Raw genomic sequence first — 55,288 nt, forward strand, 5'->3', positions numbered from 1 at the left:
TCTGGATGCCAAACCAGCCGCAGGCCACGACTGCTCGAATCAGGCAGGGCACGTTCGAGCCCAGAATGCCAAAGGAGCTGCGCAGAAGGACCGGAAAAGGAATCCCGTACTTGGTGCCTGGAAACGCGTTCAATGTCAGGGGAATCAGCACGATCAGGTTGGCCAGCAGAATGGTAACCAGCGCCTCGCCCACTGATAATCCAAAGTAAGCCGTCAGTACGCCACCCAGGGTGTACGTGGGTACGCAGATGGCCATGCCCACCCACAGCGCTGCGATATGCCACTTATTCCAGGAACGCTCCGCTACCTGAGTAGGCGCCATGTCGTGGTTATAGCGTGGGCTGTCCAGAACATCCGGGCCGGCATGAAGCTCATGAAGACCATCGCGCACAATCACTTCGGATCTGTTGTATGGCATGGCATGCTCTCCCTGTTTTCTCTCATAGGGGGTGAGTAGGTCCTGCTAGCAGGCTGATCGCCCTTTCTCTCAATAAGCGTGCCGGAACCGTGATCGAAAATAGTCAGGGGAGCGGGCCTTGCGCTAAGTCCTTGATATCGCACCTGGAATATTGGTTTGCCTAGCAAGGAAATGACAGCTGATCACCGAAGCGAAGCGTCCTAACAGCATTGTCAGGAATCAAACTGGTGCAGAAAAAAGCAGTGTGATCGCTTGCACGCGTTGCAAAAGCAACCAACTCATTGATTAAGTTCAGAAAAGCCAAGCCATAGCCTGTGCAACAATTTGGTGAGCGGCGATCACCAAGGCAGCGCCGGATACCCTTTATTCCTGACAGCTACGTTAGGAATGCTCAAGGCTCCAGACCAATTCCGCGCAGGACAACCGCCGTCACTGTCTGTACAGCCTGCTCGAACTGGCGATCGCTCAAGGGCGTATGACCGTTGATTAGGTCGATCTGATAATTGAAGTCTGCATAGTGCTGAGTCGAGGCCCAGATCATGTAGAGCAGATAAGCCGGCTCTACCGGCAGGATACGTTTGTCATCCACCCACTGCTTGATCTTAGCCTGCTTGAGTCTGGCCCACTCCATCAGGTGTTCATCCAGAGCGGCCCCTAGCAGCGGTGCACCATGCATGATTTCGTTGGCCCAGATCTTAGAGCCACAGGGACGCGTACGGGAGTGGTTCATCTTGGCGCGGATATAGCTCGTCAACACTACCCGGGGGTCATCGAACTGCTCGAAACAGATGGCATCCTGTTTCCAGAGTTCCAGTAATCCGAGCACCACCTCACGGTACAGGTCATCCTTGGTCGAGAAGTAATAATGCAGGTTCGACCGCGGCAGCTCTGCTTCCTGGGCAATATCGCCCATGGAAGCAGTACCAAACCCTTTCTCGGCAAACACCTTTTCGGCAGCCAGCAATATCTTCTGCGTATTCCTGAGGCGGATCTCGATCTTGTGATTAGCCATGGCATTTCCGATACGAGCAGTAAACGCCAAGGCTACTCCAAGGTCTGTCGCGAACCTAGAGCGACTCAGGCGCCCTTTTCTTCATCCTTGAACTGATCTTCGATGTACGTGATCTTCGTCTTGCCATGGGGAGTCGGATTACCCTCCTCGTCCAGGTTGACGAAGACGATCTTGTCGATGGTCAGGATGCTCTTGCGGGTAATCTTGTTGCGGACTTCACAGCGCAGGGTAATGGAGCTGCGGCCAAATTCAGTAGCCGTGATCCCTAGCTCGATGATGTCACCGATACGCGATGCGCTAACAAAATTGATTTCGGAAATATATTTGGTGACGACCCGCTGGTTGCCCAACTGAACGATGGCATAAATCGCAGCCTCTTCGTCTATCCACTTCAGCAGGCTGCCGCCAAATAGGGTGTTGTTGGCGTTCAGATCCTCGGGCTTTACCCACTTGCGTGTATGGAAATTCATGTCGTCTCCTTGAGTAATAGCGGTCCACAAGCTTAAACCCTTCCGCCGGTTAGAGAAGCCATCGAAGCGGTCGTTCCTCTCTATGCAGTCAATTACTGATCATCATGAATCCGGTACACCTACAAAGCCTGAGGATTGCCCGCTATACTTCGAGCCCATGGCGATTCTCAAATCGCTACCCGCCATCCTACCGAGGGGCGCTGCAGCAGGGTTTTCCTGTCAGGCTCGGGGGAGCGTAGCCGCAGGCCTGGCCTGCACACGCATCAACGGCGCCCATTCGCATTTACAGCTGTCCTGCAGCGGCACGTTATCGCCGGGGCAGCCAACAACTTCGAACGAATGGAGAGCTTAATGAGCGCTGTTATCACGCCTGCCGGTTTCAACGACTACAAGGTTGCCGACATTTCCCTGGCTGACTGGGGCCGCCGCGAAATCATCATCGCCGAGTCCGAAATGCCTGCCCTGATGGCCTTGCGTCGCAAGTACGCCGGCGAGCAACCGCTCAAGGGCGCCAAGATTCTGGGCTGCATCCACATGACCATCCAGACTGCCGTACTGATCGAAACACTGGTCGCGCTGGGCGCTGAAGTGCGTTGGTCCTCCTGCAACATCTTCTCTACCCAGGATCAGGCCGCTGCCGCCATTGCCGCTGCCGGTATTCCGGTCTTTGCCTGGAAAGGTGAAACCGAAGAAGAATACGAGTGGTGCATCGAGCAGACCATCCTGAAAGATGGCCAGCCCTGGGATGCCAACATGGTCCTGGACGATGGTGGCGACCTGACCCAGATCCTGCATGATAAGTATCCGCAGGCCCTGGAAAAGATTCACGGCGTTACTGAAGAAACCACTACTGGTGTACATCGCCTGCAAGACATGCTGAAGAAAGGCACCCTGAAGATCCCGGCGATCAACGTCAATGACTCCGTTACCAAGAGCAAGAACGACAACAAGTACGGCTGCCGCCACAGCCTGAACGACGCCATCAAGCGCGCTACCGACCACCTGCTCTCCGGCAAGCAGGCGCTGGTTGTCGGCTATGGCGACGTAGGCAAGGGTTCTGCTGCCTCCCTGCGCCAGGAAGGCATGATCGTGAAAGTGTCCGAGGTCGACCCGATCTGTGCCATGCAGGCCTGCATGGACGGCTATGAAGTCGTTTCGCCCTACAAGAATGGTCAGAACGATGGCACCGAAGCCTGCGTTGATGCCGATCTGCTGGGCAAGATCGACCTGATCGTCACCACAACCGGCAACGCCAACGTCTGCGACGCCAACATGCTGAAAAAGCTGAAGAAGCGCGCCGTGGTGTGCAACATTGGCCATTTCGACAATGAAATCGATACAGCCTTCATGCGCAAGAACTGGGGCTGGGAAGAAGTGAAGCCGCAGGTTCACAAGATTCACCGCACCGGTAAGGACATCGATCCGGCCAACGATGATTATTTGATCCTGCTGGCCGAAGGTCGCCTGGTCAACCTAGGCAATGCGACCGGCCACCCAAGCCGCATCATGGACGGCTCCTTTGCCAACCAGGTTCTGGCGCAGATGCACCTGTTCAATGAGAAGTTCGCCGACCTTCCTGTAGTTGAAAAGACCAAGAACGTCACGGTTATGGTTCTGCCCAAGAAGCTGGACGAAGAAGTGGCGCTGGAAATGGTCAAGGGCTTCGGCGGTGTCGTGACACGTCTGACCAAAGAACAGGCGGACTACATTGGCGTTGAGCAGGACGGCCCGTTCAAGCCGGAAACCTATCGCTACTAAGCGGTAGGCATCAATCGACACGGAGAAGGTCTTCCCCTTCTCCTCGGCAGTTCAGGACAACACCGCCCAAGCGGCGGTGTTTCTTGAGGAAGCGCCAATGCGCTCCAGGGATTACCCATGACTCGTACCACACCCAACGTCAGTTTCGAGTTCTTCCCGACGAAGACCGAAGCCGGCCACGAAAAATTGCTCAATACTGCTCGCCAGCTGGCCGGCTACTCCCCAGAATTCTTCTCCTGCACTTATGGTGCTGGCGGCTCGACCCGGGACCGTACCCTCAATACCGTTCTTCAGCTCGACAGCGAGATTCGGATTCCTACAGCGCCCCACCTCTCCTGCGTAGGCGACTCCAAGGCCGAATTACGGGACCTGCTGATTCGCTACCGTGAAGCGGGCATCACGCGTATTGTGGCACTACGCGGTGATCTTCCTTCCGGCATGGGGATTTCCGGCGGCGAACTGCGTTACGCCAACGAGTTGGTTAGCTTTATCCGCGAAGAAACCGGTGATCATTTTCACATCGAAGTTGCCGCTTATCCGGAAGTTCATCCCCAGGCACGCAACTTCGAAGCCGATCTCGCCAATTTTGTTCGCAAAATCAAGGCTGGAGCCAACGGCGCGATCACACAATACTTTTTTAATGCCGACAGCTACTTTCATTTTGTCGACAGAGCGTGCAAGCTAGGCGCAGACGTACCCATCATTCCTGGCATCATGCCGATTACCAACTACAGCAGCCTGGCTCGCTTTTCCGAAGCCTGTGGCGCCGAAATCCCACGCTGGATTCGCAAGCAGTTGGAAGCGTATGCTGACGATGTCAAAAGCATTCAGGCGTTTGGCCAGGAAATCGTGACAGACATGTGTGAACGCTTGCTGGCCGGCGGAGCGCCTGCCCTGCACTTCTACACATTGAATCAGGCTGAACCCAGCCTGGCCATTTGGAATAACCTTGGCTTTAAAAGCTGAACATCATCGCCTGGAGCCATTTTCCAGCCTTCCACCCAGCGCAGGGCGGTAGCGTGTGGAGAAGACGAACACATTATTGTCGTCAGTTTCAGGCGAAACCGCGCCCCAACGTCGGCGGGACGCCGACTTAGTAGACAGGAACCCCGCATGTCCTTCACTTCCCTCGGTCTCTCCGAGGCCCTATCCCGCGCAGTAAACGACGCGGGTTATGTCAACCCGACTCCCGTTCAACAACGGGCCATTCCCGCTGTACTGCAAGGCCGTGACCTGATGGTTGCGGCCCAGACCGGTACTGGCAAGACGGGTGGATTCGCCCTCCCCGTTCTCGAGCGGCTCTTTCCGAACGGACAACCTGACGGCAAAAAAGCCGGTCCGCGCCAAGCCCGTGTGTTGGTATTGACGCCTACCCGGGAGCTGGCCGCCCAAGTGCATGATAGTTTCAAGATCTATGCACGCGACCTTCCCATGCGCAGCACCTGCATCTTTGGTGGTGTTGGCATGAAGCCCCAGGTCACTGCGCTCTCCAAGGGCCTTGACGTCCTGGTAGCGTGCCCTGGTCGTCTTCTGGACCTTGCCGGTCAGAATAACGTCGATCTGTCAGCCATCGAGATTCTCGTGCTGGACGAAGCTGACCGCATGCTCGACATGGGCTTCATTCACGACGTGAAGAAGGTTCTCGCCCTGCTTCCCAAAGAACGGCAGAACCTGCTGTTTTCGGCAACGTTCTCCAAAGACATTACCGATTTGGCCGACAAGCTCCTGCGTAATCCCGAGCGCATCCAGGTCACGCCGCCAAACACCACGGTCGAACGTATCGAGCAGCGTGTCTTCCGTATTGCCGCTGCCCAGAAACGCGCCTTGCTGGCTCATCTGATTACTCTTGGCGCCTGGGAACAAGTGCTGGTCTTCACACGGACCAAGCACGGTGCCAACCGCCTGGCCGAATACCTGAACAAGAACGGCCTTCCGGCTGCGCCTATCCATGGAAACAAGAGCCAGAACGCACGTACCAAAGCGCTGGCCGATTTCAAGGACAATTCCATTCGCGTGCTCGTAGCAACCGATATTGCCGCTCGCGGTCTGGACATCGACCAGCTTCCCCATGTCGTCAACTTCGAGTTGCCGAATGTGGAGGAAGATTACGTACACCGCATCGGCCGTACAGGTCGTGCCGGTCGTAGCGGCGAAGCCATATCCCTTGTGTCTCCCGACGAGGAGAAACTGCTGCGCGCCATCGAGCGCCTGACCAAGCAGAACATCCCTGACGGTGACATGCAGGGCTTTGACCCTGCCAGCGCACCGGTTGAGAAAGTAGAAGCGCGTGAGCCACGCGAGCCCCGTCGCCAGGCACGACAGCCACGTGCACCCCGCAAAGAGCAGCCTGCAAGAGCAGCGGAAGGTGAAGTTTCTGCTGAACACGCAGCACCACAGCAGGAGGAGCGGCAGGCACGCCAGCCACGTCGTGGCCGCCAGCAGAACCAGGGTCAGGACCAGGCACGCGCCGGTAGAAACAAGCCACGCCAGGAGCGCAGCGGCGAGCGCCAGCCCCAGCAGACAACTCAGAGCCCCCAGAACCGCGATCCGGAAGAATTTCTGGATGACGATTTCGATAACTTTGGTAACCGGGTCGATTATGTCAGCCCTTATCAAGGCAAGAATCGCCGTAATGGTGGTCCGCGTCGTCCAGGTCAAGGGCAACCGCCGCGTACCCATAGCCAAGGCGCAGCGACTTCAGGCGCTACGGCTCAAGCACGCCCGCCCCGTCCTAGACAAGGTGCGGCCAATGCCAGCAACGCGCCTGCAACCGATAGTCGTGGCCCAGCTCAGAACAAGCGTCGCAACAAGCCGGCCGGACAACGTCCCCGTCAGGAGAATCGTCCTTACCAGCCACGCGAACCCCGTGAGCCGCGTCCCGCTATGACAGAGGAGCGTGCACCCAGCAAGCCGCAACCTCGCATTCTGCACAAGCCTTCTCGTGCAGACCGCATGCTGACGCCTGAGCAACTGGATTCGCTCCAGGTTCGTCCAAAGGCTGAAAAGCCTGCCTTGCTGACACGTAATCGCTCGGCTGACGCTGACGCTTGATGCGTTTTCCCTCCAGCGCAAGCTGGAGGGAAAAATAGGCATAAAAAAGCCGACTCAATCGAGTCGGCTTTTTCATGTCCGCCTTACTAGCGCTTTGATGTGATTGCGGGCGTCGCACTGACGTTGTTATCCGTCGTATGCTCCAACCAGCCACCACCTAACGCCTTGTACAGCGTCACACTGCTGCTGAGCTGATTAAGGCGGTCTGCGAGCAGCTGCTCCTGAGCCGAATATAAGGATCGCTGCGCATCAAGCACAGTCAGGTAGTTATCGATGCCCTGACGGTAACGCTTCTCAGCCAGATCGTAATACTCCTGACTTGCCGTCACCAGATCACGCTGGGCCTGAAGCTGGTCATCATAGGTTCCCTGTGCAGCTAGAGAATCAGACACTTCCCGGAAGGCTGTCTGGATGGCTTTCTCATACGCAGCGATATTGATGTCCTTCTGGATCTTGGCCGCATCGAGGCTTGCCTTCAGACTACCGGCGGTAAAGATCGGGATATTGATGCTGGGTGCGAATGTCCAGTATCCCGAATGGGCATCAAACAAGCCAGAAAGCTCCCGGCTACCCGTTCCACCCTGGGCGGTCAGGCTGATGCTTGGGAAGAACGCTGCCCTGGCGGCTCCAATATTGGCATTGGCTGCCTTGAGGTTAAGCTCGGCCTGCAAAACATCCGGACGGCGCTGTAACAGCTGCGACGGCAAGCCAGCTGGCAGCTTGGCCAGCAGGTCATTGTCATCCAGGCTCTTGCCGGCCGGTAGATCGGTCGGCAAGGGCGCGCCCAACAGCAACCCCAGCGCATTGCGATCCTGCGCCTCCTGACGAGTGTACTGCGCAAGACTCGCCCGAGCGCCCTCCAGCGCCGTACGGGACTGACGTAGATCCAGACCGCTACCCACCCCATTATCCAGCAGACGCTTGGTCAGATCGAATGAGCGCTGATAAGCGTCCAATGTATCGCGGGTAAGCTGGAGCAATTTCTGATCGGTTTTCCAGGTGAAGTAGGCGTTGGCCACTTCGGAAATCAGGCTGATCTGGGTACTGCGCCGCGCCTCAACGGTTGCAAAATAACTTTGTAAGGCCTGCTCATTCAGACTGCGCAGCCGACCGAACAGATCCAGCTCATAGGCCGACATGCCAAGCGTTACCGTGTATTGGCTGTTGATCGAGCCGCTACGAGAGCTTCCCGCGCCAGCCTGACCAGTGTTTTGCAGCAACTCCTGGATCGCCGCTGCCGAGCTCATGTCTGCCGGCGTACGCGTCCGCGAACCATTGGCATTGACGCCAATGGTCGGGAACAGCTCTGCACGCTGGATACGATACTGCGCCTGATACAGGCGAACATTCAGAGCCGCCTGCCGCAGATCACGGTTGTTATCCAGAGCGACTTGAATTAGACGCTGCAATTGCGGATCGCTATAGAACTCACGCCAGCCAATATCGGCCGTGTATTCCGAACCACTGCTGGTTGGATTGCCTTTGTACGCCTCGCCTTGCGGCCAAGCGTTTTCCACAGGCGATGCAGGCCGCTCGTAGTCGGGAGTCAGGGTGCAGCCCGAAAGCAGCACTGCACCTATTGCGATGGATAAAAGAGACTTCTTCATACTCAATGTCTTCCCTCGGCGCCTGATTCCTGATCACGTGAAGCCTTGTCCTTGAACAAACTGCTGACCACGACGTAGAACATGGGAATCCAGAAGATCGCCAAAACGGTTGCGGTTACCATCCCGCCAATCACGCCCGTACCAACCGCATGCTGACTACCGGAGCTGGCACCATTGGAGATGGCCAGCGGAACCACGCCCAAGATAAAGGCCATGGACGTCATGATAATCGGGCGTAGACGCATCCGTGCGGCTTCTACGGCGGCATCGACGATGTTCTTGCCGCCCTCGTGCAACTCCTTGGCAAACTCCACGATCAGAATCGCGTTCTTGGCTGACAAACCAATGGTGGTTAGCAGGCCCACCTGGAAGAACACGTCGTTTGCCAAACCTCGGAAGTAGGTAGCCAGGAGCGCACCGATCACGCCCAGCGGTACTACCAGAATGACCGCAATCGGGATCGACCAGCTCTCATATAGTGCTGCCAGGCAGAGGAAGACCACTACCAGGGACAAGGCATACAAGGCAGGTGCCTGCGAACCTGAAAGTCGCTCTTCGTACGACATGCCGGTCCAGGCAATACCAACGCCCTGCGGTAGCTCCTTGGCCATGTTCTCGATTTCGGTCATGGCATCGCCCGTACTGTAACCAGGCGCAGGAGAGCCCTGGATCTCGACAGACGAGATACCGTTATAACGCTCAAGCTTGGGTGAACCGTAGACCCACTCGCCATGGGCAAAGGCCGATACCGGCACCATCTCGCCATTGCTGTTACGTACGTACCACTTGCTCAGATCTTCCGGGTTCATCCGTGAATCGGCTTCGCCCTGTACATACACACGCTTTACGCGGCCTCTGTCGATGAAGTCATTGACGTAACTGGAGGCCCAGGCAATTGACAAGGTCTGGTTGATATCGGTCTGGGACAGACCTAGCGCACGGGCCTTTTCATCGTCGATGATCAGCTTGTACTGCGCTTCGTCATTCAAACCATTGGGGCGAGTCTGAGTCAGCTTCGGATTCTGTGCCGCCATGCCCAGCAATTGATTCCGCGCCTCCATCAACTTCTCATGGCCAAGGCCGGAGTTGTCCTGAAGATAGAAGTCGAAACCGGTAGCGTTACCCAGCTCAAGTACCGCTGGCGGAACGATGGCAAAGATCATGGCATCCTTGATCTGCGACAGATAACCCATGGCGCGTCCGGCTACAGCACTGGCGCGGTCCTTGGCATCCGGACGATCTTCCCAAGGCTTGAGCTGAACGAATGCAAGGCCGGAGCTCTGACCACGGCCGGCAAAGCTGAAGCCGTTGACCGTAAACATGGAGCTGACTGCCGACGGCTCGTTCTTCATCATCATTTCGCGCATCTGATCCAGCGCAACCTGGGTACGTGCCGCAGACGATCCGGTTGGTGTGGTTACCTGCACGAAAATTACGCCCTGGTCTTCCTCAGGCAGGAAGGATGATGCAATGCGGGTAAACATGAACGCCATGCCAGCCAGAATGACGACATATACCAGCAGGAACGGTACCTTGTGACGGATAACAGTAGCGACGCTGCGCTCATAACGGTTGACGCCACTGTCGAACTTGCGGTTGAACCAGCCAAAGAAGCCGCGCTTCTCGTGATGGTTCTTGTCGACCGGCTTGAGGATCGTGGCACACAGCGCTGGCGTCAGGATCAAAGCAACCAGCACCGATAGGGCCATAGCGGAAACAATGGTAATCGAGAACTGCCGATAGATCACCCCGGTCGACCCGCCAAAGAAGGCCATCGGCACGAATACCGCTGACAGCACCAGAGCGATACCCACCAGCGCGCCCTGGATCTGGTCCATGGACTTGCGGGTCGCTTCCTTGGGACTCAGTCCCTCTTCCGCCATGACCCGTTCGACGTTTTCCACCACAACGATGGCATCGTCCACGAGCAGACCAATCGCCAGCACCATCCCGAACATGGTCAGGATATTGATGGTAAAGCCTGACGCGAACAAAATACCGAACGTACCCAGTAGAACGACCGGAACTGCAATGGTCGGGATCAAAGTGGCTCGGAAGTTCTGCAGAAACAGATACATCACGAGGAATACGAGCAGAATCGCCTCGCCCAGTGTCTTGACCACCTCATGAATGGAGGCAGTTACTACAGGTGTGGTGTCGTACGGGTACACCACTTCCATACCTTCGGGCATGAACGGCTTGAGTCGTTCAATGGTCGCACGAACGGCCTTGGACGTGTCCAGAAGGTTGGCCCCGGTCGCCAGACGCAGCGCCATACCCGACGCAGGCTTGCCGTTGAACTGGGCGTCGATCGAATAGTTTTCACCGCCCAGCTCGATACGTGCGACGTCACGCAGCCGCACCTGGGAACCATCGGGATTGACCTTCAGGAAAATGTTACCGAACTGCTCTGGGGTTTCCAGACGAGTACGGCCAATGATCGTAGCGGTGAGCTGCTGATTTTCAACGGCAGGCAAACCGCCCAGCGAGCCCGAAGCCAACTGGACGTTCTGGCTTTGAATGGCATTGGAAACATCCCCGGGAATTAACTGATATTTATTCAGTTTGGCCGGGTCTAGCCAGATGCGCATGGCGTACTGCGAGCCGAAGACCTGGAAATCACCTACACCCGGTGTCCGCGCGATGGGGTCACGCATGTTGGACACGATGTAGTTGGACAGATCCTCACGAGTCAGGGAGTCGTTGTTTGACACCAGACCCACTACCAGCATGAAGTTACGCTGATACTTGGCCACCCGAAGGCCCTGCTGTTGCACCTCCTGAGGCAGAAGCGGTGTCGCCAGCTGCAGCTTGTTCTGTACCTGAACCTGCGCAATGTCCGGGTCCGTGCCTTGGTTAAAGGTCACGATAATGGTCATGCTGCCATCGGAGTTGGACTCCGAGGAGAGATAACGTAGGTTGTCGATCCCGTTCATCTGCTGCTCGATGACCTGGACGACTGTATCCTGAACGGTCTGTGCCGACGCGCCGGGATAGCTCACCTGGATCGAAACAGCCGGTGCCGCGATGTTTGGGTACTGGTTGATCGGTAGGTTAAGAATGGCGAGACCGCCCGCCAGCATGATCACCAGGGCAAGTACCCAGGCGAAAATGGGGCGGTCAATAAAAAATCTTGACATCGACAGCGGCTCCCTTATTGCTGCTTGTCGGCACTACCCTGCTGAGCAGGTTGTGCCGAATCGCCAGGCCCAGCCACATTGGTGGCCGGCTTGGTCGTAACCGAAGCACCCGGGCGAATACGCTGCAGGTTTTCCGTAATCAATTGGTCGCCCGCCTTCAGGCCATCGGAGATCAGCCAGTTGGTGCCGATCGTACGCTCGGTCTTCACGGTACGCTGCTCGACCTTGTTGTCCGGCGTAACAACCATCGCTACGGCGTTACCTCTTAGGTCGCGCGAGATGCCCTGCTGTGGCGCCAGGATAGCCGTCTGACGGACTCCTTCCTGCAGTTGCGCACGCACGAACATGCCTGGCAGCAACAAACGGTCAGGGTTGGGGAACTCTGCACGAATGGTAACCGAGCCGGTTCCCTGATCCACTGACACCTCAGAGAACTGCAGCTTGCCCAGATGCTTGTATTCGGAACCGTCTTCCAGCATCAGCTTCACCTGGGCGGCATCTTCACCCGCCCGCTTGATCAGACCGCTGTCCAGCTCACGTCGCAGACGCAGCATCTCGGTACTGGACTGCGTCACGTCCACATAAATGGGATCAAGCTGGTTGATGATGGCCAAGGCAGTCGCCTGATCAGCGGTAACCAGCGCACCTTCTGTCACCAGTGAACGACTGATCTGTCCCGAAATCGGCGCCGTCACCTTGGTATAGGCTAAATTGATCTCTGCAGTACGCAGATCAGCCTTGGCAGTCTCTACCTGGGCTTCGTTCTGCTTGAGAGTCGCCTGGGCGTCATCCGCTTCCTGGCGGCTGATCGCTTCGTCCTTTACCAAGGCAGCATAGCGCTGGGCCTTGAGCCGGTTGGACGCCATGGTCGCCTGCGCCTGTGCCAAAGTGGCCTTGGCTGCATTCAGGTTGGCCTGATAGGTGCGAGGATCGATCTGATAGAGCTGCTGGCCAGCCTTGACCTCAGAACCTTCCTTGAAGTAACGCTTCTGGAGAATACCACCGACCTGAGGTCTGACTTCCGCTACACGGAATGCCGAGGTCCGGCCAGGTAATTCAGTCGTCAGGGTAACCGGCTGTTCCTTGAGCGTAACCACACCCACTTCAACCGCTTGTGGCTGCTGTTGCTGAGCCTGCTGATCCTGATCCTGCTTACCGCATCCATTGAGCGTCAGCGTCGCCAGCAATAAAACCGGGACAAAATAAGCATGCGCCGACTTGATGTGCATATCGGAGTCCTTGAACAAAACCTTTGAATAGGGTGCTAGGCAACGCGCCGCTATGCGGCCGCATCATTCTTGGCAGATTCTTGTGATCGCCCAATATACTTACGTACATGGTTGTTTGTAAACAGGAACAAGCCGCCTGCGGGGACTTATCCAAGCGATTGAAAAAACCATTTGGCATCTTGCTCCTGAGCTTTCAACAGACCCGCATTCGATGTGATGCGTTTCATGGTTAACAGGCTAGAGCACTGCTGAACTTGGTTATTTAGCCTAGACAGTGTGCAGAAGTTATGAAGATTTAAAGGCTATTATCACGTTTGTCAGACTAGGCCCATAAAAAAAGCGCAGCCCTTGCGGAACTGCGCTTTGTGTATCGAAATATTTAGTTACTGGCGTACACCTTCCAGTGACAGGGTCAACTCAACCTCTTGCGAAGCCGGACCCAGGTCACGTTGGATGTTGAAATCCTTGAGCTTGAGCTTGGTCGAGCCTTCAAATCCGGCGCGGTAGCCACCCCACGGGTCATTGCCCTGCCCCATCAGCTTGGCCTTGATCACGACAGGTTTGGTCACGCCGTTAAGCGTCAGATTGCCTTCGATGTCAGCTGCATTATCACCTGTCGGCGTCACCTTGGTGGACTCGAAGGTTGCCGTCGGATGCGCTGATACGTTCAGGAAGTCGGCGCTGCGTAAATGCTTGTCACGTTCGGCATGGTTGGTGTCGACGCTATCGGTCTTGATCGTAACCTTCACCTTGTCTGCAGACGGATTTTTTTCGTCATAGGTGAAATTGCCATCAAAATCCTTGAATGTCCCATAGAGCCAGCTATAACCCAGGTGCTGAATACGGAATTGGATAAAGGCATGCTGCCCTTCCTTGTCGATCTTGTAATCGGCGGCCATGGCGTGGCCGGCGGTCAACAGTGCAGTTCCCAATGCCAGAGCAGCGAAGCTTTTCTTCAACATCATGATGTCTCCCTTCTGAAATAGGTCACGTCATGCCCGGCGTCGGCCGAACATGCGTAACAATGTGGCATCGCGGTCGATAAAGTGGTGCTTGAGCGCGGCAAGTACATGCAGCCCGCTCAGAATGATCAACGTCCAGGCCAACCAGAGATGAATCGCCCCAGCCCAATCAGCCTGATCACGCAACCCACTGACGGTAGCCGGCACATTAAACCAGCCAAATACGTTGATCGGTTGGCCTTCAGCCGTCGAGATGAAATAACCTGCGACCATAACGCCCAGCATGAGCGCATACAGCGCCAGATGGCCAAACGTGGCAGCCAATTGAGTCGTTCGGCTTCCTTCGATGGCAGGCGGCCGGCTGACGAAACGCCAGACGATACGCATGAGCAGAGCAATCAGCAGAATGATGCCGATGCCCTTGTGAATCTCGGGTGCTCGGTGATACCAGGGACTGTAGTAATCAAGCCCCCGCATCCACAGTCCAAGCCAAAAGAGGGCAACGATGGCGATCGCCATCACCCAATGCAGGGTTACGCTGACAAGCCCATAGCGATGCGGATCGTTACGCCAATTCATCATGAATCTCCTTGTTCATGCTGCTAGCAAGCCTAGCGATAAACGTATCGAAATGAAGCGGAAAAAGTTGCTTTAATCGATCGTTTTATTAGATAGAACAAGATGACAACTCTGGCTGAACGGAAAACGTAGGTGCTAGAGGGGTAAGGCTAGAAGGCCGCCCGGCAGGACGCCAGGCGGTGAAACATGTCGTAAATCAATGCATCCAAGAGAACATGCGAGAAAAGAAGCCCTTTTTCTCGTCAGTAGCTTTAGGTGCTGCGTCAGGCGCAAGGCTGGCAGGCTTGGCATCGGTAGGCTTGGTCTCAGGCGCAGCGGATTTGCCTGCTGCGAGATCTTCGACCTGTCGAGCGGCCCGCTGACCGCTGGCCAGGGCGCCTTCCAATGTCCCCGGATGCAGCGCATCGGTATGCTCGCCAGCAAAGACGACGCGCCCTTGAGGCTGCTCCCATACACGCCAGTAACGGCTGACCTGCCCCGGGCCATAGGCCAGATAGGAACCACCTACACCTGGGTCGGTGCTGTAGCGACGCACTTCGTAGCCGGAAAATGCACCGCGAGCCTTGGGATAAAAAGCGTTCAGACGGATCAGGACTTGATCTGCCAACTGGCGATCTCCGAACGCCTGCATCACACGGGCATTATCACCGGACAGGTTGATCAGCACGTTGGCGCCACCTTTCACGGCCGGCTCGATCCACAGCATGCCCAGCCCCTGATCACTATAGATTTCGCCAGACAGACGAGATTTGCTGTCCCAGACCGGCGTCTTGAACTTCAGAAGAATCTGGTCTCTCCATCCATAGTTCGTGCCTTTGAGCGCAGCCCGCTGTGCCTCGGCCAGTTCCGGCGTCATTTGGATCGAGCTTAAGGCACGCAGGGGCACTGCCATGACCACATAATCGGCATGGTACCCCGTAGGCCCTACCTTGACGGTCACGCCATCCTTGTCCTGCGAGATAGCCGACACCTTGGAGTTGGGCTTGAGCGTCTTGATCTGCTTGACAAATGCCTGGGCCAGCACGGTACTACCACCCGGCAGACGGGCCGCACGCAGATCGGCGTCACTGATATCCCGGTAGGCGCGGGTCTGCTGAGCCAGATACAACAGCGACAGGCGCGATGGCTCATCATAGCGGCTACGGATACGCTGATTGATCAGTTTGCGCGCCAATGGCGGTAGGTTCTGCTTATCCAGCCAGCTGGCCACGTTCGTCTGATCCAGTGCGAACAGGCCTTTTCCAGCGGTCGGCTTGAGCGGATCACTGATTGATGCCGCAAGCTCATCCAGCACCTTGTCGACGCGCTTGAGTGCAGCGCTCACGTCCGGCATTTTTTGGGCAAGATCTTCTGGCGAATAATACTGCCCGTCGATTAGATAACCCGGTGTGCGCACATAGCTAGGTGCATCGACCGTCTTGATCTTGAAGGTATCCAGATAGCTATTGAGGGCCGGCTGAGCCTTGGCATTACCGATCCACTCACTGGTCGCCAGCGCCGAGCGTCCGCCAACACTGGGCTTGGCTTCAAGTAGCGTCACCTGCCAACCGGCTTTTTGCAGCTCATAGGCCGAGGCCAGACCGGCCATGCCGGCGCCGATTACGATGGCCGACCGGCCATTACCTTTGGCAACAGGCTGCTCCGCTTCCTTTGCGGTCGGTTTTTCCGCATGCTTTTCAACATGCTTTTCCACCTTGCCTGCAGCCAGCGCAGATACGCTGAACAACCCATAAACAGCAAGCGCTCCGAGACGTGCTACACGTACCGACATCTTTCAGACTCCTCAGCCCCAACGGCGGTGCGCAGCATACGCCAGCGAAGCGGCATCCACTAGACGCGCCTTGCTACCGTTCGGAGCATTGCATAGGCTTGCCAGCCAAATGTGTTTGGAGGATGACCTTTATGGGCCTGAATGCCGAGTGGATGCAGCGTGACCTGGATGTGTTGTGGCATCCCTGCACCCAGATGAAAGACCATGAGCGCTTGCCAGTCATCCCGATCAAATCTGGTCGTGGTGTATGGCTGGAAGACTTTGAGGGCAACCGCTATCTTGATGCGGTCAGCTCGTGGTGGGTCAATGTATTTGGTCATGCCAACCCACGTATCAACCAGCGGATCAAGGATCAGGTTGACCAACTGGAGCATGTGATTCTGGCCGGCTTCAGCCACCAGCCCGTGATCGAGTTGTCCGAACGACTGGTACAGCTGACCCCGGCGGGCCTTGATCGCGTCTTCTATGCCGATAACGGATCGTCCTGCATCGAAGTTGCGTTGAAAATGAGCTATCACTACTGGCTCAACAGTGGAAAGCCAGAAAAGAACAAGTTTGTCACCTTGACCAACAGCTACCATGGCGAAACGGTAGCGGCCATGTCGGTAGGCGATGTTGCGCTTTTCACCGAAACCTATAAATCGCTCTTGCTGAATACCTTCAAGGTTCCCAGCCCCGACTGTTACCTGCGCCCGGAAGGCATGGATTGGGAAACGCATTCCCGCGCCATGTTTGCCCATATGGAGCAGACCCTGGCGGAGCATCATCAGGAAGTAGCCGCTGTCATCATCGAACCGCTGATTCAGGGTGCCGGCGGCATGCGCATGTACCATCCGGTTTACCTGAAGCTACTGCGTGAGGCCTGTGACCGCTATGGCGTGCACCTTATCCACGACGAGATCGCCGTCGGCTTTGGCCGTACCGGAACGATGTTTGCGTGCGAGCAGGCCGGTATCCGCCCGGATTTTCTGTGCCTGTCCAAGGCTCTGACAGGCGGCTATCTGCCTCTTGCAGCTTGCCTCACTACAGATGACATCTACCAGGCGTTCTATGATGAATACGATACCCTGCGTGCGTTCCTGCATTCCCACAGCTACACAGGCAACCCGCTGGCCTGCGCCGCAGCCCTGGCAACGTTGGATATCTTTGCAGAAGACAAGGTAATAAAGGCCAATCAGGCACTGGCTGCAAGGATGCAACAGGCCACCCGGCATCTGGTGGATCATCCCAATGTCGCCGAAGTGCGCCAGACCGGAATGGCGCTCGCCATCGAGATGGTTCAGGACAAAACCACCAAGACACCATTCCCCTGGCAGGAACGACGTGGCCTCAAGGTATTCCAGCATGGACTTACCCGGGGAGCCCTGCTTCGTCCGCTGGGTAACGTGGTCTACTTCTTGCCGCCCTACATCATCACGCCAGAAGAGATTGATTTCCTGGCCGAGGTCGCCAGTGAAGGAATCGACATAGCCACCCGTGAAACCGTACAGGCTCCAGTGAGCGGCTTTCATCCGAATCATCGCGACCCGGGTTGATTCAGCCAAACAAAAAAGCCCCGCACAAGCGGGGCTTTTTCATGAAACCACAGGGTTTACCAGAGACTGGCTTACCAGAGGTTATCGCCCAAGCCATCCAGGTAGCGCTCGACATCCAGCGCAGCCATACAGCCAGCGCCCGCCGAGGTAATCGCTTGGCGGTAGGTGTGGTCGGCGATATCACCAGCAGCAAACACACCCTCGATGCTGGTTGCCGTAGCATTGGACTCACGGCCGCCCTTGACCACTACATAGCCATCCTTCAGCTCAAGCTGACCTTCGAACAGCGAGGAGTTTGGCGTGTGGCCAATCGCAACGAACAGGCCGGCAACCTGGATTTCATCTATGCTGCCATCGTTGTTCTTCAGGCGAACACCAGTAACGCCCATATTGTCGCCCAGCACTTCGTCTACAGCTGCGTTGAGCTTCAGCTCGATCTTGCCTTCGGCCACACGGGACTTCAGCTTGTCCTGCAGAATCTTTTCAGCGCGGAACGTATCGCGGCGGTGGATCAGCGTAACTTTGCTGGCAATGTTGGCCAGGTAAAGCGCTTCTTCCACAGCAGTGTTACCACCGCCCACTACAGCCACTTCACGATTACGGTAGAAGAAACCGTCACAGGTAGCGCAGGCCGATACGCCCTTGCCCATGAAGCTCTCTTCGCTGGTCAGGCCCAGGTAACGGGCACTGGCGCCGGTTGCGATGATCAGTGCATCACAGGTATAGGTGCCGCTGTCACCCGTGAGGGTGAAAGGTTTGTTGGCCAAATCCACACCGTTGATATGGTCGAACACGATCTCGGTTTCAAAGCGCTGGGCATGCTCACGCATCCGCTCCATCAGCGCAGGCCCTGTCAGATCGTGGGGGTCGCCCGGCCAGTTGTCTACCTCAGTCGTGGTAGTCAGCTGTCCGCCCATCTGCATGCCAGTAATCAGTAACGGCTTGAGGTTGGCGCGTGCAGCATAGACTGCCGCGGTGTAACCGGCAGGGCCGGAACCGAGAATGATGACTCGAGCATGACGAACTTCAGACATGTTTGTCTCCATGCCGCGCATAGGGCGTCGGCACACGTGCTAATAATAAAAAGGGCTGTCGAAGCACCAGGGGAAGGCTTACAAAGTCGACAGCCCGCGAACCGTGCGGGATTTCCCGCTTATTGTCCAGAACCTTGTCTGGATGGCAGGCCCGTGTAGGACCTGCCTGCCCAATAGTTACAGATTATGAGCGTTTTCAGCCAGGTAGTTAGCAACGCCCTCTGCGTCGGCCTTCATACCTTTCTGCCCCTTGCGCCAGCCAGCCGGGCAGACTTCGCCATGCTCTTCAGTGAACTGCAGTGCCTCAACCAGACGCACCATCTCATCCACTTCCCGGCCCAGCGGCAGGTTGTTGACCACTTGATGCTGCACGACGCCTTCCTTGTCGATCAGGAAAGACGCTCGCAACGCCACGCCATCCGAATGCTCGATGCCATAGGCGCGAACTACTTCGTGCTTGACGTCAGCCACCATGGTGAACTCGACCGGGCCAATGCCGCCCTTCTCTACTGGCGTATTACGCCAGGCGTAGTGCGTGTAGGTAGAGTCAATGGACACACCAACGACCTCTACGCCCAGCTCACGGAATTTAGCGATGCGGTTATTGTGGGCAATGATTTCCGACGGGCAAACAAAGGTGAAATCCAGCGGCCAGAAGAACAGCACAACGTATTTGCCACGCAAAGTGGACAGCTGGAAGTTCTCGACGATAGTACCGTTAGCTAGAACAGCTGGAGCTGTAAAATCCGGGGCCTGCTTGTTTACCAGAACGCTCATTAGCCTCTCCTTAACGCGATAAGGCAGCAGCCTACGCGGCTTGCCGCTTTGGATAAAATGGCGAGTTTCAATCCAAATCATAGGCATAACCTATGCGGACCCGCCTGATGTCGGACACTATGGTACGCCACAACGCACAACCCTAGAATCACGTCACGGCTGTTTACAGGTCACTATTGGCATTCGACCGTAATAAGGCTTCATTATTGCGCTCTTACTCGCTACCGGAGTTTTGAATGAGCAAGCCTTTATCCGGCCTTTTGTATTTCAGTGAAGGCCTGAAACTGATCCTGCGGCCTGGCCTGCGTCGCTTTGTCGTGCTGCCCCTGTCGATCAATCTCATCCTGTTCATCGCAACGATCAGCTTTGCGCTAAGCAAGTTCAATGGCTGGGTGCATCATCTGATGCCCTCCATTCCTTCATACTTAAGCTTTCTGGATTATGTACTGGTACCGTTGCTGTACGTTTTTTTCTTCGTACTCGTCCTGTTCATAATCTATTTCACGTTCACCATGGTGGCTAACATCATTGCAGCGCCTTTCAATGGCTTTCTCTCTGAGAAGGTTGAGGTCGTGGTACGTGGCCAGGACGACTTCCCGCCGTTCAGCACGGGAGAGTTAGTTGCCATGATTCCCCGAACCATGGTGCGGGAATTCAAAAAACTGCGGTACTACCTGCCCCGCGCACTGGGGTTATTGGTGCTCTCGTTCATTCCAGGACTTAATCTGATTGCTCCACCGCTTTGGCTGCTGTTTGGCGTCTGGATGATGGCGGTGCAGTACATCGACTATCCAGCGGACAACCACAAGCTGGGCTTTACCGAAATGCTGGCCTGGTTACGTAGCAAGCGGACACGCTGCCTGGGATTTGGCGGAATTACGTACCTGGCCCTTTTGGTCCCGGTCGTGAACGTGCTGTTCATGCCTGCAGCAGTGGCCGGCGCGACGCTGTTCTGGGTCAGAGAGGGTGGCGCAAAGGCATTGCCTGCAGCGGGGGAGCCTCGGTAACTGCGCGGCTCGCCCCGCTGCCTTTGCGCTAGGGAAGCGCTTTCTCGATGGCCTGAACCAGATTGGGATCATCCGGCGCAGTTCGTGGGCTGAAACGAGCCAGAACCCGGCCATCGGGACCTACCAGGAATTTCTCGAAATTCCAGGTGATCTCTCCGGGAAACTCCGCACCTTCACCAGCCAACTGCCGGTACAGGGTATGACGTGTCGGGCCGTTTACCTCGATCTTGCTCGACAGGGGAAACGACACGCCATAGTTCGTACTACAGAATTGTTGAATATCCGCATCGCTTCCAGGCTCCTGGCCTGCGAATTGATTGCATGGAATGCCCAGGATAACCAACCCGCGGTCGCGGTAGGTCTGATACAGCGATTCCAGGCCCGCATATTGCGGGGTCAATCCGCATTTGGATGCCACATTAACCACCAACACCACCTTGCCTTTGTAAGGTGCCAGGGGGAGATCCTTCCCATCCAGCCCTTGCAAGGTGAGATCGTGGAACGCACTCATGATGTGCTCCTTGTGAATACAGTAGGCGTAAAAAAAGCGTCCGACCGGGCTGTTCCCTTTCGGACGCTCTCGCTTGGACATTCTAGTGTGGGTTCGTTCCCGCCACACCAGGATTTCCGTCGCGTTTTAGTGCTGATGACCACCTTCACCGTGTACGTGACCGTGAGCGACTTCTTCAGAAGAGGCATCACGCACGTTCACAACCTTGACCTTGAAGTTCAGGCGCTGGCCAGCCAGCGGGTGGTTGCCGTCAACGGTCACGTCATCGCCATCGATGTCGCGCACGGTAACGATCTGCATGCCGCCGTCTGGACCGGAAGCGTGGAACTGCATGCCCACTTCCAGCTCGTCCACACCTTCGAACATGCTGCGGTTCAGGGTAGCGACCAGCTCAGGGCTGTACTCGCCATACGCATCTTCAGGCTCGACGGCAACGTTGAGTTCATCGCCAGCCTGCTTGCCTTCGAGCGAACGCTCAAGGCCCGGAATGATGTTGCCTGCACCGTGCAGGTATACCAGCGGGGCGCCGCCAGCGGAACTGTCGATAACCTCACCGGCGTCGTTGGTCAGGGTATAGTCGATGGAGACCGCTTTATTGGCCGCAATCTGCATGGTAAAAACCTTTGAATAAGATGAATGAAAGGTCAAGTGTACGCGGCAATCGCCCCGATTGCGACCCACCGCCATCAAAGCAGACGAGTGTCATTCTGGATTTTTATCAGGATGAAGAGGGTCATTGGGTAGTTTTATTGAATTGTGGACACAGCCAGCACCTCCGCCACGACCCGCCCTGGCAAACCCGTACCTGGGTAACCGACGAGGCGCAGCGCTTGAAGCATATCGGACAATCATTTCCATGCGGCTGGTGCGCCAAAAGCTGAATGGCATGAGGCCAATCCGGTTTAATCCTGCCGTGAGCGCTTATGAAGCATGTCTCCCGACGCTGGCTTGTTTTATGATTTGCCGCCTTTTTGCTGTTGGGAACGCTTGATGCTTCATTATCTACCTAGCCTGGTCCGTGGTCTTGTGGGCGGCCTGCTCCTGGCGGCCAACACCCTGTTCTGGTGCTGGCCGCTGTTTGCCGTAACGCTACTCAAGTTGTGCCTGCCCTTCCCGACTGCACAACGGCTGTCCAGACGCCTCATGAATGCCATCCACGAGGCCTGGATCAGTGGCAATCATCTCTGGATTCGCCTGACGGGTCGCATCCACTGGGATGTCCGCGGGCTCGCCAGCCTCGATTACAAACACTCCTATCTGGTGACCAGTAACCATCAGAGTTGGGTTGATATCTTTGCGCTCCAGTACCTGATGAATCGCCATATCCGTCCGCTCAAGTTCTTCCTCAAACAAGAGCTTATCTGGGTGCCTGTCATTGGATTGTGCTGGTGGGCACTCGACTTTCCCTTCATGAAGCGCTATTCGAAAGCGTATCTGGCCCGCCATCCCGAAAAGCGTGGCAAGGACCTTGAGACTACGCGTCGGGCCTGCGCGCGCTTTCGCGATACGGCGGTGGGAATCTTCAATTTTCTGGAAGGAACCCGTTTCACCCAGGCCAAACATGACGCCCAGCGCGCGCCGTATCGCCACTTGTTGAGCCCGCGTGCGGGCGGTATCGCCTTTGTGCTGGATGCGATGGGAGAGCAGCTGCATTCGCTGGTCAACGTTACCATCCACTATCCCAACGGAACGCCGAGCCTTTGGGATCTGCTCTCCGGCCGGATTGCAGCCATTGTCGTGCGTGTCGAAGAGATTGCCATCCCCGCAGCCTTTCTGGGCAAGAGCTACGACCTGGACAGCGAATACCGCGCAGCCTTTCAGGCCTGGGTTAACCAGCTTTGGACAGCCAAGGATGAACTGCTGGAGCGGCTACATCAGGAGTATCCGCCCAAGCATTACCTTCATGCAGGCAAGCGATAGTCTTCCTGCGTCATTAGGTCGATCCCGCACTCCAGGGTTTCGATCCAGTCCAGAAACGCCTTGATCACGGGCTGCGACGCAAAGGGCCGCCCGTGCTGAGGCACGATCATGGCAACATTCATTTCCCTGACCATGCCTGCCCATAGCCGGCAGGCTTTGTTGCAGGCCATGTAGCGTCGATGAAAGCACTCCATGCTGGGCATGTGAGCCTCGAAATTCTCGACCGGTGCCGCGTCATCCACGAGTGAGGCACCCATATCGCCCGAAAAGAGAATTCGACTGACAGGATCGTATAGCTGGAAATTACCGACTGAATGCAGAAAGTGGGCGGGAACGGCCATGAGGGTGCATCGGCCCAGCCGGAAAGATTGGCCCCGATCAGGCAAGGGTATGATTCGCTCAAAGACCGACAGGTTGTGACTAATGGACAGATAACCGGCCGTCAAATGAGGCAGAAAGCGTGCCCACAGCTTCGAGCAGATGACCTGAGCCCGCGTATGCAGCAGCCATTTGTCCAGCGCCGCGATAATGTCGGGATCCTGGTGCGATGCAAAGATATAGGTCAGATCCTGCAGCGGAATATGCCTGGACAGCTCCAGCGACAGCGGCGTATAGGTCAGATCACCGCCGGGATCGAACAGCAGGTATTCATCATGATCGATGATGAGAAACTGGTTGGATTGCACTCCGTCTCCTGTAACCAGGCTATCGAAGCACAAACATTTATGGGAGCCGTTATCAAACAGCACAATGGGATCGCGGCGCATAGGGACCTCGCGTAATAGCGCGGTGACTCTATGCGCACAAGCCGTTGTGCATGTTGACCTGAATCAATAGCGATCCCGCTGCGCCTGACGAACGAACGCTAGCAGTTCAGGATAAAAGTCAAAGAAGTCCTGCTCAAGCAGCGCATAACGTGCTTCTACTTCCGCAAAGGCGCCCTCAAAGAGTGCAGGCCGGGACAGTCGACTCGCCATACCATTGATGACCTGTTCGATGATTCTGAATTCCTGATAACTGCCTAGCCAGTCCTGAGCTGCCATACGCGGCGCGATCCTCGCCAGGCGTGGCGGCAAATCAGGCTCCGACAGCAGAATACGATAGAACCGCGCAATAAAAGCTTCTAATGGCTGGTCGGCGTAAGCAGCCCAATGCCGGCTGAGGCAGTGATCGAAAAAGACATCGACCAGGATACCGCTGACGCGCCGGCGCGCCTCGGGAAAGCGTGCACGGGCACGATCGATCAAGGGATGGCTGTCGGTAAAGGCATCAATACGGCGATGCAGGCGGATAGCCTGTTCGATAGCCAAGGGCCAGCGATTATCGAGAGGACCTTTGACGAAGTCACCGTAAAGACTTCCCAGCAGCTGTTCACGATCTGAACCGCCAAGATGAAGATGAGCGAGATAATTCATGCCTGTCAGCTTACTACCTTGCCCCTGCGCCAGGGGCTTCTGCTAGGCTGGCAGTTCCGGCCAATAATCATAAGGACACCCTATGAGCCTAGCCCGTCGTGCCGCCTTTCTGGATTATGCCTCATTGGACCTGGGAGATCTGGATCCAGCTCCGTTGAAGGCAGTCTTCAGCGAATTCTACGTCTACCCGGCCACCGCGCCCGACGAGATTATCGAGCGCCTGCAGGCCGTGGAGGTGGCTATCGTGAACAAGGTCAGCCTGACCGCTGACTGCCTTTCTGCATGCCCATCGCTCAAGCTGGTACTGGTCAGCGCCACCGGCACCAATAATGTGGATCTGGACGCAGCACGCCAACATGGGATAACCGTCTGCAATTGTCAGGGGTACGGCACGCCTTCCGTTGCACAACACACGCTCGCGCTCCTGCTGGCCCTGGCCACGCGACTGTCGGATTATCAGCGCGATGTTCAGGCTGGACGTTGGCAGGAAGCCAAGCAGTTTTGCCTGCTCGACTATCCCATCATGGAGTTGGAAGGCAAGACGCTTGGCATCCTGGGTCACGGTGAGCTTGGCGGTGCAGTTGCTCGCCTGGCGGAAGCATTTGGCATGCGTATCCTGCTGGGTCAGTTGCCTGGACGGCCAGTGCGCGAAGGCTACATACCGCTGGAAGCGCTACTGCCCCAGGTAGACGCGTTGAGCCTGCATTGCCCCCTTACCGACGCCACGCGCAACCTGATCGATGCTCCGCAACTGGCTGCCATGAAGCCCACCGCTTTTCTGATCAATACGGCTCGAGGCGGTATCGTGAACGAACAGGCATTGGCCGACTGCCTGCGGAGCGGTCATCTGGGAGGCGCCGCCACGGACGTCCTCACCCAGGAGCCGCCAAAAGACGGAAATACCCTGCTCGCCCACGACATTCCCAGGCTTATCGTGACGCCTCATAATGCATGGGGAAGCCGGGAGGCTCGCCAGCGGATCATCGGTCAGCTGACCGATAACGCAACCGCCTTTTTTGCGGACGCGCCGACTCGCACGGTCTGCTAAGCTTCGCGCTTTTTTACCGAGGACGCCCATGGATCCACGCAGCGAAGTCCTGCTCCGTCAGCCCGAGCATTTTCAAGGCCGAACCTTGCTGGCAGGATTACCTGCAGATGATCTATTGAGCCGCCTCCCGGAGGCACATGGCTGGACCTGGCATGCAGGCGATGAGGCCTATTTCCAGGCTCGCTTTCCCGGGAGAGTCGACTTCGGAACCTCTACACCTGCTCAGCCATACGATACCGCCGTACTGTTCCTGCCCAAGTCCAGAGAGCTGACGGATTACCTGCTCAGCGTCTTGGCGGCCATGGTCCCTCAAGGGGCACTGTATGTGGTAGGCGAAAAGCGGGGTGGAATCGAGCGGGCTGCCAAACAGCTGGCTCTGCTGGGCGCCGCCAGCAAGCTGGACAATGCTCGGCACTGTCAGTTGTGGAAGGTCTCACATCCCGAGGCAGCCCCCGTCATGCTGCATGAGCGGGCCGAGCGCTTCGAGCTGGATGTTGCCGGTTCAATGCTTCATGTAGTCAGCCTGCCAGGTGTGTTCAGCCACGGGCGGCTCGACAAGGGGAGCGCCCTTCTGCTCGAACACCTCGATAATCTACCTGCTGGTGCGCTGCTGGATTTCGGATGCGGCGCAGGTGTAGTAGGTGCATCGCTCAAACAGCGCTATCCCCACAATGACCTTCATATGCTCGACGTGGATGCGTTTGCGGTAGAGAGTAGCCGCCTGACCTTGGCTGCCAACAGGCTGAACGGCACCGTATTGGCTGGCGACGGTATCGCTGCGGCACCCATTGGGCTGGCCGCCATTATCAGCAACCCGCCGTTTCACCAGGGCGTACACACTCATTATCAAGCCAGCGAGACCCTGCTACGCGAAGCCGTCCATCACCTGCGCCCAGGCGGCGAGCTGCGCATTGTTGCCAACAGCTTTCTCAGGTATCCCCCGCTGATCGAGCAATATCTGGGGCCCTGCAAGGTGTTAGCAGAGCGTGACGGCTTTCGTATCTACCAGGCCTTCCGCCGCTGATAGAGACAGCGTATCGCTCTTTTGAATTGCACCTGCCTGGATGTTTGGGCAGAATGCGCGCCGTCCTAGGGGAGTAGTCTCTGGCCATCAGCGCCAGGCGTCCGTCAACATACTTGGTCCTCGACCATGGCGTTCGCGACCTGCGGGTTTGACAAGACCTATGACATGCAGCCTTTACCCGGGGTGGGAAGGCATGCATGTCATTTGTCTAATTAATGCCCGCCCCTTTTGGAAACCTGATGGAATCCCTGTTAGTCCCTACGCTGGTCGTCGCCCTTGCAGAAATAGGTGACAAGACTCAGCTGCTTGCTCTGCTGCTGGCTGCCCGATTTCGTAAGCCCTGGCCTATCATCATGGGAATGGTGGCTTCGACGCTGGCCAACCACTTTGTTGCCGGCGCCGTTGGCAGCTGGGTCAGCCGCTTCTTCAGCGAGACGGCCCTGAGTTGGATTCTGGCGATTTCATTTGTAGCCGTCGCCCTCTGGACGCTGATCCCGGACAAGCTGGACGAAGATGAGGCATCAGGCCTTAAAAAGAGCTATGGACCTTTCCTGACAACGCTGGTGGCGTTCTTCCTGGCGGAAATGGGAGACAAGACACAAGTCGCCACGGTGATGCTGGCGGCCCAATACCCTCATTTCATTCTGGTCGTCATGGGCACGACACTGGGCATGCTTGTGGCCAACGTACCCGTTGTACTCGCAGGAAACTTTGCCGCTGACCGGTTGCCATTGGTGTTGATCCGCCGACTTGCCGCTACAGCATTCGGCATTCTGGCTCTCGCGGCGGCTTATCACGCGCTTGAGCTAAGCGGTATGTTCTAATTATTCCTTTCTGAGCATAAAAAAGCCCCGGCTATCAGCAGCCGGGGCTTCTGGTTCTCGATAGCCGACCTGTCACGACTTACGGCTGGCCTCATAGAACGGCATGACCTTGGGAATGGCAGCCTCCAGATTGCTCATCCGCTTGTCATCGGACGGGTGGGTGCTGAGTATCTCTGGTGACTGGTTACCATTACTCAGCCTGGCCATCTTCTGCCAGAGCGTCACGGCGGCATTGGGGTTATAGCCCGAGCGCGCGGCCAGTTCGAGCCCGATGAGATCTGCCTCGTTCTCGTTGGAACGGCTGAACGGCAAAGTCAGACTAACCTGGGTAACCTGATCCGCCACCTGCATACCACCCTGACCAATACCCAGCAGCGCCCCGCCGATATTCTGACCCATCTCGATGGCATAGGCGCGGGACATCTGCTCGCGGCTGTGTTCACGCAGTGCATGGGCAATCTCATGCCCGATCACAGCGGCCAGCTCATCGTCCGTAGGCTTCAGTTGATCAAGCAGGCCGGTATAAACAAAGATTTTTCCACCCGGGCCGCAGTTGGCATTCACTTCATCATTCTGGAGCACGTTGACCTGCCAATCCCAGTTAGCTGCATCCGCCCGCAGCGCAGACGTATGAGCAATCAACTGCTTGGCTATTGCCTGTACTCGCTTGCCCTGAGCCGTATCGTTGGCCAGCTTGCCGGCGTTTTTCGCCTCGGTAACTGTCTTCTGGTACGACTGCGAGTACATCTGGTTGACCTGATCAGCCGACAACATGCTGAACATATACTGCTTACGCTCAACCCCAACAGCATTTCCGCTAGTGGTATTCACCGCCTGACATGCGCTGAGCAGTACTGAAAGCGAAAGACCGACGATGGGTAAAACACGACGCATGACACTCTCCTGATTGCGCGACTGCGCAGATGGTAGGTCGCGCCGCCAGTCTCGACAACTCCTACCGACCAAGCGACGAGTGACACGACTAGCAGTTCGGCATTGCCAGCCCAACGCCTAAAGCGGCGTCAGGCATTCCGGCCCGTCTACCGAGGGATCATTCACAATACCGGCAAGCACTCTCTCACGTAGCGGCATTGAGGGCTTCAGCAGGATCTCATTCAGGACGCGCGGCTCTGTTGTGGGCGACAGCCAGGCGTCCCGTTCGGCCTCGGCCAGCACCAGCGGGCGACGGAGTCCTCCGGCGGGCTGAGTCAGCATGGCCACACTCAAATAGACCTGCCCCATGACCGGATAAGCCTCCCAGATGCCTGCAAAGAAAGCCAGCGGCTCGCCATTGATCATCCAGAAGGCCCGCTTGCGCGAAGTCCCTCGCCATTCATAAAACCCATTGGCCAGCAACAGGCAGCGGCGCTGGACAAATGCTTCGCGAAACATAGGCTGATCCGCTACCGTTTCCGCCCGGGCATGGGTGGGCGTGCGTGAGAGATCCGTGAGCCAGGCGGGCGTCAGGCCCCAACGGCCACTGTCGACACGACACTCGCCCTCATGGTGCCGCATGAATAGCACCTGGGCATGGGGAGAGATGTTCCAGCGCGGCTGATAGTCCGCTGGAAAACCGGTCATCCGAGTTACCTCGGGAGGCCAGCGAAACAAGGCGTAGCGTCCAGACATACACAACCAGGCAAGAAAACAAACAGAGCGATTCGGTTCGCCTTTTCAGGCAAAGCCGACTACCGCTTCAGCACAATAACACGGCCGGCCCGCTGTCCGGGTCCTCATAAGGCAATGGCTGAGCAGCGTTGTAATAGGCAATCAGCTCGCGGGCGCGCGGAGCATCTGCGTCATGCACGGCAATTCCCAGAAGCCCAATAGCAGGCAACTCGCCAATGGCGCCTATCAAATGGCGCCCTGCCAAATGCGCGTCAATACCCTCACTGTCCAGCATGGCCAGCAGCATTTCTACCTCCAGGAGATCTCGCGGCTCATAAATCCGGAGCATCATTCATCCTCTCGCCGACTTTCGAGAGACCATGTCATACCCTCTGTGTGTAAGATAAAAAAGATAGGTCTGCAACAGACGGGGCAATCCTCATAGTACGACTGATCGCCACCCGACAGGTCTACCACCGCCTCGGCAGGTTCTCCGCAGTAAGGACACTCATACGGTTGGCTTTCCAGCATAATGGGCTCCTAATAGGCTCCGGCACCGTGTTTTTGCGATGATTGGAATCGCCAGGGGCGACATTAACGCCGTATTCGGCTTGCATCTCTCGCTGCGCGCTCTACTATGGCCGCCACTTTGCGACACGTGTCGCCACTTGTTATTAAAAAGAGAACGATATGGGCGAGTTCGAAGCCATTCGACCCTTCAACGATACAGAAGTCCCTGCCGTCTTGGCCCGACTCATCAATGATGAGCAGTTTATCGACATCCTGACCCGCTACCGTTTCCCCAAACTGTCCAGCCCGTTTGGATGGCTGTTAAAGCCTATGCTGCGCCATCGGCTGCGTCAGGAAGTGTCCGGTATCACCAGCGTCAGCATGCTTCAGGACAAACTGGAGCCTTATGTCGATCGTACGATCGAGAAAGCCACCGATGGTGTGACTTATTCGGGCCTGGATAATCTACGTAGCGGCTGTGCCTACTTGTTCATGGCTAACCACCGTGACATCGTCATGGACCCGGCTTTTGTAAATTACGCCGTGTATCATGCCGGGCTGCCAACCCCGCGCATCGCCATTGGCGATAACCTCTTGCAGAAGCCCTTCGTCAGCGACCTCATGCGCTTGAACAAGAGCTTTATCGTCCACCGCTCCATCACCGGACGGCGTGAAAAGCTTGCGGCGTATCAGACGCTTTCGGCTTATATCAATTACTCCATTCGCCAGGATGGCCAGTCCGTCTGGATCGCCCAGGCCGAAGGCCGGGCCAAGGATGGAGACGACCGCACCGATTCAGCCATCCTCAAGATGTTTCACATGGGCTGCAAGGACGACTCCTTTGCCGATATGGTAAAGGCGTTGCACATCGTGCCTGTGTCGATCAGCTATGAGTACGATCCCTGCGATCTGGCCAAGGCCCGTGAACTCTATATTCGTGAAACCACCGGCACCTATGCCAAGGCGCCTGGCGAGGATGACGTCAGCATCGCCTTGGGCATCACGGGCTACAAGGGACGCGTGCATGTGGAGTTTGGCGAGATGCTGACCGGCGAATTCAGCGATGCCAAGCAGCTGGCAACCGAAATGGACCGCCGCATCCTGACCAATTATCGACTTTTCCCTGCCAACCACCTGGCCTATGAGCGCTGGGACGGCCGTGACGAATCGCTGACCGTACCCTCGGCAGAAAGCCTGTTCCCAGCAGACGAGCTGGCTGAAGCTCGGCAGAAGTGGCAGGAGCGACTCAATAACTGCCCTGCCGAATACCGCCTGCAGATGATCCGCCAATATGCCCAGCCTGTACTGAACAAGTATCGGCTCCTGGCAGGGCGACCACTGGATTAAGTTGGTTGAATCAAAAAAGCCCCGTTGCCGGGGCTTTTTCAGATAACAGGCTTACTGCCCGTTAAGAACCTGGGCGATGGTCTGGTCCTTGAAGACGCGGGTCAGCGCATCGCTCAGCACATCGCTTACCAGCTTGGTATTGGTTGCCGTATTGGGTGCCATACCGAAACGCTGCTCCAGCGAGGCGCCATAGCGACCGCTGTAGCCACGCATGCTGTTACGTACATCTACCTTGAAGGTTGCGCCAATATTGGCCGAGGTAACGTACAGCTCCTTGGGCGACTGATACTTCAGCTCTGCCAAGGTCAGCGTCAGCTGGGGAGCATTGTAGGCATTGGGCGTTGGCGTGAAGCCCAGCAAACGAACCGCTGATTCCGCTTCAGCCTGAAGTTTTGGAATGACATCGTTGCTCTGGACCGACACGGTACTGGTTTCGGGATACAAACCGCCCCGAGTTCCCAGCGAGAATGACGAGCGACCGTCCACGACACGTACCGAAACAGGCTGCCCGTGCCCGACCGCAGCGATTGGGGCTGTCAATTTGGGTTGCGGACTCAATTGCTGTGGACTGCTGGCACAGCCGGCAATAGCCAGTCCGGCAACAGCGATCAGACCAAGCAACAAGCGATTGCGCATGCTCTACTCCATCTTCATGTGGGTCGTTGATGGCAGGCAGTATACCCAGCCCGTGAATGCCTGACAGCACTGTATGAGCCGCCGCAAGCGAAACGCTGCAAACAGCAGGGCGACGTGCTCAAATAAATGCATCACGTACACACGAGGCATACCATGTCCATAAGACGCGCAACGCCTACAGACATTCCCTTGCTGGTCGAGATTTGGGAACAGGCCGTCAGGGCAACCCATCACTTTCTACCTGAGGACGACATCGACTTTTTCCGCCCGCTGGTGCGTGACAGCTACCTGCCCAGCCTGGAAACGTGGGTCAGCTTGTCCGATGACGATCAACCTGCAGGATTCATCGGTCTTACCCAGGCCAGCGTAGACATGCTTTTTGTTGATCCAGCCCGGCATGGTCAAGGACATGGGAGGCGACTCTTGCGCCATGCGGCCGGGCTGCACGGCCGACTAACGGTAGACGTCAACGAGCAGAACGATGGGGCCAAAGGCTTTTACCTGGCACAAGGGTTCACCGTGACAGGCCGCTCTGCCGTAGATAGCCTCGGCAAGCCTTACCCTATTCTGCATCTCAAGCAAAAGGCATGAAAAAGCCCGCGCCCTTATCAAGGAGGCGGGCTTTTCAGAACAGGTGATCAGGCGTGAGCGCCACGCACCGCATCCACGTACGGCTCAGCCTTGCGATGGGCACGGATCAGATCGATGAAGTCCTGACCCTCTGCATCACGAGCGTCCAGGTCATAACCTGCTTCAACGAAGAAACCAACGAAACGTTCAAAGTCGTCAGCTCTCAATCCACGGTATGCCTTTACCAGTTTATGCAGGGAAGGCGGCGTATCATCGGCCGGTTCGACTGCGAGAAACAGCTTGATCTTATCGTCGCTGATTTCCTCGCCGATTACCTGCTTTTTGTCCTTACGCATCGCAAAGTACCTGTGCGGAAAACGAGAGGGCCGCATATTACTCCGCCCCACCCCGTCACTCAACGCCCAAAATCATGCTCAGCCGAGCGGTCAGGACTCGAAGCGGGCCGCCATCCAGTCTCGATAGGCCTGGGTTCCCGGCTCGCCCTCACGCGGCGCCCAGGGACCATACTCGTTATCCTGCAAGGCGCGGAAAGGGCCTGCCTTGCATTCGAAGATAACAGTATCAGTCTCAAGCACTACCAGCGAATGATAGAGGCCTGGAGGAAAATCGACCCCCACACAATCACCACCCGCTTCAAGCAGACGCTGTCCGGTCAGCGCTCCCTCTTCATCAAAGAACAGGACACCAATACGTCCCTTGAGCACCAGCAGCGTTTCGGCCTTGGTCAGGTCCAGATGCCGGTGAGGCGCAATGTAGGTGTCTGGCTGCATGCCGATTGACAGGCGATGACAGGGCTCATCCATGGTATGAAAACCATGGTGGTAGCGCAGGCGAGGACTGTCTGCCGCCTGTTGGGTAAGCCCGGCGAACAGTACCTGATCGATGAACGCCGGACCCCGCATATCAGAGACCTTTTACCGCGTAGATACCGGGTGCGTTGCGCCAATAGCCCTTGTAGTCCATACCGTAGCCAAAAATGTAACGATCGATACAGGACAGCCCGGAATAAGTAGCTTTCAGGCCAGGAACGGCCTTGCGATCATGATCCTTATCGATCAGTACGGCCGTATGCACCGCCTTGGCACCGGCATGCTTGCAGAATTCGATGATGGCATTGAGCGTATGCCCTTCGTCGAGAATGTCGTCGACGATCAGTACATCACGGTCAATAAAGGAAATTTCCGGCTTGGCCTTCCAGAACAATTCACCGCCAGTTGTCTGATTGCGATAGCGGGTCGCATGCAGATAGGACATCTCCAGCGGAAAATTGAGCTTGGTTGCCAGCTTGCCGGCAAAGATCAAACCGCCATTCATCACGCAGAACATGACAGGATTACGGTCAGCCAGATCAGCCGTAATTGCCTCGGCCACCTTGCCAATGGCTGCCTCTACCTGGCTTTCGTCGAACAGGCAGTCGGCCTCCGCCATGACATTACGGATATGATCGAGATCGGCGGACATAGGGGACTCTCCAGACATGGTACACACCTGCCTGCGGGGCAGGCTTGGGTAAAAGGCGGCAAAGTTACCGGGCTAACCGTCGGCGAGCAAGCCAATCGCGACAAAACATCTGCCCGAAAGGGACCCTAATGATTTAATCTAGCGTAATTTTGCCAGTACGCCGGAGACCATTCCCATGCCCATCCATGAAATTCGACATCCGCTGATCCGCCACAAGCTTGGATTGATGCGGCGGGCCGATATTAGCACCAAAAATTTTCGGGAATTGGCACAAGAAGTCAGCGCCCTGCTCACCTATGAAGCTACAAAGGATCTTCCTGTCGAAAATGTCGACATCGAAGGCTGGTGTGGCACCGTAGCGGTTGAGAAGATTTCTGGCAAGAAGGTAACAGTCGTACCGATCCTGCGCGCCGGCATCGGCATGCTTGACGGCGTCCTCAGCCTCATTCCCAGCGCCAAGGTGAGCGTGATCGGCTTGGCGCGCAACGAGGAAACGCTTGAAGCCCATACCTATCTGGAAAAGCTCGTCGGCGAGCTCGATCGCCGTCTGGCCATGATCATCGACCCGATGCTGGCGACGGGCGGCTCCATGATTGCCACCATCGATATGCTCAAGAAAGCAGGCGCCAAAGAAATTCGTGCATTGGTCCTTGTAGCTGCGCCGGAAGGCATTGCTGCGGTCGAAAAGGCTCACCCCGATGTCAGCATCTATACCGCCTCCGTAGATCAGCGTCTGGATGAGCATGGCTACATCCTCCCTGGACTTGGTGATGCCGGTGACAAGATCTTCGGCACCAAGCAAAAGGACACCTGATAGTGCAGTCTCATAACGATCCGCTATGGCGACAGATTTTGTCTGGCGCACAAATGCTGTTTGTCGCCTTTGGCGCATTGGTCCTGATGCCACTCATTACCGGCATGGATCCAAACGTTGCGCTCTTTACTGCCGGATTGGGCACGCTCTTGTTCCACCTCGTGACAGGCCGTCAAGTGCCGGTCTTCCTGGCGTCAAGCTTTGCGTTCATCGCTCCGATCATTGCGGCCAAGGCCGAGTTCGGTCTGCCTTCCGTGCTGGGTGGCGTGGTCGCGGCCGGTTTCGTTTATACCTTCCTGGGCCTGGCCGTTAAGCTCAAGGGGATTGGCTTCATCGACCGGCTCCTGCCCCCGGTCGTGATTGCACCAGTCATCATTTCCATTGGTCTTGGCATGTCCCCGGTGGCAGCCAATATGGCCATGGGCAAGGCTGGCGATGGCAGTGCGCAGCTGGTCCCGTATGCCACCGCCATGCTGGTCTCCATGCCTGCGCTGATAACCACGCTGATTGTGGCTATCTACGGCCGTGGCATTTTCAAGCTGGTACCGATCCTGGCAGGCATCATCGTGGGTTACACCCTTGCGTTCCTGTTTGGCCTGGTGCATACCGATGCGATTGCTGCAGCCCCCTGGCTGGCCGTTCCCCATTTTGTCGCCCCCGAATTCCACTGGGGAGCGATCCTGTTCATGGTGCCGGTCGCCTTGGCGCCAGCCATCGAACATGTGGGCGGCGTTATTGCCGTGGGTGGCGTCACTGGCAACAACTACCTGAAAAAACCTGGCCTGCACCGTACCTTGCTGGGTGATGGTATCGCCACTTCATCGGCCGGCCTGTTTGGCGGACCGCCCAATACGACCTACGCCGAAGTAACCGGCGCGGTCATGCTGACCAAGAATTACAACCCCAAGATCATGCTGTGGGCGGCCGGCTTTGCCATTGCCCTCGCCTTCGTCGGTAAATTCGGTGCCGCCTTGCAGAGCATTCCGGTGCCGGTCATGGGCGGCATCCTCTGCCTGCTGTTCGGTTCGATTGCCGTGGTCGGCCTCAATACCCTGATTCGTCATCAGGTCGATCTGTCCGAGGCACGCAACCTTGTAATCGTATCGGTGACCCTGGTCTTTGGGATCGGCGGCATCGTGATCGGTAATGGCGAGGTTGGTCTGAAGGGCATTTCGCTTTGCGGCATTGTAGCCATTGGGCTCAACCTGCTGTTACCGGGACACAATCACTGGCGTAAGGACGCACCGCCGCCGGATAGTCTTCTGTAAAAAAAGCCCCGCTAGAGCGGGGCTTTTTATATTCAGATTCTAGACTCACACCGCACGGGGCACCCGCTCACACAGGGTGGTGAGCGCATCAACCCACGCGGGATGATCATTCAGACACGGCACCAGTACCAGCTCCTGACCACCGGCTTCTTCAAACTGCTCCTTGCCGCGCATGCCGATTTCTTCCAGCGTCTCGATACAGTCCGCGACAAACGCAGGACACATTACCAGAAGACGCTTCACTCCCTGGACAGCCAGCTCATCGAGGCGTGCCTCGGTGTAAGGCTCGATCCACTTGGCGCGGCCAAGGCGCGACTGGAACGAGAAGGACCACTGATCCGGCCTCAGGCCTGCCTCGCGGGCAAACCCTTCCGCTGTGCGGATACATTGCGCACGGTAGCAACTTTCCAACACCGTACCCTTGGCGTTCTGGCAGCAGTCAGCGCCCTTCAGGCAATGTGTACCGCTTGGGTCGGACTTGTGCAGATGCCGCTCAGGCAGACCATGAAAACTCATCAATACATGATCGAACGGCTGCTGGAGATAGGATTCGGTGCTCTTAACCAGCGCCTCCAGGTACTCAGGCTGGTCATAAAACGGCGGAAGCACATGCATCTTCAATTTCAGCCGCTGCTCCAGAATGACCTTGCGAGCCAGCTCCACAGCGGTAGTGACCGTGCTGTCGGCAAATTGAGGATAAAGCGGCGCAAAAGTAACTTCGGAAACGCCCTGCTTCGCCAACCGGGTCAATACCGACTCAATGGAGGGTTCGCCGTACCGCATCGCCAACTCCACCGGGCCATGGGTCCATTTGGCGCGCATGGCATCCTGCAGGCGACGGCTGAGCACAACCAGCGGAGAGCCCTCTTCCCACCAGATGGACGAATAAGCATGGGCCGAGGCCGCCGGCCGCTTGGCCAGGATCAGGGAGACCAACAGGCGACGCGCGGGCCATGGCAGATCTACTACGTAGGGGTCCATCAGGAACTGGTTGAGATAGCGCCGTACATCAGGTACCGACGTCGACGCCGGGGAGCCCAGGTTGACGAGCAATAATGCGTGATCAGTCATGAATAGTCCTTAGCGCGCAGCAGGTCGTTCAGTGCCGCGTCCAAATCGGTAAAGCGAAAGGTATAACCTGCATCCAGCAATCGCTGAGGCAAGGCTCTCTGCCCACCCAGCAGCAGACTCGACATCTCTCCCATCAGGCGCAAGGCAAAGGCGGGAACAGGTATTCGTGCGGGACGATGCAGTGCACGTCCTAGAGCCTGTGCAAAATCGGCATTACGTACCGGTTGTGGTGAACACAGATTATAAGGGCCACTGGCCGACTCCTGGTTCAGAAGAAAATCGATGGCCCCGATTTGATCTTTCAAATGAATCCAGGGCATCCATTGACGTCCGCTGCCCAAGCGCCCGCCCAGGCCCAGGCGAAACATAGGTAAAAGACGCTGCATGAAGCCATCATCCGCGGCCAGTACCAGCCCTGTCCGAAGCGTGACGACACGCACACCTAAAGCCTCTGCCTCATTAGCGACCTGCTCCCAGGCTACACATAGCTCGCTGGCAAAGTCATGACCAGGGACCGCATCATCCTCCTTGAGCGGCTTCTCTCCCCCATCACCGTAATAGCCGACAGCAGATCCGGAAAGCAGCACCCTGGGCGGTTTTGGCTGCGCCCTCATCCAGTCCACCAGGGATTCGGACAGCGCAATCCGGCTTCGCCAGAGTTCAGCCTTGCGCGATGACGTCCAAGGCTTATCCGCTATAGGCGCGCCGGCCAGGTTGATAACCGCATCGACCGGCTCGCCGTTTATTTCGTCCAGACGGGCAATGGCACGCACCGAGGCGCCGCACTCACGGGCCACTTTGTCGGGCGAACGGCTTAACACGGTCAGGCTATGCCCTTTCGTCAGCCAGTCATGACACAACGCCCGGCCGATCAAGCCTGTACCGCCGGTCAGCACTATATGCATGTCGTCGTTCCTTCTTCATTTGGGGCCACATTAACGCGTCGCGCTGAAGACCTCTTCAGGTTTGTTTGTTAAGGTCATAGTGCAACTGGATCAGCTTTGTCACAGTCGTACTCGTAGAGCCTGCTTAATTGCAAAACGTTCGTCGACAGGTTCTGCCAAGACAAGCGAGGCCTTTCATGACAGCACCCATCGCCATCATCGGCGCCGGCATTGCCGGGCTTTCCGCCGCCCATGTCCTCAACGCGGCAGGACATGAGGTTCATCTGTTCGAAAAAAGCCGTGGAAGTGGAGGCCGTATGGCCAGCAAGCGGAGCGATTTCGGCTCGCTTGATCTGGGAGCCCAATACTTCACTGCCCGTGACCGCCGCTTCATCGATGCGGTCAGCCAATGGCGCATCCAAGGCTGCGTAGCGGAGTGGGACCCAGCTCTGTACCAGTACCGTTCGGGCGCGCTTACACCCTCTCAGGATGAACAGCCGCGCTGGGTCGGCATACCCCGTATGAGCGCCATTACCCGAGCCATGGTCGGGGATCTGCCGGTGTCCTTTGGCTGCCGGATTACCGAAGCATTCCGCGGCCCCCAACATTGGTCCCTGCAGGACGCCGACGGTCACAACCACGGCCCGTTCAGCCACGTTATCATCGCAACACCTGCACCCCAGGCAACACCACTCTTGGCCACTGCGCCAAAGCTTGCCGCAGTGGCGGCCGGTGTGGTGATGGATCCGACCTGGTCGGTTGCACTGGCCTTCAAGACGCCGCTTGATACGCCTGTTGAAGCCTGCTTCGTTCAGGAAGGTGAGCTGGACTGGTTTGCTCGCAACCGCTGCAAGCCAGGCCGGGAAACCGATTACGACACCTGGGTTCTCCATGGAACCAGCGCCTGGAGTCGGGAACACCTGGATGCATCCAAGGAACAGGTTATCGAACAGCTTCATGGTGCCTTTGCCGAACTCATCGGTTGCGCAGTACCCGAACCGGCCTTCACGCTGGCTCATCGCTGGCTTTACGCACGTCCGGCGCAAGGCCATCAATGGGGCGCGCTGGCTGACGCGGACCTGGGTATTTATGCGTGTGGAGACTGGTGTGGTACAGGCCGTGTAGAAGGTGCCTGGCTGAGCGGTTTTGATGCTGCCAGCCGTTTGCTTGATCATCTAGAATGACCTCATCCAGCGCCGCGCAAGGCTCGCGGCGCTCCGCAGCACACCTACCTTGCGTCTGATTTGTCGAATTATCACCGCCACCTCTGGTCAATAACGATATTGAACTTGTACAAGAATAATAGTTTGTATAAGTTTTGTACGTTCAATTTTGGAGGTGGCGCATGCCTTTTCGCCAATCGACGTCATTACCTCGTCCCAAGCTAGGAATCAGCGCTTGCCTGCTGGGCGAGCCGGTCCGCTACAACGGCGGACACAAGGAATCCCGCTTGTGCAGCCACACGTTTGCCGAGCATTTCGATTTTGTACGGGTGTGCCCGGAAATGGCGATTGGCCTGGGTACGCCCCGTGAACCGATCCGTCTGGTTGGTACACCTGAACAAACGCGAGCCGTAGGTACAGTCAACCGGGAACTCGACGTAACGGATGCGCTGGCCAACTATGGCAAGAAAATGGCGACCGAGCTGGATGATCTATCCGGATTCATCTTCATGCAAAAATCGCCTTCCTGTGGAATGGAGCGCGTAAAGATCTATTCAGAACACGGCATGCCCAGTCAGCCTGAAGGCCAGGGTATATTTGCTCGTGTCTTCTGTGAGCTTCGCCCAGAGTTACCGGTTGAGGAAGCAGGTCGGCTGAATGACCCTGTGCTCCGGGAAAACTTCGTGACACGTGTGTTCGCCTATGCACAGTGGCAACAGCTGTTGCGTGAAGGCCTGACACGCAAAGCGATCCTGGGCTTTCATTCCCGCTATAAGTACCAGCTGATGGCCAATGCCCCCGAGCAGTTCAGAACACTGGGACGCATGTTGGGTGAAATCGGGCTACACGATCCACAGGAGCTGGGCCCTCACTACTTCAAGGGTGTGATGAGCGCACTCAAGCGTTGCGCTACCCGGGGAACCCACTGCAACGTCCTGTATCACCTGTTTGGTTATTTGAAGAATGCGCTGAGCCCGGCGGATAAAGAAGAAATGCAGCGCCTGATCGAGCAGTATCACAGCGGTATTGTTCCACTGGTGGTGCCCCTGACACTGCTCAAGCATCACTTTCGCCGCCATCCCCATGGCTACGTGATCGAGCAATCCTACCTGCAACCGCACCCGGAAGATTTGAGCTTGAGAAATGCCATCTGACATGCAGTCCATACCCAGCAAGTCCCCAACAGAAATCGAAGGGGACGGTGACTATCAGGCCGCCTTGAATGAAGGCTGGCTTCCCATACGTGAAGTTGCCCGACGCACGGGGGTCAATGCCGTCACACTTCGAGCCTGGGAGCGACGCTACGGGCTGATCATTCCCAAGCGAACACCTAAAGGGCACCGCCTTTATGGTGAAAGCCATATCGAGCGCATCAAAAACATTCTGGCCTGGATCAACCGTGGCGTTGCTGTCGGCCAGGTCAAGGCACTGCTGGACAGTCAGCGCCCGCTTTCATCGCCCAATGACACCCCCTGGGTCGCGCTGCGCCAGGAAATGCTGGACGCTGTGCGTGAGCTGGCTGGGCGACGTCTGGATGAAGCTTATAACCGAACGGCAGCCCTTTACCCGCCCCGGGTGCTGTGCGAACAATTGCTGATGCCGCTGGTCGAGCATCTTGAACAGCACCGCAAGGCGCCTCTGATTGGCTCCCTGGAGCAATCCTTTTTTCTGTCCTGGCTGCGTAGCAAGCTTGGGGCACGGATTTACCACAATAATTATCAACTCAAAGGGCAGTCCGTTCTGCTGGCCAGTCTGGCTGAAACACCAATGAATGCCGGACTCTGGCTCAGCGCCTGGCTATTGAGCAACGCTGACTGTCCAATTGAAACATTGGAATGGCCGCTTGCGCTGGATGCCTATGCACTGGCCGCCGAACGCATGTCGCCGCGCTGCCTCGTACTGTATTTAAATGCTCCGCTGGAATCACAGCAGATACAACAGCTGCGCAGGTTGGCTGAGACATGCCCTGCCCCCGTCATCATTGCCGGTCCGGCCGCCAAATTATTGGATGACGTCAGCAAAACCGCATTGAATGTGGCCTATGACCCTCTGGATGTCTTTAGCCGTCTTCAGGCATTGGGGTTGATGGCAGAACACGTATGACCCAACTCGTCTGGTTCCGTACCGATCTTCGTGTACGGGACAATACGGCATTGGCTGCCGCTTGCGCAGCAGGACCAGTGCTGGCCCTTTATCTGATTACACCCGAACAATGGCAGGAACACGACGACTCTCCTGCCAAGGTCGACTTCTGGCGCCGGAACCTGAAAGTCTTGGCCGAGACGCTGCATACGCTCAATATTCCCCTGTTGATTCGTCAAGTGGCTCGCTGGGCTGATGCGGCCGCTATTGTCGCCAAGCTAAGCCAACAACATGGTATTCAGACCGTTCATGTCAATGCTGAATATGGTGTCAACGAACAACGTCGTGATGATGCAGTAAAGGCAGCGTTGGACTGCAATCGAATAGGCTTTCAGCGTCATCTGGATCAGCTGTTTTTCGAGCCTGGCTCAGTGCTTACGAAAAGCGGAGGCTACTTCAAGGTCTTTGGCCAGTTCCGTAAAACCTGCATCAACCTCCTACAGCATAGCCTTCCACCGCTTAACCCGCCGCCCCGTGTCCAGACTGCGCGCTCCATCGAATCGGATCCCGTACCTAACCAGATAAACTCCTATACGATGGTTTCAAGCGCGATACAGCAGCAGTGGCCCGCGGGTGAAAATGAAGCGCATGCCAGACTGCGTCGCTTTGTCGATGAGCGCATGGAGGTGTATCACCACGACCGGGACTTTCCTTCTCGCCCTGGTACCAGTGAGTTATCCGCTTATCTTGCAGCAGGTGTGCTCTCCCCTCGCCAATGTCTGCACGCGGTGTTGAACGCCAACCGGGGTGAGCTGACAACCGGAGCGCCAGGCGCATCGACCTGGGTCGACGAGTTACTATGGCGAGAGTTCTACAAGCACATTCTGGTAGGTTATCCCCATGTTTCGATGAGCAGAGCGTTTCACCCGCATACCGAAGCGCTACCCTGGCGGCGAAATACAGACGATCTTGACGCATGGAAATACGGCAAAACCGGCATTCCGATCATTGATGCAGCCATGCGCCAGATGCGTGAAACAGGCTGGATGCACAACCGGCTGCGCATGATCACTGCCATGTTTCTGAGCAAGAATCTGTTGATTGACTGGCGCGAAGGTGAACGCTGGTTCATGCAAAACCTGATCGATGGCGATCTGGCTGCCAATAATGGTGGATGGCAGTGGAGCGCCTCGACTGGCACTGACTCCGTGCCCTATTTCCGAATATTCAATACCTATTCGCAATCGGAGCGGTTTGATCCCAAGGGACGCTTCATTCGTACCTGGGTTCCAGAGCTGGCCTCGCTCGATGACAAGGCTATTCATAACCCGTTCAAGCGGTGGCAGCGTGCTGTCAATGACTACCCAGCGCCTATCGTCGAAGTCAAGGAGAGCCGTGAACGCGCCTTGATGGCGTTCAGAAATCTGCCCAAGCCTGCCAAACGCCAGGCATGAAAAAGCCGGACTTCAAGGTCCGGCTCTGGCGAAACGACTATGAATCAGATCGTGTGGCTGTAGAACAGCGCGTACGATTCGATACCGTCGTTAGGCTCCTTGATACCTGCGTTGGAGTAATGCGTCGCGCGAATGCCTACTCGCTGGGTTTCGCCGATCTTCACACCTGCGCCAATGCGGTCTTCAAAGTTGAAGGCTGAGCCCAGATCCTTTTCACCGACACGAGTGCTTGAAAAGACAGACACACCGATACCGGCTTCGATAAAGGGTTTAACAGAACCGTTACCGAACTCGTATACAAATACCGGAGCAAAGGACAGGGAATGCTTCGCGGAAGAGTAATGGTCAGCGCCTTCCCAGTAGGTATAGCCAGCATCCCAGTAACCTGTCAGGCGTCCCGTGGACGTCTCCCACCAGCTCTTGTTCCAGTCGAAGCCCATTCCCAGACGATACGTCATATCGCCCTGGCCCGTTACACCTACTGCACCGGACACCTCAGCCGCTTGAGCGGAAAGAATGGATCCGGCAGAAAGCGCGGCCACAATGGCCAGTGGAAGCAATTTTTTCATCTGAAAGTCCTTGTATTATTTTGTAACACGTACAACGTTACATTATGGGAGACACTTCTCATCCTGAAAAGGTAGCAAACTAACTGATTTCAGAAAGGCAGCGTTTCCACTGACGCAACTTTGCCCCATAGGCTAGGCAACACCGTCGAAAACTGCTCAACATGCCCACTTGTCCAGAAACGGCATTCCAAAGGAGTGTCCGTTGCCATCTGGTCTTTTTCATGGATCAACGAGCTCAGTCGACGTGCAACCGCCGATCCGGTGTCGATGAGAGTAATTTCAGCAGGCAGCAGTTCCCTCAGTAAAGGCTTCAGGAAGGGATAATGCGTACATCCCAGAATGATCGTGTCACAGCCAGCTGCCAGCAGTGGTGCTACATACCCTTTCAGCAACGCCCGGGTCACAGGACCAGTCAGGTCCCCAATCTCTACCCGCTCCACTAGCCCCGGACAAGGTTGAGTGACGACCCTGACCGTACTGGCGAAGCGATCCAGCAAGGCGGCAAATCGTGCGCTTTGAAGCGTTCCAGTGGTTGCCAGAACCCCCACCACACCCGATTTTGTCGCTGCAGCCGCCGGCTTCACCGCAGGCTCCATACCCACGATAGGCCACTGTGCATGACATTCGCGCAGGTCGTTTACAGCCGCTACGGTAGCTGTATTACACGCGAGCACCATCGCCTTGGCGCCTTTCTCGAGAAAGAACTCAGCTACCTGCTGGCAACGCTCACGAATGAAAGCCGGATCTTTTTCCCCGTAAGGAATATGAGCACAATCCGCTGCATATAACAGCGACTCACCCGGTAGAAGCCCATGAATTTCACGCAGGACGGACAATCCGCCTACGCCAGAATCAAAGACACCAATAGGTGCATTACTCGGCATGGCGTTTCCTACATACCTCACAAGCAGGGTCACGGCGCACTTTCAGCTCTCTGAAGCGTGACGTGAGTGCATCAATCAACAGCAGGCGCCCCACCAGAGGAGAGCCGAACGCTGCAAGCAGTTTCAAGGCTTCCAACGCCTGAAGGCTTCCTACCAGCCCTACCAAGGGCCCTACGACCCCAGCTTCACTGCAGGTTAGCTCCGTCTCGCTGCCATGACCGTAGAGGCAGTGATAACACGGACTGTCTTCACGTCTTGGGTCAAATACGCTGAGCTGCCCTTCAAGTCGAATGGCAGCACCACTTACCAAAGGCCGACCCGCGGATACACACGCGACATTCACGGCCTCTCGAGTGGAAAAATTATCGGAGCAGTCCAGCACGACGTCTACGCGTTCGACCGCTGCAGCCAGGGAGTCGGCATCCAAGGCAGTTCGGTAAGCGTTATAGGTGATTTCAGGATTGATCGCCTGCAGCCGATCCAGCGCCGAATCGACTTTGCTACGCCCTACCTGGGCCGTGTCATGGATGACCTGCCGCTGCAGATTGGTCATGTCGACCGTGTCGAAATCGGCAAGATGCAACTCACCCACACCCGCGGCGGCCAGATACAGCGCAACCGGGGAGCCCAGGCCACCCAGGCCTATGACCAGCGCCCTGCTCTGCTTGAGACGCAGCTGCCCTTCTATATCGATCTGAGGCAACAGAATCTGCCGGCTGTAGCGCAACAGCTCCGCATCGCTCAGCACGGCCGCTGCCCCAGTGTCACGCGCTCATGCCCACCCAGATCGCGACGGCTTTCAACCGATATGAAGCCCTGCTCAGTCAGTAGCGACCTAACCGCTGGAGCCTGATCGAACCCATGCTCCAGAAGCAGCCATCCACTAGGTAACAAATGTTCCGGAGCCTGCCGAACGATAAGGCGAATATCATCCAGACCATCGTCACCCGCAACCAATGCAGAGGCAGGCTCGTAGCGAACATCCCCTTCATCAAGGTGCGGATCATTGTGTGGAATATAGGGAGGATTGCTGACAATGACGTCAAACCGCTCTGCGGAAAGCGCAGCGAACCAATGACTTTGCTGAAAAGAGGCATTCGAAATGCCCAGTCGTGCCCGATTTCGCTCAGCGAGCACTACCGCGCCGTCTACACGATCCACCCCTATTACCTGCCACTGCGCACGCTCATGGGCCAGCGCCAGGGCGATGGCACCAGTACCTGTTCCCAGGTCAAGCACGCGTCTGTGTTCGGCACCTGTCAGAGCCAGCGCGGTTTCAACCAGAAGCTCCGTGTCAGGGCGCGGTATCAGGGTATCAGGCGAGACCTCAAGATCGAGCGACCAGAATCCTTGATGGCCCAGGATATAAGCTATCGGTTCCCCATCTCGACGACGCTCGATAAAGGTGCTGTAAAGATCCTTGGCTTCACGCGTCACAATACGTTCAGGCCAGGTACGCAGGAAGCTACGCGGCTTTCCCAGCGCAGCCGCCAACAGCAATTCGGCATCCAGACGCTCGCTGGGTGAATCCGGCAGGCGCGCTTCCTTGAGCAATGCCCCGATAGTGGCCATATCAGTCCCCCAAGGCCGCCAGTTGGTCGGCCTGATATTCCTGCAGGAGAGGCTCGATGACCTGTTGCACCGCGCCCTCCATGACTTCACCCAGAGAGTACAAGGTCAGGTTGATACGGTGATCAGTCACACGGCCCTGTGGAAAATTATAGGTCCGGATACGCTCGGAACGATCCCCTGAGCCTACCAGCAATTTACGGGTGCTGGCGATAGCCTGCTGATGTGCCGCCTGTTGCTGGTCATTGAGCTTGGCCGCCAACCACGCCATGGCCTTGGCGCGGTTCTTGTGCTGTGAACGCTCTTCCTGGCACTCGACGACAATACCGCTGGGAAGGTGCGTAATACGAATGGCCGACTCGGTTTTGTTGACGTGCTGACCACCCGCACCGGAGGAGCGATAGGTATCAATACGCAAATCCGCCGGGTTGATCTCCACAGCTGCCTGCTCATCAGGTTCCGGCAGCACAGCCACCGTACAGGCCGATGTATGGATTCGCCCTTGAGACTCGGTCTCGGGAACCCGTTGGACACGATGGGCACCAGACTCGAATTTGAGCTTGGCGTAGACGTTGTCGCCCTCTACACGGGCAATCACTTCCTTGTAGCCACCATGCTCGCCCAGGTTCTCGGACATGACCTCTATGCGCCAGCCTTGACGCTCGGCATAGCGCGAATACATGCGGAACAGATCCCCGGCAAAAATGGCGGCCTCATCCCCACCGGTTCCGGCACGAATCTCAAGGAAAACGTTGCGACTGTCATTAGGATCGCGAGGCAGCAGCATTCGCTGTAGCTGATTTTCCAGGTCGATCAGCGCGGCTTCTGCCTGCTCGGCCTCTTCTTCGGCCATGGCCCGCATTTCCGGGTCGCTGTCCTTTAGCAGGGCACGAGCGCCTTCCAGATCGGCCTGCACCTTGCGAAATTCCCGAAGCGCCATGATGACCGGCTCGATTTCCGCATATTCCTTCGAATAAGCACGAAACTGGGTCTGGTCACTGATTACGTCGGCATCACCGAGCAGCGCTGTCAGCTCCTCGAAACGATCATTTAATCCATCGAGCTTTTGCAGCAGAGAGGCTTTCATTTTTTATCCACGCCCTCGTCGAGAGCGAACAGTTCCTGAGCCAAAGCCAGCGCATCGATGCGCCCTTCAGCAGACAATTTCTTGAGTTGCACACTAGGCGCGTGCAACAACTTGTTGGTCAGGCTCCGTGCCAGCGCGGCCAGCACCTGATCAGGCGCAACACCATTGGCGAGCTGCCGCTGAGCACGAGCCAGTTCGTCATCACGCATCTGCTCGGCCTGTTGCCGGTAGGCTCGCAATACATCCACCGCTGCCAGCTCACGCAGACGATGCATGAACTCATCGACCCCAGCCAGCACCAGTTTTTCAGCCGCCTGGGCAGCGCCCTGCCGGCTCTTAAGGTTCTCGGTGATGACCTCATGCAGATCGTCGACGGTGTACAGGTACACATCGTCCAGCTCGCTGACCTCCGGCTCGATATCGCGCGGCACTGCAATATCCACCATGAACATCGGCTTGTGCTTGCGCTGCTTGAGCGCACGCTCAACGGCACCTTTCCCCAGGATGGGCAACTGGCTTGCCGTCGAGCTGATCACGATGTCGCTATTGGGCAGCTCTTCCGGAATATCGGCAAGCAGAATCGTATGCGCCCCGAACTGCTCTGCCAGGTGACTGGCGCGCTCGAGTGTCCGGTTGGCGACCACAATCCGCTTGACGCCCTGCTCGTAGAGGTGCCTTGCCACCAGCGTAATGGTTTCTCCTGCGCCAATCAAAAGCGCCTGGCTGCGATTGAGATCACTGAAGATCTGCCTGGCCAGGCTTACCGCAGCAAAGGCAACCGAAACCGGGTTTTCGCCAATGGCGGTATCGGTACGGACACTTTTCGCCGTGTTGAACGTTGCCTGAAAAAGACGCCCTAACAAGGGGCCTACGGTGCCCGCTTCGCGTGCTACCGCGTAGGCTGATTTCATCTGGCCCAGAATCTGCGGTTCGCCCAGGATCATGGAGTCCAGACCGGACGCTACACGCATCATGTGCTGGACCGCCTCGTCATCCTCATGAATGTACGCGCAGGCACGCAGCTCATCCAGCGAGAGATGATGATAGTGGGCGAGCCATGCCAGAACGTTGTCCGGAAGGGGCTGCTCCATTTCCAGATAGAGCTCACTACGGTTACAGGTCGACAGAATGGCCGCCTCGCGACTCAAGGTCTCCCGGCACAGTTGCCGTAATGCCTCTACCATTTGCTCAGGGGTGAACGCTACGCGTTCGCGTACATCCACTGAGGCGGTCTTGTGATTGATGCCAAGCGCGAGGAAAGCCATGCAGAATCGCTAAGTTTTTTGGAAAGCCGGTAATTGTCCTACGTCGTCGATTGAACGACAACTATCAGGCCCATGTGCTTGCCTAATACCTTGTGGCATGATGGGCTGAATGCAGAGAGGCCGTTTCGATCTCATGACTAAATATCTCGCGCTGCTGACCACTGCGCTGCTATTGGGTGGCTGCCAAAACCTGGCCAGCCACACGAATTCCGAACAAACCAAACCTGAACAGGCTACACCTGCTGCTGCGCCAGCCCAGCCGGAAAAGTACGGCTCCTTCAGGGAAGACACCTTATATGACCTGCTGGTTGCAGAACTGGCCGGGCAACGCAATCGATTCGATATTGCATTGGCCAATTACGTCGAACAGGCCCAGAGCACTCAGGATCCCGGCGTAGCCGAACGCGCGTTTCGCATCGCAGAATACCTGGGTGCAGACAGTTCCGCCTTGGATACCTCTGTTATATGGGCGAAGAACGCGCCAGACAACCTTGATGCCCAACGCGCTGCTGCCATCATGTTGGCACGTGCCGGCCAGTACGACGAATCCATGACCTACATGGAGAAAGTTCTGCAGGGCCAGGGCGACACCCATTTCGATTTTCTTGCCCTGTCGGCAGCCGAGACGGACGCAGACACCCGCGCAGGCCTGCTCAAAAGCTTTGATCGCCTTCAGGCCAAGTACCCCGAGAACGGCCAGCTGTTGTTCGGCAAGGCATTGCTGCTTCAGCAGGACGGACGAGTCGACGAGGCGCTGACGTTACTGGAAGATCACCCTGCCGCCAGACATGAAGTGGCACCGCTGCTGCTCAGAGCCCGCATGCTTCAGAGTCTTGGTCGTAGCAAGGAAGCCCTTCCGCTGCTGGAAAATGGAATCAAGGAGCATCCGGACGATAAACGTCTGCGCCTCGCTCATGCCCGCCTGCTGGTTGAGCTAAACAAGCTTGATCAGGCCAAGCAGGAGTTTGCGGACCTGGTCGCACAGTTTCCCGATGATGACGATCTTCGCTTTTCCCTGGCACTGGTATGCCTGGAAGCCGAAGCCTGGACTGACGCACGCACCTATCTGGAAGAACTGGTTCAGCGTGGCAGCCACGTGGACGCGGCCCACTTCAACCTGGGGCGTGTTGCCGAGGAATTGAATGATCCCGAACAGGCGCTGACCCAATACGCATTGGTCGGCCCGGGTAGCGACTACCTACCCGCCCAGCAGCGTCAGGCTGAAATCCTGATGGGTCAGGGGCGATTCGAAGAAGCCAAATCGCTTCTTGCCGCCTCTCGCCAACGCCAGCCTGACTATGCGGTCCAGCTCTACCTGCTCGAGGCCGAAAGCCTGACCAACAACAATCAGTCGGAGGCGGCCTGGAATACCATCCAGCAGGGCCTCAAGCTGTATCCAAACGACCTCAATTTACTCTATACCCGTGCCATGGTATCGGAGAAGCGCGGAGACCTTGGTCAATTGGAAAGGGATCTACGCCTTATTCTCAAGCAGGATCCCGACAATGCCATGGCGCTCAATGCACTCGGCTACACCCTGGCCGACCGTACGACCCGCTACGCCGAAGCACGCACGCTGATCGAGAAAGCTCATCAGATCAATCCTGATGATCCCGCTATCCTCGATAGCATGGGATGGATCAATTACCGCCAGGGCAAGCTTGATCTTGCAGAGCAGTATCTACGCCAAGCCCTTCAGCGCTTCCCCGATACCGAGATCGGCGCACATCTGGGCGAAGTTCTCTGGGCGCGAGGCAAGAAGCAGGAAGCACGCAAGGTATGGGCGGCGGCTGCTGAACAGTCCCCTGATAACGCCGTGCTACGTAGCACGCTCAAACGATTGACAGGCTCAGAAACACTGTGAAATTCAATATCCGCTTTATCCTCATAACGGCATTTCTGGCATTCCTGGCCGGGTGCGCGGGTCAAGTGCCCCATGAAACGGTCGAAGGGCATGGCAACAGCGCGGCCTGGAAGGCTCACAAGGCACGCATTACGACGCTGGACGGTTGGCAGATCAACGGCAAGGTAGGTATCCGTGCTCCCAATGATTCCGGCAGTGGCACCCTATTCTGGCTTCAGCGGCAAGGGTATTTCGATATACGCCTGTCAGGACCTCTAGGCCGTGGCGCAGCCCGTCTGACGGGACGCCCAGACGACGTTACGCTGGAGGTAGCCAATCAGGGGCGTTACCACGCAGACTCCCCCGAGGCGCTTCTTGAGCAGCAGCTCGGCTGGCGCTTACCCGTTTCCCATTTGCTCTGGTGGGTGCGTGGACTTCCAGCTCCAGACAGCCGCAGCCAACTTACACTGGACGGCGACAGTCACCTGTCCCGCCTCTTCCAGGACGGCTGGACCGTGGAGTACACCCGCTACACCGAACAGAATGGCTATAGTCTGCCCGAGCGCTTGAAGATCAAAGGTCAGGACCTCGATGTGACACTGGTTATCAAGGACTGGCAGCCACGCCAGCTAGGCCAATGAAAGACGTGTTGACCTTACCGGCCCCAGCCAAGCTGAACCTTTTCCTTCATATCCTGGGTCGGCGCGACGACGGCTACCACGAGTTGCAGACACTGTTTCAGTTCGTGGACTATGCCGATGAGCTCAAGTTTGCGCTGCGTGATGACGGTCAGATCCGGTTGCATACCGTCCTTCCCGGTGTTGAACATGATTCCAACCTGATCGTTCGTGCCGCTCGGCTTCTCCAACAGACAACTCATTGCTCTCTCGGAGCGGATATCTGGCTGGATAAGCGGCTGCCCATGGGCGGTGGTATCGGAGGCGGCAGCTCGAATGCAGCGACTACCCTGCTCGGGCTGAATTACCTCTGGAAGCTCAACGTCAGCGAAGAGGCACTGGCAGAGCTTGGCCTTACCCTTGGCGCGGACGTTCCGGTATTCGTGCGAGGCAAGGCAGCCTGGGCGGAAGGGATTGGTGAGCGACTGACGCCGGTAGAGATAGAAGAGCCCTGGTATCTGGTGGCTGTTCCGCAAGTGTCTGTAAGTACAGCAGAAATTTTTAACGATCCCCTGTTGACACGTGACACGCCTCCCAGTAAAGTTCGCCCCGTTCTCGAGTGGGGCGGTCGAAACGATTGCCAGAGCGTGGTAGAAAAGCGTTATCCAGAAATACGTAACGCTTTGATCTTGCTAAACAAATTTGTTTCAGCTAGATTAACCGGCACTGGTAGTTGCATATTTGGGGGGTTCCCAAGTCAGACCGAAGCTGTTAAAGTTGCGGACCAACTTCCAGCTACCCTGCCAAGCTTCGTAGCTAAAGGAAGCAACACTTCAATGTTGCACCGTAAACTGGGAAGTTTGTTCTGAGAAACAGATACAACTGTATCTGAAACGTCACAGGGGCGTCGCCAAGCGGTAAGGCAGCAGGTTTTGATCCTGCCATGCGTTGGTTCGAATCCAGCCGCCCCTGCCATTTCCTTTTCATCAGGTCCACCCTCAGCCGGCAGGTACTGCAGCGTGTCCAAGATGATGGTCTTTACGGGGAACGCTAACCCCGATCTGGCACGGCGCATTGTGCGTCAGCTGCACATTCCTCTAGGTGATGTTTCCGTCGGTAAATTCTCCGATGGCGAAATCAGCGTCGAGATCAACGAAAACGTTCGTGGTAAGGACGTCTTCCTGATTCAGCCGACCTGTGCACCTACGAACGATAATCTGATGGAACTGGTCGTGATGGCTGATGCCTTCCGTCGTTCCTCAGCTACCCGAATCACTGCTGTTATCCCCTACTTCGGCTATGCACGTCAGGATCGCCGCCCGCGCTCCGCACGCGTTGCTATTAGCGCTAAAGTAGTGGCTGACATGCTTACCGTTGTCGGTGTCAACCGAGTTCTGACTGTCGATCTTCATGCCGACCAGATTCAGGGTTTCTTTGACATTCCCGTTGATAACATCTATGGCTCCCCCGCTCTGGTTGACGATATCGAAGACCAGCGTTTCGAGAACCTGATGATTGTTTCTCCCGACATTGGTGGTGTAGTTCGCGCACGCGCCGTGGCTAAAAGCCTGGGCGTAGATCTTGCGATCATCGACAAACGCCGTCCGAAAGCCAACCAGTCCGAAGTGATGCATATCATTGGCGACATCGAAGGCCGCACCTGCGTGCTAGTCGACGACATGGTTGATACAGCCGGTACACTTTGCCATGCCGCCAAGGCTCTGAAAGAGCATGGTGCATCCAAGGTATTGGCGTATTGCACGCACCCCGTGCTTTCCGGACGCGCAATCGAGAACATCAACACTTCCGTTCTTGATGAGCTTGTCGTTACCAACACCATTCCGCTTTCTGCTGCTGCGCAAGCCTGCACTCGTATCCGCCAGTTGGACATTGCTCCAGTGGTAGCCGAAGCTGTGCGTCGTATCAGCAATGAGGAATCCATCAGCGCCATGTTCCGTTAAGAACTGGTGTTGGTATAACGGCCCCGCATCATGCGGGGCTTTTTAGTCAATGGTCTGATCGCTGGTCGCAAGTGACTCAGGCAATTGTCTTTTTTAGGAGACTACAAATGGTCGACTTTACTCTGAATGCCCAAGCGCGTTCCGACCTGGGGAAAGGTGCGAGCCGCCGCCTGCGTCGTAATGCCGAACAAGTTCCTGCCGTAATTTACGGCGGTGAAAAAGCGCCTGTATCCGTTACGCTGGAAGGCAAGGATCTGGCCAAGCTGTTGAACAACGAGGCTGCTTTCAGCCACGTAATCAACCTGAACGTTGACGGCCAGAACGAAAGCGTTCTGATCAAGGCACTGCAGCGTCACCCTGCCAAGGGCTACGTTATGCATGCTGACTTCCTGCGTGTAGTGGCTGGCCAAAAGCTGACCGCAACCGTTCCGCTGCACTTCATCAATCAGGAAGCTGCCATTGGCGTTAAGCAAGGCGGCGGTGAAGTTTCGCACAACGTGAACGAAGTAGAAGTCTCTTGCCTGCCAAAAGACCTGCCTGAGTTCATCGAAGTCGACATGTCCAAGGTCGAGCTGAACCAGATTGTTCACATGAGCGACCTGAAGCTGCCGGCTGGCGTTGAGCTGGTATCTCTGGCTCATGGCAGCGACCTGCCAGTAGCAAGCATCCACCTGTCCCGCGTCCAGGCTCCGGCTGAGGGCGAAGGCGAAGGTTCTGCTGAGTAAGGCATTGCCTAAGGCTTGTTGAGGAGAAGGTAACGCCTCTACAGCAGACTATTATGAGCGCATCGCCCTGATGCGCTTCTCGATAGGGTTACTCTGTCTGTATAGTCGCTGCCTTAACCTCATAGACAAACTTAGGAAGAAGGGCTCCCGTTATGACTGCCGTACAACTGATCGTTGGCTTGGGTAATCCAGGCGCTGAATACGAACAGACGCGGCATAATGCGGGGGCCCTTTTTGTTGAACGTCTTGCTGCTCAACATCATGTCAATCTAGTCGCTGATCGCAAGTATCATGGCCTGACGGGCCGATTTACACATGACGGCCATGATGTTCGCCTCTTGATTCCTACGACCTACATGAACCGTAGCGGCCAAGCTGTTGCGGCGCTTGCAGGTTTTTACCGTATTCCTGTGGAATCCATTCTGGTCGCCCACGATGAGTTGGATATGCCGCCAGGTGTTGCCAAGTTGAAAAAAGGTGGCGGGCACGGTGGTCATAACGGCTTGCGCGATATCATTGCCCAATTGGGCAACCAAAACGGTTTTCATCGCCTACGGCTTGGCATTGGCCATCCGGGGCATAGCAGTCTAGTCTCCGGCTACGTATTGGGCCGCGCGCCACGTGCCGAACAGGAGCTGCTGGATACCAGTATCGATTTTGCCCTCGGCGTGCTGCCGGACATTCTGGCCGGGGATTGGACCCGTGCCATGCAGCGCTTGCATAGCCAGAAGGCCTAACCTACTCCGCGAGGGACAATTTCATGGGATTTAACTGTGGCATCGTCGGCTTGCCCAACGTTGGCAAGTCCACTCTATTCAACGCCCTCACCAAGTCCGGCATTGCTGCAGAAAACTTTCCGTTCTGCACCATCGAGCCGAATAGCGGCATAGTGCCAATGCCTGACGCTCGACTCAACGCACTGGCCGAGATCGTCAAGCCCGAGCGCGTAATCCCTACAACCATGGAGTTCGTGGATATCGCCGGCCTGGTAGAAGGCGCATCCAAAGGCGAAGGCCTTGGAAACAAGTTCCTGGCCAACATCCGCGAAACCGATGCCATTGCTCATGTGGTTCGCTGCTTTGAAGACGAAAACGTTATTCACGTAGCCAACTCCGTTGACCCCAAGCGAGACATTGAGGTCATTGACCTTGAGCTGATCTTTGCGGACCTGGAAAGCTGTGAGAAGCAATTGCAGCGAGTGGTTCGCAACGCCAAGGGCGGCGACAAGGAGGCAGTAGCTCAAAAAGCACTTCTTGAAAAGCTGATTCCTCATTTCGAAGCAGGAAAGCCTGCGCGCAGCCTGTTGAAGGACATGGATGACGAGCAGAAGCGCATGGTACGCGGCTTTCATCTGTTAACCAGCAAGCCAGTCATGTATATCGCCAACGTGGCTGAGGATGGATTCGAAAACAATCCTCATCTGGATATCGTCAAAGGCATTGCTGCCGAAGAAGGCGCGATTGTCGTTCCGGTATGCAACAAAATCGAAGCTGAAATTGCCGAGCTGGATGATGGTGAAGAAAAGGATATGTTCCTTGAGTCGCTAGGCTTGGAAGAACCTGGCCTGAACCGCGTAATCCGCGCTGGCTATGAACTGCTGAATCTACAGACCTATTTCACTGCCGGAGTGAAGGAGGTTCGTGCCTGGACCGTCAAGGTGGGCGCTACCGCGCCACAGGCAGCTGCCGTGATTCACACTGACTTTGAGAAAGGCTTCATCCGCGCCGAAGTGGTCGCCTATGACGACTTTATTCAGTACAAGGGTGAAAATGGCGCGAAGGAAGCAGGCAAATGGCGCCTGGAAGGTAAGGATTATATCGTCAAGGATGGCGACGTTATGCACTTCCGCTTCAACGTCTGATCTGCTCAGCGGACCTGCGATGCAGGTCCGCTCCCCTTCCCTTCTACCTGCACATGCTCAAGACAGCAGCAACTTACGTCTACTGGTTGACTGGCAAAGCCGCATGCAGTTGAGTCAGCTCGTTGACCTTGTCGTATAGCTTGTCGGTACTGGTAGCCATGGTGGTAGGCACAAACTGGTTAGGCTGGGAAAAACCAGCAGCCATGGTGGTAAATTTCCACTGCGCCTTAACCTTGCATAAGGCAACAGCAGTCACTTGATTTGGCGTTCCTGCTTGCCAAATAGTGCTTCAAAGTCTCTTACCAATGCCTCGAATGCTCTTTCCAGATCAGGCACAGTTGCTCATAACGACTCCATCACGACAAGCTCACTTCAGCGCTTTTACAGAAGTGCTGCGTTAATCTTTCAGGAAGAAATAAAGGTAGCGTGAGCAAAATGGAGGACGAAGCAATAAGGACCATTCTGCCGGTACGAGCAGAATGGCCCTCAGCATAGGTATCGGTCAGTTGCCGGCAGATAGCCCTGCGTACAGCCGTGTCAGCTCGTTCATCTGCTTGAACAGCGTATCGGCACTGGAGGCCATTGCTGTGGGGACATAGTTGTCGGGAGTGGTTAGATCTACCGCCGTACGGGTGAATTTCCACTGAGCTTCGGCTTTACGCAGCGAAGTGGCAATTTCAGGGTTGGGCGTGCCCGCGGTATTGAGTTCTGTCATGACGGTATCGAACTCACCGACGGACTTGTCAAACGCCTCGTCCAGCCCGGGCGCCTGCACACCCCAGTTCTTGGCCATGTACAGCATGGCGATCCGCTGGCTTAGCACTCGGTTCCAGCCACTACGGTTCACCAGACGGGAAGACTCACCACCGTTGTTCTTTGCGACGAGATCCGTCAGCTTTTGGCACTGATCCAAGAGCTGATCACTG

The 55,288-nt window shown here is 56.5% G+C and carries 58 protein-coding genes, 1 tRNA gene and 2 riboswitches (2 of these 61 cut by a window edge); of the genes, 26 read left to right on the plus strand and 33 right to left on the minus strand.

Annotated features, from left to right (window positions below; all coding sequences use genetic code 11):
* The 3 genes from AC4LF3_RS15925 to AC4LF3_RS15935 all read right to left on the minus strand — a co-directional run.
* On the minus strand, positions 1-418 hold the 5' end (the start) of the coding sequence (locus AC4LF3_RS15925; RefSeq protein ID WP_312270368.1) for an NCS1 family nucleobase:cation symporter-1. It extends 1,073 nt beyond the left edge of the window; only the first 418 of its 1,491 coding nucleotides appear in the window; the start codon lies at positions 416-418; its stop codon lies beyond the left edge, outside the window.
* A 391-nt stretch (positions 419-809) separates the two neighbouring features.
* Positions 810-1,430: a TetR/AcrR family transcriptional regulator gene (locus AC4LF3_RS15930; protein ID WP_491836311.1), complete on the minus strand. Its 621-nt coding sequence runs from the start codon at positions 1,428-1,430 to the stop codon at positions 810-812.
* Positions 1,431-1,495: 65 nt separating this feature from the next.
* Positions 1,496-1,900 (minus strand): acyl-CoA thioesterase, encoded by a 405-nt coding sequence (locus AC4LF3_RS15935; protein WP_010795573.1) that lies wholly within the window; start codon positions 1,898-1,900, stop codon positions 1,496-1,498.
* Positions 1,901-2,086: 186 nt separating this feature from the next.
* Positions 2,087-2,182, plus strand: a riboswitch (S-adenosyl-L-homocysteine riboswitch).
* A gap of 69 nt (positions 2,183-2,251) precedes the next feature.
* Here AC4LF3_RS15935 and ahcY point away from each other — a divergent pair.
* The 3 genes from ahcY (at position 2,252) to rhlE2 (ending at position 6,709) form a co-directional block, all read left to right on the plus strand.
* On the plus strand, positions 2,252-3,658 hold the full coding sequence (gene ahcY / locus AC4LF3_RS15940; RefSeq protein ID WP_010795574.1) for an adenosylhomocysteinase: 1,407 nt from the start codon (positions 2,252-2,254) through the stop codon (positions 3,656-3,658).
* 117 nt (positions 3,659-3,775) lie between these two features.
* On the plus strand, positions 3,776-4,624 hold the full coding sequence (gene metF / locus AC4LF3_RS15945) for a methylenetetrahydrofolate reductase [NAD(P)H] (protein ID WP_010795575.1): 849 nt from the start codon (positions 3,776-3,778) through the stop codon (positions 4,622-4,624).
* A gap of 147 nt (positions 4,625-4,771) precedes the next feature.
* Positions 4,772-6,709 carry an RNA helicase RhlE2 gene (gene rhlE2, locus AC4LF3_RS15950; RefSeq protein WP_150346720.1) on the plus strand — a complete coding sequence of 646 codons (1,938 nt, stop codon included), beginning with the start codon at positions 4,772-4,774 and terminating at the stop codon, positions 6,707-6,709.
* An 86-nt stretch (positions 6,710-6,795) separates the two neighbouring features.
* Here the strand turns inward: rhlE2 and adeC are convergent, their stop codons facing one another.
* The 6 genes from adeC to AC4LF3_RS15980 all read right to left on the minus strand — a co-directional run bounded on the left by adeC (position 6,796) and on the right by AC4LF3_RS15980 (position 15,997).
* Positions 6,796-8,316: an AdeC/AdeK/OprM family multidrug efflux complex outer membrane factor gene (gene adeC / locus AC4LF3_RS15955; RefSeq protein WP_491835774.1), complete on the minus strand. Its 1,521-nt coding sequence runs from the start codon at positions 8,314-8,316 to the stop codon at positions 6,796-6,798.
* Positions 8,317-8,318: 2 nt separating this feature from the next.
* Complete coding sequence (locus tag AC4LF3_RS15960) at positions 8,319-11,456, minus strand: efflux RND transporter permease subunit (RefSeq protein ID WP_010795578.1); 3,138 nt, start codon at positions 11,454-11,456, stop codon at positions 8,319-8,321.
* Between the two features lie 14 nt (positions 11,457-11,470).
* The gene (locus AC4LF3_RS15965; RefSeq protein ID WP_010795579.1) at positions 11,471-12,685 is read right to left on the minus strand and encodes an efflux RND transporter periplasmic adaptor subunit; all 1,215 of its coding nucleotides are present in this window, start codon (positions 12,683-12,685) and stop codon (positions 11,471-11,473) included.
* 383 nt (positions 12,686-13,068) lie between these two features.
* On the minus strand, positions 13,069-13,647 hold the full coding sequence (locus AC4LF3_RS15970; RefSeq protein WP_026003820.1) for a YceI family protein: 579 nt from the start codon (positions 13,645-13,647) through the stop codon (positions 13,069-13,071).
* 30 nt (positions 13,648-13,677) lie between these two features.
* The gene (locus tag AC4LF3_RS15975) at positions 13,678-14,226 is read right to left on the minus strand and encodes a cytochrome b (protein WP_010795581.1); all 549 of its coding nucleotides are present in this window, start codon (positions 14,224-14,226) and stop codon (positions 13,678-13,680) included.
* A gap of 196 nt (positions 14,227-14,422) precedes the next feature.
* Positions 14,423-15,997, minus strand: coding sequence for a flavin monoamine oxidase family protein (locus tag AC4LF3_RS15980; RefSeq protein ID WP_491835777.1), 1,575 nt, complete (start codon positions 15,995-15,997; stop codon positions 14,423-14,425).
* Between the two features lie 131 nt (positions 15,998-16,128).
* Here AC4LF3_RS15980 and AC4LF3_RS15985 point away from each other — a divergent pair, with 131 nt between their 5' ends.
* Complete coding sequence (locus AC4LF3_RS15985) at positions 16,129-17,532, plus strand: adenosylmethionine--8-amino-7-oxononanoate transaminase (protein ID WP_434134813.1); 1,404 nt, start codon at positions 16,129-16,131, stop codon at positions 17,530-17,532.
* A 71-nt stretch (positions 17,533-17,603) separates the two neighbouring features.
* Here the strand turns inward: AC4LF3_RS15985 and trxB are convergent, their stop codons facing one another.
* Together trxB and AC4LF3_RS15995 are read right to left on the minus strand one after the other, a co-directional pair.
* Complete coding sequence (trxB, locus tag AC4LF3_RS15990; RefSeq protein WP_434134814.1) at positions 17,604-18,566, minus strand: thioredoxin-disulfide reductase; 963 nt, start codon at positions 18,564-18,566, stop codon at positions 17,604-17,606.
* 177 nt (positions 18,567-18,743) lie between these two features.
* Entirely contained in the window at positions 18,744-19,343 is a 600-nt protein-coding gene (locus AC4LF3_RS15995) for a peroxiredoxin (RefSeq protein ID WP_010795585.1), read from the minus strand.
* Between the two features lie 236 nt (positions 19,344-19,579).
* On the opposite strand from AC4LF3_RS15995, the gene cysZ reads away from it, so the two are divergent.
* Positions 19,580-20,350 (plus strand): sulfate transporter CysZ, encoded by a 771-nt coding sequence (gene cysZ / locus AC4LF3_RS16000; protein WP_407362249.1) that lies wholly within the window; start codon positions 19,580-19,582, stop codon positions 20,348-20,350.
* A 28-nt stretch (positions 20,351-20,378) separates the two neighbouring features.
* Here cysZ and AC4LF3_RS16005 read toward each other — a convergent pair whose 3' ends face one another.
* Both AC4LF3_RS16005 and AC4LF3_RS16010 read right to left on the minus strand, forming a co-directional pair.
* Entirely contained in the window at positions 20,379-20,861 is a 483-nt protein-coding gene (locus AC4LF3_RS16005) for a glutathione peroxidase (RefSeq protein ID WP_010795587.1), read from the minus strand.
* Between the two features lie 126 nt (positions 20,862-20,987).
* Positions 20,988-21,473, minus strand: coding sequence for an FKBP-type peptidyl-prolyl cis-trans isomerase (locus AC4LF3_RS16010; protein ID WP_010795588.1), 486 nt, complete (start codon positions 21,471-21,473; stop codon positions 20,988-20,990).
* A 20-nt stretch (positions 21,474-21,493) separates the two neighbouring features.
* On the opposite strand from AC4LF3_RS16010, the gene AC4LF3_RS16015 reads away from it, so the two are divergent.
* Both AC4LF3_RS16015 and yihG read left to right on the plus strand, forming a co-directional pair.
* Positions 21,494-21,742: a DUF3565 domain-containing protein gene (locus AC4LF3_RS16015; RefSeq protein WP_376750606.1), complete on the plus strand. Its 249-nt coding sequence runs from the start codon at positions 21,494-21,496 to the stop codon at positions 21,740-21,742.
* 109 nt (positions 21,743-21,851) lie between these two features.
* Positions 21,852-22,781 (plus strand): 1-acylglycerol-3-phosphate O-acyltransferase, YihG family, encoded by a 930-nt coding sequence (gene yihG / locus AC4LF3_RS16020; protein ID WP_010795589.1) that lies wholly within the window; start codon positions 21,852-21,854, stop codon positions 22,779-22,781.
* Here yihG and AC4LF3_RS16025 read toward each other — a convergent pair.
* Positions 22,763-23,548, minus strand: a complete 786-nt coding sequence (locus AC4LF3_RS16025) for an oxygen-binding di-iron domain-containing protein (protein ID WP_491835780.1) — start codon at positions 23,546-23,548, stop codon at positions 22,763-22,765. The genes yihG and AC4LF3_RS16025 overlap by 19 nt on opposite strands.
* A gap of 63 nt (positions 23,549-23,611) precedes the next feature.
* Positions 23,612-24,196 carry an acyl carrier protein phosphodiesterase gene (locus tag AC4LF3_RS16030; RefSeq protein ID WP_312270372.1) on the minus strand — a complete coding sequence of 195 codons (585 nt, stop codon included), beginning with the start codon at positions 24,194-24,196 and terminating at the stop codon, positions 23,612-23,614.
* Between the two features lie 82 nt (positions 24,197-24,278).
* On the opposite strand from AC4LF3_RS16030, the gene AC4LF3_RS16035 reads away from it, so the two are divergent.
* The 3 genes from AC4LF3_RS16035 to AC4LF3_RS16045 all read left to right on the plus strand — a co-directional run bounded on the left by AC4LF3_RS16035 (position 24,279) and on the right by AC4LF3_RS16045 (position 27,092).
* Positions 24,279-25,244 carry a 2-hydroxyacid dehydrogenase gene (locus AC4LF3_RS16035; RefSeq protein WP_491835782.1) on the plus strand — a complete coding sequence of 322 codons (966 nt, stop codon included), beginning with the start codon at positions 24,279-24,281 and terminating at the stop codon, positions 25,242-25,244.
* A 28-nt stretch (positions 25,245-25,272) separates the two neighbouring features.
* On the plus strand, positions 25,273-26,268 hold the full coding sequence (locus AC4LF3_RS16040) for a methyltransferase (protein WP_491835784.1): 996 nt from the start codon (positions 25,273-25,275) through the stop codon (positions 26,266-26,268).
* A 56-nt stretch (positions 26,269-26,324) separates the two neighbouring features.
* A riboswitch (yybP-ykoY riboswitch) is annotated at positions 26,325-26,491 on the plus strand.
* A gap of 16 nt (positions 26,492-26,507) precedes the next feature.
* Complete coding sequence (locus AC4LF3_RS16045; RefSeq protein ID WP_407362253.1) at positions 26,508-27,092, plus strand: TMEM165/GDT1 family protein; 585 nt, start codon at positions 26,508-26,510, stop codon at positions 27,090-27,092.
* 72 nt (positions 27,093-27,164) lie between these two features.
* On the opposite strand, the gene AC4LF3_RS16050 is transcribed toward AC4LF3_RS16045, so the two are convergent.
* From AC4LF3_RS16050 to AC4LF3_RS16065, 4 genes are all read right to left on the minus strand, one after another.
* Positions 27,165-27,986: a M48 family metallopeptidase gene (locus AC4LF3_RS16050; protein WP_219651138.1), complete on the minus strand. Its 822-nt coding sequence runs from the start codon at positions 27,984-27,986 to the stop codon at positions 27,165-27,167.
* 117 nt (positions 27,987-28,103) lie between these two features.
* Positions 28,104-28,721, minus strand: a complete 618-nt coding sequence (locus AC4LF3_RS16055) for an SOS response-associated peptidase (RefSeq protein ID WP_286787892.1) — start codon at positions 28,719-28,721, stop codon at positions 28,104-28,106.
* A gap of 67 nt (positions 28,722-28,788) precedes the next feature.
* The gene (locus tag AC4LF3_RS16060) at positions 28,789-29,049 is read right to left on the minus strand and encodes a putative signal transducing protein (protein WP_491836314.1); all 261 of its coding nucleotides are present in this window, start codon (positions 29,047-29,049) and stop codon (positions 28,789-28,791) included.
* Positions 29,049-29,231 (minus strand): CPXCG motif-containing cysteine-rich protein, encoded by a 183-nt coding sequence (locus tag AC4LF3_RS16065; protein ID WP_010795598.1) that lies wholly within the window; start codon positions 29,229-29,231, stop codon positions 29,049-29,051. Before AC4LF3_RS16065 ends, AC4LF3_RS16060 begins: the two co-directional genes overlap by 1 nt.
* 159 nt (positions 29,232-29,390) lie before the next feature.
* On the opposite strand from AC4LF3_RS16065, the gene AC4LF3_RS16070 reads away from it, so the two are divergent.
* Entirely contained in the window at positions 29,391-30,557 is a 1,167-nt protein-coding gene (locus AC4LF3_RS16070) for a 1-acyl-sn-glycerol-3-phosphate acyltransferase (protein WP_010795599.1), read from the plus strand.
* A 51-nt stretch (positions 30,558-30,608) separates the two neighbouring features.
* Here the strand turns inward: AC4LF3_RS16070 and AC4LF3_RS16075 are convergent, their stop codons facing one another.
* Positions 30,609-31,193, minus strand: a complete 585-nt coding sequence (locus AC4LF3_RS16075; protein ID WP_010795600.1) for a YajG family lipoprotein — start codon at positions 31,191-31,193, stop codon at positions 30,609-30,611.
* A gap of 153 nt (positions 31,194-31,346) precedes the next feature.
* Between AC4LF3_RS16075 and AC4LF3_RS16080 the strand changes: the two genes are divergently transcribed.
* Positions 31,347-31,784: an acetyltransferase gene (locus AC4LF3_RS16080; RefSeq protein ID WP_286787891.1), complete on the plus strand. Its 438-nt coding sequence runs from the start codon at positions 31,347-31,349 to the stop codon at positions 31,782-31,784.
* 47 nt (positions 31,785-31,831) lie between these two features.
* Here the strand turns inward: AC4LF3_RS16080 and AC4LF3_RS16085 are convergent, their stop codons facing one another.
* The 3 genes from AC4LF3_RS16085 to AC4LF3_RS16095 form a co-directional block, all read right to left on the minus strand.
* The gene (locus AC4LF3_RS16085; protein ID WP_010795602.1) at positions 31,832-32,119 is read right to left on the minus strand and encodes a PA4642 family protein; all 288 of its coding nucleotides are present in this window, start codon (positions 32,117-32,119) and stop codon (positions 31,832-31,834) included.
* A 90-nt stretch (positions 32,120-32,209) separates the two neighbouring features.
* Complete coding sequence (locus AC4LF3_RS16090; RefSeq protein WP_010795603.1) at positions 32,210-32,686, minus strand: WbuC family cupin fold metalloprotein; 477 nt, start codon at positions 32,684-32,686, stop codon at positions 32,210-32,212.
* Position 32,687: 1 nt separating this feature from the next.
* Positions 32,688-33,245: a hypoxanthine-guanine phosphoribosyltransferase gene (locus AC4LF3_RS16095; protein WP_010795604.1), complete on the minus strand. Its 558-nt coding sequence runs from the start codon at positions 33,243-33,245 to the stop codon at positions 32,688-32,690.
* 175 nt (positions 33,246-33,420) lie between these two features.
* Here AC4LF3_RS16095 and upp point away from each other — a divergent pair, with 175 nt between their 5' ends.
* Both upp and AC4LF3_RS16105 read left to right on the plus strand, forming a co-directional pair.
* A complete protein-coding gene (gene upp / locus AC4LF3_RS16100; RefSeq protein ID WP_010795605.1) occupies positions 33,421-34,059 on the plus strand; it encodes a uracil phosphoribosyltransferase in 639 nt (212 codons plus the stop codon).
* A gap of 2 nt (positions 34,060-34,061) precedes the next feature.
* Positions 34,062-35,327, plus strand: a complete 1,266-nt coding sequence (locus AC4LF3_RS16105; protein ID WP_026003818.1) for a uracil-xanthine permease family protein — start codon at positions 34,062-34,064, stop codon at positions 35,325-35,327.
* A gap of 45 nt (positions 35,328-35,372) precedes the next feature.
* On the opposite strand, the gene hemH is transcribed toward AC4LF3_RS16105, so the two are convergent.
* Positions 35,373-36,398 (minus strand): ferrochelatase, encoded by a 1,026-nt coding sequence (gene hemH, locus AC4LF3_RS16110; RefSeq protein ID WP_491835790.1) that lies wholly within the window; start codon positions 36,396-36,398, stop codon positions 35,373-35,375.
* The gene (locus AC4LF3_RS16115) at positions 36,395-37,303 is read right to left on the minus strand and encodes a TIGR01777 family oxidoreductase (RefSeq protein WP_286787890.1); all 909 of its coding nucleotides are present in this window, start codon (positions 37,301-37,303) and stop codon (positions 36,395-36,397) included. Before AC4LF3_RS16115 ends, hemH begins: the two co-directional genes overlap by 4 nt.
* Positions 37,304-37,479: 176 nt before the next feature.
* On the opposite strand from AC4LF3_RS16115, the gene AC4LF3_RS16120 reads away from it, so the two are divergent.
* The 4 genes from AC4LF3_RS16120 (at position 37,480) to phrB (ending at position 41,981) form a co-directional block, all read left to right on the plus strand.
* A complete protein-coding gene (locus AC4LF3_RS16120) occupies positions 37,480-38,466 on the plus strand; it encodes an NAD(P)/FAD-dependent oxidoreductase (RefSeq protein WP_010795609.1) in 987 nt (328 codons plus the stop codon).
* 161 nt (positions 38,467-38,627) lie between these two features.
* On the plus strand, positions 38,628-39,599 hold the full coding sequence (locus AC4LF3_RS16125) for a YbgA family protein (RefSeq protein ID WP_286787889.1): 972 nt from the start codon (positions 38,628-38,630) through the stop codon (positions 39,597-39,599).
* Between the two features lies 1 nt (position 39,600).
* The gene (locus AC4LF3_RS16130; RefSeq protein ID WP_312125412.1) at positions 39,601-40,548 is read left to right on the plus strand and encodes a MerR family transcriptional regulator; all 948 of its coding nucleotides are present in this window, start codon (positions 39,601-39,603) and stop codon (positions 40,546-40,548) included.
* Positions 40,545-41,981 carry a deoxyribodipyrimidine photo-lyase gene (gene phrB / locus AC4LF3_RS16135; protein ID WP_491835793.1) on the plus strand — a complete coding sequence of 479 codons (1,437 nt, stop codon included), beginning with the start codon at positions 40,545-40,547 and terminating at the stop codon, positions 41,979-41,981. The genes AC4LF3_RS16130 and phrB overlap by 4 nt, the downstream gene beginning before the upstream one ends.
* A 44-nt stretch (positions 41,982-42,025) precedes the next feature.
* On the opposite strand, the gene AC4LF3_RS16140 is transcribed toward phrB, so the two are convergent.
* The 6 genes from AC4LF3_RS16140 to hemA all read right to left on the minus strand — a co-directional run bounded on the left by AC4LF3_RS16140 (position 42,026) and on the right by hemA (position 47,355).
* Entirely contained in the window at positions 42,026-42,550 is a 525-nt protein-coding gene (locus AC4LF3_RS16140) for an acyloxyacyl hydrolase (RefSeq protein WP_150346700.1), read from the minus strand.
* Positions 42,551-42,639: 89 nt separating this feature from the next.
* Entirely contained in the window at positions 42,640-43,434 is a 795-nt protein-coding gene (gene murI, locus AC4LF3_RS16145; RefSeq protein ID WP_286787886.1) for a glutamate racemase, read from the minus strand.
* Positions 43,424-44,182 (minus strand): molybdopterin-synthase adenylyltransferase MoeB, encoded by a 759-nt coding sequence (locus AC4LF3_RS16150; protein ID WP_286787885.1) that lies wholly within the window; start codon positions 44,180-44,182, stop codon positions 43,424-43,426. The genes murI and AC4LF3_RS16150 overlap by 11 nt, the downstream gene beginning before the upstream one ends.
* The gene (gene prmC / locus AC4LF3_RS16155; protein WP_150346697.1) at positions 44,176-45,006 is read right to left on the minus strand and encodes a peptide chain release factor N(5)-glutamine methyltransferase; all 831 of its coding nucleotides are present in this window, start codon (positions 45,004-45,006) and stop codon (positions 44,176-44,178) included. The genes AC4LF3_RS16150 and prmC overlap by 7 nt, the downstream gene beginning before the upstream one ends.
* 1 nt (position 45,007) lies before the next feature.
* Positions 45,008-46,090 carry a peptide chain release factor 1 gene (gene prfA / locus AC4LF3_RS16160; protein ID WP_122041743.1) on the minus strand — a complete coding sequence of 361 codons (1,083 nt, stop codon included), beginning with the start codon at positions 46,088-46,090 and terminating at the stop codon, positions 45,008-45,010.
* Complete coding sequence (gene hemA, locus AC4LF3_RS16165; protein ID WP_150346695.1) at positions 46,087-47,355, minus strand: glutamyl-tRNA reductase; 1,269 nt, start codon at positions 47,353-47,355, stop codon at positions 46,087-46,089. The genes prfA and hemA overlap by 4 nt, the downstream gene beginning before the upstream one ends.
* A gap of 133 nt (positions 47,356-47,488) precedes the next feature.
* Here hemA and AC4LF3_RS16170 point away from each other — a divergent pair, with 133 nt between their 5' ends.
* The 8 genes from AC4LF3_RS16170 to ychF all read left to right on the plus strand — a co-directional run bounded on the left by AC4LF3_RS16170 (position 47,489) and on the right by ychF (position 54,362).
* The gene (locus AC4LF3_RS16170; protein ID WP_312270384.1) at positions 47,489-49,219 is read left to right on the plus strand and encodes a tetratricopeptide repeat protein; all 1,731 of its coding nucleotides are present in this window, start codon (positions 47,489-47,491) and stop codon (positions 49,217-49,219) included.
* A gap of 8 nt (positions 49,220-49,227) precedes the next feature.
* Positions 49,228-49,839 (plus strand): lipoprotein insertase outer membrane protein LolB, encoded by a 612-nt coding sequence (gene lolB, locus AC4LF3_RS16175; protein ID WP_286787914.1) that lies wholly within the window; start codon positions 49,228-49,230, stop codon positions 49,837-49,839.
* Complete coding sequence (gene ispE / locus AC4LF3_RS16180) at positions 49,836-50,684, plus strand: 4-(cytidine 5'-diphospho)-2-C-methyl-D-erythritol kinase (RefSeq protein ID WP_475256839.1); 849 nt, start codon at positions 49,836-49,838, stop codon at positions 50,682-50,684. The genes lolB and ispE overlap by 4 nt, the downstream gene beginning before the upstream one ends.
* 31 nt (positions 50,685-50,715) lie before the next feature.
* A tRNA-Gln gene (locus tag AC4LF3_RS16185) sits at positions 50,716-50,790 on the plus strand.
* Positions 50,791-50,834: 44 nt separating this feature from the next.
* A complete protein-coding gene (locus AC4LF3_RS16190; protein ID WP_019364854.1) occupies positions 50,835-51,776 on the plus strand; it encodes a ribose-phosphate pyrophosphokinase in 942 nt (313 codons plus the stop codon).
* A gap of 107 nt (positions 51,777-51,883) precedes the next feature.
* Positions 51,884-52,501 carry a 50S ribosomal protein L25/general stress protein Ctc gene (locus tag AC4LF3_RS16195; RefSeq protein WP_010795623.1) on the plus strand — a complete coding sequence of 206 codons (618 nt, stop codon included), beginning with the start codon at positions 51,884-51,886 and terminating at the stop codon, positions 52,499-52,501.
* 152 nt (positions 52,502-52,653) lie between these two features.
* On the plus strand, positions 52,654-53,238 hold the full coding sequence (gene pth / locus AC4LF3_RS16200; protein WP_010795624.1) for an aminoacyl-tRNA hydrolase: 585 nt from the start codon (positions 52,654-52,656) through the stop codon (positions 53,236-53,238).
* 23 nt (positions 53,239-53,261) lie between these two features.
* Entirely contained in the window at positions 53,262-54,362 is a 1,101-nt protein-coding gene (gene ychF / locus AC4LF3_RS16205; RefSeq protein WP_010795625.1) for a redox-regulated ATPase YchF, read from the plus strand.
* Positions 54,363-54,441: 79 nt separating this feature from the next.
* On the opposite strand, the gene AC4LF3_RS16210 is transcribed toward ychF, so the two are convergent.
* Positions 54,442-54,618, minus strand: coding sequence for a hypothetical protein (locus AC4LF3_RS16210; protein WP_219651126.1), 177 nt, complete (start codon positions 54,616-54,618; stop codon positions 54,442-54,444).
* 246 nt (positions 54,619-54,864) lie between these two features.
* Positions 54,865-55,288, minus strand: the 3' portion of a protein-coding gene (locus AC4LF3_RS16215; RefSeq protein WP_010795628.1) for a type IV pili methyl-accepting chemotaxis transducer N-terminal domain-containing protein. The gene runs 356 nt beyond the window's last position; only the last 424 of its 780 coding nucleotides appear in the window; its start codon lies off the right edge, out of view; it ends in the stop codon at positions 54,865-54,867.

This window comes from Pseudomonas sp. C2.3V (assembly GCF_058536325.1).

Excerpts from the sequence above, each read along its gene's own strand:
- adeC (WP_491835774.1), bottom strand. The coding sequence starts at position 8,316 with ATGAAGAAGTCTCTTTTATCCATCGCAATAGGTGCAGTGCTGCTTTCG.
- AC4LF3_RS15985 (WP_434134813.1), top strand. The coding sequence starts at position 16,129 with ATGGGCCTGAATGCCGAGTGGATGCAGCGTGACCTGGATGTGTTGTGG.
- AC4LF3_RS16080 (WP_286787891.1), top strand. The coding sequence starts at position 31,347 with ATGTCCATAAGACGCGCAACGCCTACAGACATTCCCTTGCTGGTCGAG.
- AC4LF3_RS16050 (WP_219651138.1), bottom strand. The coding sequence starts at position 27,986 with ATGCGTCGTGTTTTACCCATCGTCGGTCTTTCGCTTTCAGTACTGCTC.
- trxB (WP_434134814.1), bottom strand. The coding sequence starts at position 18,566 with ATGTCTGAAGTTCGTCATGCTCGAGTCATCATTCTCGGTTCCGGCCCT.
- AC4LF3_RS16010 (WP_010795588.1), bottom strand. The coding sequence starts at position 21,473 with ATGCAGATTGCGGCCAATAAAGCGGTCTCCATCGACTATACCCTGACC.
- AC4LF3_RS15980 (WP_491835777.1), bottom strand. The coding sequence starts at position 15,997 with ATGTCGGTACGTGTAGCACGTCTCGGAGCGCTTGCTGTTTATGGGTTG.
- AC4LF3_RS16045 (WP_407362253.1), top strand. The coding sequence starts at position 26,508 with ATGGAATCCCTGTTAGTCCCTACGCTGGTCGTCGCCCTTGCAGAAATA.
- AC4LF3_RS15930 (WP_491836311.1), bottom strand. The coding sequence starts at position 1,430 with ATGGCTAATCACAAGATCGAGATCCGCCTCAGGAATACGCAGAAGATA.
- ychF (WP_010795625.1), top strand. The coding sequence starts at position 53,262 with ATGGGATTTAACTGTGGCATCGTCGGCTTGCCCAACGTTGGCAAGTCC.
- AC4LF3_RS15935 (WP_010795573.1), bottom strand. The coding sequence starts at position 1,900 with ATGAATTTCCATACACGCAAGTGGGTAAAGCCCGAGGATCTGAACGCC.
- AC4LF3_RS16130 (WP_312125412.1), top strand. The coding sequence starts at position 39,601 with ATGCAGTCCATACCCAGCAAGTCCCCAACAGAAATCGAAGGGGACGGT.
- AC4LF3_RS16030 (WP_312270372.1), bottom strand. The coding sequence starts at position 24,196 with ATGAATTATCTCGCTCATCTTCATCTTGGCGGTTCAGATCGTGAACAG.
- AC4LF3_RS16120 (WP_010795609.1), top strand. The coding sequence starts at position 37,480 with ATGACAGCACCCATCGCCATCATCGGCGCCGGCATTGCCGGGCTTTCC.
- AC4LF3_RS15975 (WP_010795581.1), bottom strand. The coding sequence starts at position 14,226 with ATGAATTGGCGTAACGATCCGCATCGCTATGGGCTTGTCAGCGTAACC.
- AC4LF3_RS16085 (WP_010795602.1), bottom strand. The coding sequence starts at position 32,119 with ATGCGTAAGGACAAAAAGCAGGTAATCGGCGAGGAAATCAGCGACGAT.
- upp (WP_010795605.1), top strand. The coding sequence starts at position 33,421 with ATGCCCATCCATGAAATTCGACATCCGCTGATCCGCCACAAGCTTGGA.
- AC4LF3_RS16125 (WP_286787889.1), top strand. The coding sequence starts at position 38,628 with ATGCCTTTTCGCCAATCGACGTCATTACCTCGTCCCAAGCTAGGAATC.
- AC4LF3_RS16005 (WP_010795587.1), bottom strand. The coding sequence starts at position 20,861 with ATGAGTGCGTTCCACGATCTCACCTTGCAAGGGCTGGATGGGAAGGAT.
- hemH (WP_491835790.1), bottom strand. The coding sequence starts at position 36,398 with ATGACTGATCACGCATTATTGCTCGTCAACCTGGGCTCCCCGGCGTCG.
- AC4LF3_RS16040 (WP_491835784.1), top strand. The coding sequence starts at position 25,273 with ATGGATCCACGCAGCGAAGTCCTGCTCCGTCAGCCCGAGCATTTTCAA.
- AC4LF3_RS15960 (WP_010795578.1), bottom strand. The coding sequence starts at position 11,456 with ATGTCAAGATTTTTTATTGACCGCCCCATTTTCGCCTGGGTACTTGCC.
- AC4LF3_RS16060 (WP_491836314.1), bottom strand. The coding sequence starts at position 29,049 with ATGCTCCGGATTTATGAGCCGCGAGATCTCCTGGAGGTAGAAATGCTG.
- AC4LF3_RS16055 (WP_286787892.1), bottom strand. The coding sequence starts at position 28,721 with ATGTCTGGACGCTACGCCTTGTTTCGCTGGCCTCCCGAGGTAACTCGG.
- prmC (WP_150346697.1), bottom strand. The coding sequence starts at position 45,006 with ATGGCCACTATCGGGGCATTGCTCAAGGAAGCGCGCCTGCCGGATTCA.
- AC4LF3_RS16095 (WP_010795604.1), bottom strand. The coding sequence starts at position 33,245 with ATGTCCGCCGATCTCGATCATATCCGTAATGTCATGGCGGAGGCCGAC.
- AC4LF3_RS16065 (WP_010795598.1), bottom strand. The coding sequence starts at position 29,231 with ATGCTGGAAAGCCAACCGTATGAGTGTCCTTACTGCGGAGAACCTGCC.
- AC4LF3_RS16070 (WP_010795599.1), top strand. The coding sequence starts at position 29,391 with ATGGGCGAGTTCGAAGCCATTCGACCCTTCAACGATACAGAAGTCCCT.
- metF (WP_010795575.1), top strand. The coding sequence starts at position 3,776 with ATGACTCGTACCACACCCAACGTCAGTTTCGAGTTCTTCCCGACGAAG.
- phrB (WP_491835793.1), top strand. The coding sequence starts at position 40,545 with ATGACCCAACTCGTCTGGTTCCGTACCGATCTTCGTGTACGGGACAAT.
- prfA (WP_122041743.1), bottom strand. The coding sequence starts at position 46,090 with ATGAAAGCCTCTCTGCTGCAAAAGCTCGATGGATTAAATGATCGTTTC.
- ispE (WP_475256839.1), top strand. The coding sequence starts at position 49,836 with ATGAAAGACGTGTTGACCTTACCGGCCCCAGCCAAGCTGAACCTTTTC.
- AC4LF3_RS15965 (WP_010795579.1), bottom strand. The coding sequence starts at position 12,685 with ATGCACATCAAGTCGGCGCATGCTTATTTTGTCCCGGTTTTATTGCTG.
- hemA (WP_150346695.1), bottom strand. The coding sequence starts at position 47,355 with ATGGCTTTCCTCGCGCTTGGCATCAATCACAAGACCGCCTCAGTGGAT.
- AC4LF3_RS16015 (WP_376750606.1), top strand. The coding sequence starts at position 21,494 with ATGAATGAAAGGTCAAGTGTACGCGGCAATCGCCCCGATTGCGACCCA.
- AC4LF3_RS16115 (WP_286787890.1), bottom strand. The coding sequence starts at position 37,303 with ATGCATATAGTGCTGACCGGCGGTACAGGCTTGATCGGCCGGGCGTTG.
- murI (WP_286787886.1), bottom strand. The coding sequence starts at position 43,434 with ATGCCGAGTAATGCACCTATTGGTGTCTTTGATTCTGGCGTAGGCGGA.
- ahcY (WP_010795574.1), top strand. The coding sequence starts at position 2,252 with ATGAGCGCTGTTATCACGCCTGCCGGTTTCAACGACTACAAGGTTGCC.
- AC4LF3_RS16075 (WP_010795600.1), bottom strand. The coding sequence starts at position 31,193 with ATGCGCAATCGCTTGTTGCTTGGTCTGATCGCTGTTGCCGGACTGGCT.
- rhlE2 (WP_150346720.1), top strand. The coding sequence starts at position 4,772 with ATGTCCTTCACTTCCCTCGGTCTCTCCGAGGCCCTATCCCGCGCAGTA.
- AC4LF3_RS16025 (WP_491835780.1), bottom strand. The coding sequence starts at position 23,548 with ATGCGCCGCGATCCCATTGTGCTGTTTGATAACGGCTCCCATAAATGT.
- AC4LF3_RS16140 (WP_150346700.1), bottom strand. The coding sequence starts at position 42,550 with ATGAAAAAATTGCTTCCACTGGCCATTGTGGCCGCGCTTTCTGCCGGA.
- cysZ (WP_407362249.1), top strand. The coding sequence starts at position 19,580 with ATGAGCAAGCCTTTATCCGGCCTTTTGTATTTCAGTGAAGGCCTGAAA.
- pth (WP_010795624.1), top strand. The coding sequence starts at position 52,654 with ATGACTGCCGTACAACTGATCGTTGGCTTGGGTAATCCAGGCGCTGAA.
- AC4LF3_RS16170 (WP_312270384.1), top strand. The coding sequence starts at position 47,489 with ATGACTAAATATCTCGCGCTGCTGACCACTGCGCTGCTATTGGGTGGC.
- AC4LF3_RS15970 (WP_026003820.1), bottom strand. The coding sequence starts at position 13,647 with ATGTTGAAGAAAAGCTTCGCTGCTCTGGCATTGGGAACTGCACTGTTG.
- AC4LF3_RS16090 (WP_010795603.1), bottom strand. The coding sequence starts at position 32,686 with ATGCGGGGTCCGGCGTTCATCGATCAGGTACTGTTCGCCGGGCTTACC.
- AC4LF3_RS16195 (WP_010795623.1), top strand. The coding sequence starts at position 51,884 with ATGGTCGACTTTACTCTGAATGCCCAAGCGCGTTCCGACCTGGGGAAA.
- AC4LF3_RS16035 (WP_491835782.1), top strand. The coding sequence starts at position 24,279 with ATGAGCCTAGCCCGTCGTGCCGCCTTTCTGGATTATGCCTCATTGGAC.
- yihG (WP_010795589.1), top strand. The coding sequence starts at position 21,852 with ATGCTTCATTATCTACCTAGCCTGGTCCGTGGTCTTGTGGGCGGCCTG.
- AC4LF3_RS15995 (WP_010795585.1), bottom strand. The coding sequence starts at position 19,343 with ATGAGCGTTCTGGTAAACAAGCAGGCCCCGGATTTTACAGCTCCAGCT.